General features: G+C 57.3%; 54 protein-coding genes and 3 pseudogenes (1 of these 57 only partly in view). 27 read left to right on the top strand and 30 right to left on the bottom strand.

Annotated features, from left to right (window positions below):
- A protein-coding gene (locus NO347_RS17470; RefSeq protein WP_484494528.1) for a DUF8108 domain-containing protein crosses the window boundary here: on the top strand, positions 1-22 show its final stretch. Its footprint begins 407 nt before the window's first position; only the last 22 of its 429 coding nucleotides appear in the window; its start codon lies off the left edge, out of view; its stop codon occupies positions 20-22.
- Positions 23-69: 47 nt separating this feature from the next.
- On the opposite strand, the gene NO347_RS09865 is transcribed toward NO347_RS17470, so the two are convergent.
- Both NO347_RS09865 and NO347_RS09860 read right to left on the bottom strand, forming a co-directional pair.
- On the bottom strand, positions 70-537 hold the full coding sequence (locus tag NO347_RS09865; RefSeq protein WP_256289434.1) for a hypothetical protein: 468 nt from the start codon (positions 535-537) through the stop codon (positions 70-72).
- A gap of 74 nt (positions 538-611) precedes the next feature.
- Positions 612-965, bottom strand: a complete 354-nt coding sequence (locus NO347_RS09860) for an ArsR/SmtB family transcription factor (RefSeq protein ID WP_256289433.1) — start codon at positions 963-965, stop codon at positions 612-614.
- Positions 966-1,110: 145 nt separating this feature from the next.
- Between NO347_RS09860 and NO347_RS09855 the strand changes: the two genes are divergently transcribed.
- Positions 1,111-1,617, top strand: coding sequence for a GbsR/MarR family transcriptional regulator (locus NO347_RS09855; protein ID WP_256289432.1), 507 nt, complete (start codon positions 1,111-1,113; stop codon positions 1,615-1,617).
- A gap of 16 nt (positions 1,618-1,633) precedes the next feature.
- Here the strand turns inward: NO347_RS09855 and NO347_RS09850 are convergent, their stop codons facing one another.
- The gene (locus tag NO347_RS09850) at positions 1,634-2,185 is read right to left on the bottom strand and encodes a hypothetical protein (RefSeq protein ID WP_256289431.1); all 552 of its coding nucleotides are present in this window, start codon (positions 2,183-2,185) and stop codon (positions 1,634-1,636) included.
- Between the two features lie 243 nt (positions 2,186-2,428).
- Between NO347_RS09850 and NO347_RS09845 the strand changes: the two genes are divergently transcribed.
- Positions 2,429-3,250 carry an IclR family transcriptional regulator gene (locus tag NO347_RS09845; RefSeq protein ID WP_256289430.1) on the top strand — a complete coding sequence of 274 codons (822 nt, stop codon included), beginning with the start codon at positions 2,429-2,431 and terminating at the stop codon, positions 3,248-3,250.
- A 118-nt stretch (positions 3,251-3,368) separates the two neighbouring features.
- Here NO347_RS09845 and NO347_RS09840 read toward each other — a convergent pair whose 3' ends face one another.
- Positions 3,369-3,797, bottom strand: a complete 429-nt coding sequence (locus NO347_RS09840; protein WP_121570743.1) for a universal stress protein — start codon at positions 3,795-3,797, stop codon at positions 3,369-3,371.
- An 806-nt stretch (positions 3,798-4,603) separates the two neighbouring features.
- Between NO347_RS09840 and NO347_RS09835 the strand changes: the two genes are divergently transcribed.
- The gene (locus NO347_RS09835) at positions 4,604-6,046 is read left to right on the top strand and encodes an MATE family efflux transporter (RefSeq protein WP_256289429.1); all 1,443 of its coding nucleotides are present in this window, start codon (positions 4,604-4,606) and stop codon (positions 6,044-6,046) included.
- 155 nt (positions 6,047-6,201) lie between these two features.
- Here NO347_RS09835 and NO347_RS09830 read toward each other — a convergent pair whose 3' ends face one another.
- Both NO347_RS09830 and NO347_RS09825 read right to left on the bottom strand, forming a co-directional pair.
- The gene (locus NO347_RS09830) at positions 6,202-6,555 is read right to left on the bottom strand and encodes a Rieske (2Fe-2S) protein (protein WP_121570734.1); all 354 of its coding nucleotides are present in this window, start codon (positions 6,553-6,555) and stop codon (positions 6,202-6,204) included.
- Between the two features lie 42 nt (positions 6,556-6,597).
- A complete protein-coding gene (locus tag NO347_RS09825; protein WP_256289428.1) occupies positions 6,598-7,743 on the bottom strand; it encodes an amidohydrolase family protein in 1,146 nt (381 codons plus the stop codon).
- Positions 7,744-7,926: 183 nt separating this feature from the next.
- Here NO347_RS09825 and NO347_RS09820 point away from each other — a divergent pair, with 183 nt between their 5' ends.
- The 3 genes from NO347_RS09820 (at position 7,927) to NO347_RS09810 (ending at position 11,317) form a co-directional block, all read left to right on the top strand.
- Entirely contained in the window at positions 7,927-8,511 is a 585-nt protein-coding gene (locus NO347_RS09820; protein WP_256289427.1) for a tripartite tricarboxylate transporter TctB family protein, read from the top strand.
- Positions 8,512-8,562: 51 nt separating this feature from the next.
- A complete protein-coding gene (locus NO347_RS09815) occupies positions 8,563-10,092 on the top strand; it encodes a tripartite tricarboxylate transporter permease (RefSeq protein ID WP_256289426.1) in 1,530 nt (509 codons plus the stop codon).
- Between the two features lie 112 nt (positions 10,093-10,204).
- Positions 10,205-11,317 (top strand): Bug family tripartite tricarboxylate transporter substrate binding protein, encoded by a 1,113-nt coding sequence (locus tag NO347_RS09810; protein ID WP_256289425.1) that lies wholly within the window; start codon positions 10,205-10,207, stop codon positions 11,315-11,317.
- A gap of 279 nt (positions 11,318-11,596) precedes the next feature.
- Here the strand turns inward: NO347_RS09810 and NO347_RS09805 are convergent, their stop codons facing one another.
- Together NO347_RS09805 and NO347_RS09800 are read right to left on the bottom strand one after the other, a co-directional pair.
- Positions 11,597-12,301: a class II aldolase/adducin family protein gene (locus tag NO347_RS09805; protein ID WP_256289424.1), complete on the bottom strand. Its 705-nt coding sequence runs from the start codon at positions 12,299-12,301 to the stop codon at positions 11,597-11,599.
- A gap of 181 nt (positions 12,302-12,482) precedes the next feature.
- A complete protein-coding gene (locus tag NO347_RS09800) occupies positions 12,483-13,469 on the bottom strand; it encodes a PhnD/SsuA/transferrin family substrate-binding protein (protein WP_256289423.1) in 987 nt (328 codons plus the stop codon).
- 175 nt (positions 13,470-13,644) lie between these two features.
- Here NO347_RS09800 and NO347_RS09795 point away from each other — a divergent pair, with 175 nt between their 5' ends.
- A complete protein-coding gene (locus tag NO347_RS09795; protein ID WP_256289422.1) occupies positions 13,645-14,283 on the top strand; it encodes an IS6 family transposase in 639 nt (212 codons plus the stop codon).
- 708 nt (positions 14,284-14,991) lie between these two features.
- Here the strand turns inward: NO347_RS09795 and NO347_RS09790 are convergent.
- A pseudogene (locus NO347_RS09790) lies at positions 14,992-15,366 on the bottom strand (transposase); the annotation flags it as partial.
- 233 nt (positions 15,367-15,599) lie between these two features.
- On the bottom strand, positions 15,600-16,496 hold the full coding sequence (locus NO347_RS09785) for a ferritin-like domain-containing protein (RefSeq protein WP_256289421.1): 897 nt from the start codon (positions 16,494-16,496) through the stop codon (positions 15,600-15,602).
- A 211-nt stretch (positions 16,497-16,707) separates the two neighbouring features.
- Between NO347_RS09785 and NO347_RS09780 the strand changes: the two genes are divergently transcribed.
- Positions 16,708-17,085 carry a flavodoxin domain-containing protein gene (locus tag NO347_RS09780; RefSeq protein WP_256289420.1) on the top strand — a complete coding sequence of 126 codons (378 nt, stop codon included), beginning with the start codon at positions 16,708-16,710 and terminating at the stop codon, positions 17,083-17,085.
- Here NO347_RS09780 and NO347_RS09775 read toward each other — a convergent pair.
- From NO347_RS09775 to NO347_RS09765, 3 genes are all read right to left on the bottom strand, one after another.
- Positions 17,082-18,311, bottom strand: a complete 1,230-nt coding sequence (locus tag NO347_RS09775; protein WP_256289419.1) for an RNA-guided endonuclease InsQ/TnpB family protein — start codon at positions 18,309-18,311, stop codon at positions 17,082-17,084. The genes NO347_RS09780 and NO347_RS09775 overlap by 4 nt on opposite strands.
- 218 nt (positions 18,312-18,529) lie before the next feature.
- Positions 18,530-19,345 (bottom strand): DUF6544 family protein, encoded by an 816-nt coding sequence (locus tag NO347_RS09770; protein ID WP_256289418.1) that lies wholly within the window; start codon positions 19,343-19,345, stop codon positions 18,530-18,532.
- Positions 19,346-19,675: 330 nt separating this feature from the next.
- Positions 19,676-20,125: a universal stress protein gene (locus NO347_RS09765; protein ID WP_256289417.1), complete on the bottom strand. Its 450-nt coding sequence runs from the start codon at positions 20,123-20,125 to the stop codon at positions 19,676-19,678.
- 164 nt (positions 20,126-20,289) lie between these two features.
- Between NO347_RS09765 and gfo6 the strand changes: the two genes are divergently transcribed.
- Positions 20,290-21,375, top strand: a complete 1,086-nt coding sequence (gfo6, locus tag NO347_RS09760; protein WP_256289416.1) for a D-xylose 1-dehydrogenase Gfo6 — start codon at positions 20,290-20,292, stop codon at positions 21,373-21,375.
- Between the two features lie 15 nt (positions 21,376-21,390).
- On the opposite strand, the gene NO347_RS09755 is transcribed toward gfo6, so the two are convergent.
- Positions 21,391-22,872, bottom strand: coding sequence for an aldehyde dehydrogenase family protein (locus NO347_RS09755; RefSeq protein WP_256289415.1), 1,482 nt, complete (start codon positions 22,870-22,872; stop codon positions 21,391-21,393).
- A 362-nt stretch (positions 22,873-23,234) separates the two neighbouring features.
- Here NO347_RS09755 and NO347_RS09750 point away from each other — a divergent pair, with 362 nt between their 5' ends.
- Positions 23,235-24,137 carry a dihydrodipicolinate synthase family protein gene (locus NO347_RS09750; protein ID WP_256289414.1) on the top strand — a complete coding sequence of 301 codons (903 nt, stop codon included), beginning with the start codon at positions 23,235-23,237 and terminating at the stop codon, positions 24,135-24,137.
- A gap of 237 nt (positions 24,138-24,374) precedes the next feature.
- Here the strand turns inward: NO347_RS09750 and NO347_RS09745 are convergent, their stop codons facing one another.
- The 4 genes from NO347_RS09745 to NO347_RS09730 form a co-directional block, all read right to left on the bottom strand.
- Positions 24,375-25,748, bottom strand: coding sequence for an ABC transporter substrate-binding protein (locus tag NO347_RS09745; protein ID WP_256289413.1), 1,374 nt, complete (start codon positions 25,746-25,748; stop codon positions 24,375-24,377).
- Positions 25,749-25,860: 112 nt separating this feature from the next.
- On the bottom strand, positions 25,861-26,865 hold the full coding sequence (locus NO347_RS09740) for an Ldh family oxidoreductase (RefSeq protein ID WP_256289412.1): 1,005 nt from the start codon (positions 26,863-26,865) through the stop codon (positions 25,861-25,863).
- Positions 26,865-28,031 carry a UxaA family hydrolase gene (locus tag NO347_RS09735; RefSeq protein ID WP_256289411.1) on the bottom strand — a complete coding sequence of 389 codons (1,167 nt, stop codon included), beginning with the start codon at positions 28,029-28,031 and terminating at the stop codon, positions 26,865-26,867. Before NO347_RS09735 ends, NO347_RS09740 begins: the two co-directional genes overlap by 1 nt.
- A gap of 5 nt (positions 28,032-28,036) precedes the next feature.
- Positions 28,037-28,360 carry a UxaA family hydrolase gene (locus tag NO347_RS09730; protein ID WP_121570703.1) on the bottom strand — a complete coding sequence of 108 codons (324 nt, stop codon included), beginning with the start codon at positions 28,358-28,360 and terminating at the stop codon, positions 28,037-28,039.
- Positions 28,361-28,641: 281 nt separating this feature from the next.
- Here NO347_RS09730 and NO347_RS09725 point away from each other — a divergent pair, with 281 nt between their 5' ends.
- Together NO347_RS09725 and NO347_RS09720 are read left to right on the top strand one after the other, a co-directional pair.
- Positions 28,642-29,634: a carbohydrate ABC transporter permease gene (locus tag NO347_RS09725; protein ID WP_256289410.1), complete on the top strand. Its 993-nt coding sequence runs from the start codon at positions 28,642-28,644 to the stop codon at positions 29,632-29,634.
- 1 nt (position 29,635) lies between these two features.
- Positions 29,636-30,496 (top strand): carbohydrate ABC transporter permease, encoded by an 861-nt coding sequence (locus NO347_RS09720; RefSeq protein WP_256289409.1) that lies wholly within the window; start codon positions 29,636-29,638, stop codon positions 30,494-30,496.
- A 124-nt stretch (positions 30,497-30,620) separates the two neighbouring features.
- Here NO347_RS09720 and NO347_RS09715 read toward each other — a convergent pair whose 3' ends face one another.
- Genes NO347_RS09715 through NO347_RS09705 form a run of 3 tightly spaced genes read right to left on the bottom strand, consistent with a single transcriptional unit; the run spans position 30,621 to position 35,129 of the window.
- On the bottom strand, positions 30,621-31,586 hold the full coding sequence (locus NO347_RS09715; protein ID WP_256289408.1) for a C-terminal binding protein: 966 nt from the start codon (positions 31,584-31,586) through the stop codon (positions 30,621-30,623).
- An 8-nt stretch (positions 31,587-31,594) separates the two neighbouring features.
- Complete coding sequence (locus NO347_RS09710; protein WP_256289407.1) at positions 31,595-32,860, bottom strand: mandelate racemase/muconate lactonizing enzyme family protein; 1,266 nt, start codon at positions 32,858-32,860, stop codon at positions 31,595-31,597.
- Positions 32,861-32,903: 43 nt separating this feature from the next.
- A complete protein-coding gene (locus NO347_RS09705; RefSeq protein ID WP_256289406.1) occupies positions 32,904-35,129 on the bottom strand; it encodes a glycoside hydrolase family 3 N-terminal domain-containing protein in 2,226 nt (741 codons plus the stop codon).
- Between the two features lie 93 nt (positions 35,130-35,222).
- Between NO347_RS09705 and NO347_RS09700 the strand changes: the two genes are divergently transcribed.
- The 3 genes from NO347_RS09700 (at position 35,223) to NO347_RS09690 (ending at position 39,618) form a co-directional block, all read left to right on the top strand.
- Complete coding sequence (locus tag NO347_RS09700) at positions 35,223-37,565, top strand: TIM-barrel domain-containing protein (protein ID WP_256289405.1); 2,343 nt, start codon at positions 35,223-35,225, stop codon at positions 37,563-37,565.
- Between the two features lie 69 nt (positions 37,566-37,634).
- Positions 37,635-38,762: an ABC transporter ATP-binding protein gene (locus tag NO347_RS09695; RefSeq protein ID WP_256289404.1), complete on the top strand. Its 1,128-nt coding sequence runs from the start codon at positions 37,635-37,637 to the stop codon at positions 38,760-38,762.
- Between the two features lie 76 nt (positions 38,763-38,838).
- Complete coding sequence (locus tag NO347_RS09690; protein WP_256289403.1) at positions 38,839-39,618, top strand: IclR family transcriptional regulator; 780 nt, start codon at positions 38,839-38,841, stop codon at positions 39,616-39,618.
- 962 nt (positions 39,619-40,580) lie between these two features.
- On the opposite strand, the gene NO347_RS09685 is transcribed toward NO347_RS09690, so the two are convergent.
- The gene (locus NO347_RS09685) at positions 40,581-41,861 is read right to left on the bottom strand and encodes a hypothetical protein (RefSeq protein ID WP_256289402.1); all 1,281 of its coding nucleotides are present in this window, start codon (positions 41,859-41,861) and stop codon (positions 40,581-40,583) included.
- Positions 41,858-42,514, bottom strand: a complete 657-nt coding sequence (locus tag NO347_RS09680) for a hypothetical protein (RefSeq protein ID WP_256289401.1) — start codon at positions 42,512-42,514, stop codon at positions 41,858-41,860. The genes NO347_RS09685 and NO347_RS09680 overlap by 4 nt, the downstream gene beginning before the upstream one ends.
- Before the next feature lie 242 nt (positions 42,515-42,756).
- On the opposite strand from NO347_RS09680, the gene NO347_RS09675 reads away from it, so the two are divergent.
- The 5 genes and pseudogenes from NO347_RS09675 to NO347_RS09655 all read left to right on the top strand — a co-directional run bounded on the left by NO347_RS09675 (position 42,757) and on the right by NO347_RS09655 (position 46,524).
- Entirely contained in the window at positions 42,757-43,935 is a 1,179-nt protein-coding gene (locus tag NO347_RS09675) for a LolA family protein (RefSeq protein WP_256289400.1), read from the top strand.
- A 219-nt stretch (positions 43,936-44,154) separates the two neighbouring features.
- Positions 44,155-44,526 carry an ArsR/SmtB family transcription factor gene (locus NO347_RS09670; protein WP_256289399.1) on the top strand — a complete coding sequence of 124 codons (372 nt, stop codon included), beginning with the start codon at positions 44,155-44,157 and terminating at the stop codon, positions 44,524-44,526.
- Between the two features lies 1 nt (position 44,527).
- The gene (locus NO347_RS09665; protein WP_256289398.1) at positions 44,528-44,839 is read left to right on the top strand and encodes a DUF7521 family protein; all 312 of its coding nucleotides are present in this window, start codon (positions 44,528-44,530) and stop codon (positions 44,837-44,839) included.
- Between the two features lie 281 nt (positions 44,840-45,120).
- Positions 45,121-45,456, top strand: a complete 336-nt coding sequence (locus NO347_RS09660; protein ID WP_256289397.1) for an ArsR/SmtB family transcription factor — start codon at positions 45,121-45,123, stop codon at positions 45,454-45,456.
- A 185-nt stretch (positions 45,457-45,641) separates the two neighbouring features.
- Positions 45,642-46,524, top strand: a pseudogene (locus NO347_RS09655) (IS1595 family transposase).
- 575 nt (positions 46,525-47,099) lie between these two features.
- On the opposite strand, the gene NO347_RS09650 reads toward NO347_RS09655, so the two are convergent.
- The gene (locus NO347_RS09650; RefSeq protein WP_256289396.1) at positions 47,100-47,432 is read right to left on the bottom strand and encodes a DUF5789 family protein; all 333 of its coding nucleotides are present in this window, start codon (positions 47,430-47,432) and stop codon (positions 47,100-47,102) included.
- Between the two features lie 473 nt (positions 47,433-47,905).
- Between NO347_RS09650 and NO347_RS17380 the strand changes: the two are divergent.
- The 3 genes and pseudogenes from NO347_RS17380 to NO347_RS09640 all read left to right on the top strand — a co-directional run.
- Positions 47,906-48,016, top strand: a pseudogene (locus NO347_RS17380) (RNA-guided endonuclease TnpB family protein); the annotation flags it as partial.
- A gap of 241 nt (positions 48,017-48,257) precedes the next feature.
- Positions 48,258-48,563 (top strand): DUF5789 family protein, encoded by a 306-nt coding sequence (locus tag NO347_RS09645; protein ID WP_256289395.1) that lies wholly within the window; start codon positions 48,258-48,260, stop codon positions 48,561-48,563.
- A gap of 254 nt (positions 48,564-48,817) precedes the next feature.
- Positions 48,818-49,951, top strand: a complete 1,134-nt coding sequence (locus tag NO347_RS09640; protein WP_256289394.1) for an SPFH domain-containing protein — start codon at positions 48,818-48,820, stop codon at positions 49,949-49,951.
- A 132-nt stretch (positions 49,952-50,083) separates the two neighbouring features.
- On the opposite strand, the gene NO347_RS09635 is transcribed toward NO347_RS09640, so the two are convergent.
- The 3 genes from NO347_RS09635 to NO347_RS17375 all read right to left on the bottom strand — a co-directional run bounded on the left by NO347_RS09635 (position 50,084) and on the right by NO347_RS17375 (position 52,759).
- Positions 50,084-51,064: a calcium/sodium antiporter gene (locus NO347_RS09635; protein WP_256289393.1), complete on the bottom strand. Its 981-nt coding sequence runs from the start codon at positions 51,062-51,064 to the stop codon at positions 50,084-50,086.
- A gap of 512 nt (positions 51,065-51,576) precedes the next feature.
- Entirely contained in the window at positions 51,577-52,053 is a 477-nt protein-coding gene (locus tag NO347_RS09630) for a diadenylate cyclase (RefSeq protein WP_256289392.1), read from the bottom strand.
- Positions 52,054-52,612: 559 nt separating this feature from the next.
- Positions 52,613-52,759, bottom strand: a complete 147-nt coding sequence (locus NO347_RS17375) for a DUF7563 family protein (protein ID WP_425492368.1) — start codon at positions 52,757-52,759, stop codon at positions 52,613-52,615.
- A gap of 76 nt (positions 52,760-52,835) precedes the next feature.
- Here NO347_RS17375 and NO347_RS09625 point away from each other — a divergent pair, with 76 nt between their 5' ends.
- Both NO347_RS09625 and NO347_RS09620 read left to right on the top strand, forming a co-directional pair.
- Positions 52,836-53,099, top strand: coding sequence for a hypothetical protein (locus NO347_RS09625; protein WP_256289391.1), 264 nt, complete (start codon positions 52,836-52,838; stop codon positions 53,097-53,099).
- Between the two features lie 236 nt (positions 53,100-53,335).
- A complete protein-coding gene (locus tag NO347_RS09620; protein ID WP_256289390.1) occupies positions 53,336-53,671 on the top strand; it encodes a DUF7344 domain-containing protein in 336 nt (111 codons plus the stop codon).
- 68 nt (positions 53,672-53,739) lie between these two features.
- Here the strand turns inward: NO347_RS09620 and ddfA are convergent, their stop codons facing one another.
- Positions 53,740-54,069, bottom strand: coding sequence for a DdfA family disk-determining factor (ddfA, locus tag NO347_RS17370; RefSeq protein ID WP_306677768.1), 330 nt, complete (start codon positions 54,067-54,069; stop codon positions 53,740-53,742).
- 97 nt (positions 54,070-54,166) lie between these two features.
- The gene (locus NO347_RS09615) at positions 54,167-54,964 is read right to left on the bottom strand and encodes a TrmB family transcriptional regulator (RefSeq protein WP_256289389.1); all 798 of its coding nucleotides are present in this window, start codon (positions 54,962-54,964) and stop codon (positions 54,167-54,169) included.
- A gap of 382 nt (positions 54,965-55,346) precedes the next feature.
- Here NO347_RS09615 and NO347_RS09610 point away from each other — a divergent pair, with 382 nt between their 5' ends.
- Positions 55,347-56,150 carry a TrmB family transcriptional regulator gene (locus NO347_RS09610; RefSeq protein ID WP_256289388.1) on the top strand — a complete coding sequence of 268 codons (804 nt, stop codon included), beginning with the start codon at positions 55,347-55,349 and terminating at the stop codon, positions 56,148-56,150.
- Positions 56,151-56,180: 30 nt separating this feature from the next.
- On the opposite strand, the gene NO347_RS09605 is transcribed toward NO347_RS09610, so the two are convergent.
- Positions 56,181-56,573, bottom strand: coding sequence for a HalOD1 output domain-containing protein (locus tag NO347_RS09605; protein ID WP_256289387.1), 393 nt, complete (start codon positions 56,571-56,573; stop codon positions 56,181-56,183).
- Between the last annotated feature and the right edge of the window lie 329 nt (positions 56,574-56,902).

The following is a 56,902-nucleotide window of genomic DNA, read 5'->3' as shown; positions in this document are numbered from 1 at the left end:
TGAACTTGAACGCAGTCGGTGATATGGTCAACTGGCTCTCAGTTCAGAGCCGCAGACTGCGAGCAACAGTCACTGCGTCTCCGACCGTCTGTTTTGTGTGAATCGACGCCGCGCGTACATCAGCGGAACCGACGTGAATACTCCAGTGATGGCAGCAGCCCCGAGGACAATCGCGATGAGTAATGCGACTTCAGGCACCAGTACCATCTCGAAGCCCCAGACCCGAATAAATTGAGTCGTCCACAGAATCCCCGTGACCAACGCCGTGGTGAGGCCGAAGAGGGCCCCGGGGAAATACGTGTACAGCGCTCGCCGTTCGACGATCACCCACCAGATGACTGCTCCGATCACGAACGCTGGGCTTGCTACGATGATCGGCCAGTACGCTGTCGAGAGGCTAATCACTTCTGCGAATAGCGAAAGTATGTCGGAAAGGACGATACCCACCACTGTAGCACAGATGAACATATAGCCGCCTGCGCAGAGCGCCCATCTTCTTGCGGGGCGTCCGCTTGATACAAGGGGCTCACTATCCATGGCTAGTCGTATCTCTCGTTCGATGAAAAGTTGGTATGCCCGGGTGGAAAACTACGCGCCACAGATCGGCCAGGTCAACGACTCCTTACGTCACGGCTCCCGAACTGCACGACGAGTTCCTCAGTCGTGAGGGCGTAGACAGTCATCTCTCTGCCCTTTTCAGAGTACCACGTATCAACTCCTTCGACCAATCCAGCCTCCGAAAGCCGGGAGAGGTGATACCTAACATTTTGGATGGATGTATCCACCGCTTCAGCGACATCTGATGCGGTTAGTGGCTCCGTTTCGAGGCGGCAGATGATTGTTTGAGCAGTTTCTGAGGATATGGCTTGGAGTATCTCTACTGACTCCCCGTCTGGAACCACGACATCAGTCCGCTTGTCGGGGACGTGATCAACTGACGATTGCCGTGGAAAGGCGCTTGACATAGTGGATGGTGTGTATCGGCTTACTCGTTCACTTTGTTCGGTTCATCTCGAACAAACGAATCAAACAACTTAACACTAACGAACTACAATAGCGAGATATGTCTTCCCGGCGTATCCAGCAGCGTACCGGAGCCACTATTGATCTATGAGTAGCGAGGACGTCGCCCAAGCGCGTGAACGCGTTATCGAGTCGATGGAACAATCTGCGGAAGTATACGGGCTGAGCCGAAGCGCCGGCCGCATCTACGGCGTTTTATATTTCGCTGAAGAGCCGCTCTCGATCCCGACTCTCGTTGAAGCGACCGGCTATGCCAAATCCACGGTCAGTAACGTGACTCGCAAGTTGAGCCGGCTCGGCCTCATTCATCGCCGGTCGTCAGATGGAGGCGGTCGGCGTGTTCGCTTCGAGGCCGAGCGCGAGGTCTGGTTTATCATTCAGGATGTCTTCCAGCAGTACATCGATCGGGAGATCCAGGCGTCACTCCGCACGCTGCAACGGGCTGAAGGGCAACTTCCAGCCGAGGGGAGAAGCCACGAGGCAGAACGCATTCAAGACCTCCGTGACACTTACGAAGATCTGCAAGAAATCGTCGCGCTCACATCTGGGTTATCGGTGTCAGAACTCCGTGAAGCACTCGAAGCCTACGAGTAAAGAGATCACGCAGCTCTCACCAGTGGACGGTGTAGGTGCACGCATCGGCTCCTTCTCGGCGGCAAGCGTCACCCGTCTCTTCGATAAAGACGAACTCATCGACAGTCGCATACTGTTGGGCGACACCGCGGATGAGTCCGCGGTCGAACGGGCACGGGTACGGATTATAACAGACGACCTCACCTGATTGATCGTCGGTTCGGGCGAACTGGTAGTATCCAATGTCGCCGCCACGGTGATTCTGCTGATATGCGTCGTCGATCGAGCGAAGGCCTTCCGAAATCGTCTCGATAGCAGTGGGCCAATCGGCCACCTCCGGGATTTGTGCTCCAAGTCGATCCAATATGTGCGGTTCCAGGTCTGTCGCGATGGTCTCGAAGGCGTTCAGCCACGCCTGCTGCGGATACCATTCATCAGGAGTCGGGTCAGTGATTCCTTCTTCGGCAAGCGCGTTGATTGCGTGTTGCCGATAGTGCGCTGAGAACTTCCCCATCGCTTCTTCAATAACAGTCAGTACCGTCTTCCCGTTGACTTCGACATTCTCATCAAATGCCTCGTAGGTGGCCATTGTGTGAAATACGAGACTGCGTAGAAATAAAGTCCGTGTAAGTAGGCCGTCATATGCCTCCGCTTAGTGCCGACACCCGTAACAAGACAGATGTGAGGGATTTCTGCACAGTCAACCGTGCACTACCGAGGGTTAGTAAGAAATCTCCCCCCGACCAAACCCAATAATTATTATTTTATAACAATTTTTATATAGCCGCATAAATCGTTATATATATATATATATATATATATATATATATATATGGATTCAAGAAATATGTCTGTTTCTTTTCAGAATATTGAATACCCAGGGCTCCATCTTGTTTGTATGGGAAATCGCCGTATCAAGTCGGCAGAAAGGCTATTTTCTATTATTGAGGCATTTCGTGAATATGGACGGTTAGGCGTTACCGAACTGAGTGACATTCTCAATATCTCGAAAGCAAATGCTCACCATTATGTATCAACTCTCAGAGACTATGACTATGTAGTCAAGAAAAATGATAAGTACGAGTTGGGACTTGAATTCTTTGCAGTCGCAGTTGATACTCGAGAACAGTCGCCTGTCTACCGCGTAGCAAAAGAGGATTTGGCCCGTCTCGCAGATGAGACTGGGGAAACAGCCTGGTGTATGGTTGAGCAAAATGGAATGGGAATGTTCATCGATGGTTACATTGCTGGTCGATCTATAGACCGAGAATCTATCATCGGCACATGGAAACCCCTTCACGCAAACTCGGCAGGAAAGGCAATTTTAGCAAATTTACCTGCAGACCGACGTAATACTATTATTGACAGGTCTGAGTTGGAACCGTTGACAGAGAACACCATCACAGAGCGCAACAAACTGCGTCAAGAGCTCAAAGAGATCCAAGAGAGAGGCTTTTCAACAAATTTCGGCGAAGATCTGAGCGGAATACACGCTGTGGGAACTCCGATTTTCGATCAGAACTCCGAGGTCGCTGCCGGTATCTCAGTCGCCGGGTCAGCGACCCGGCTAACGAAGGAATACTGCAAAAACGAACTTGCTCCGTTAGTCAGATCAGTAGCCGATGACATCGAATTCAACCTCGCATATCGGTAATCTGAACGCTCTTGTAACGCCCTCTCAATCAACGGGTAACATAGATATGATGAAGATATTCGTCATCACTTATTGAAATATTACTCTTTGATCTCCTGACTCAGCTAGCACTCCCTTGTTACTCACCCATAATTGCGACCACGGGGCGGTCAGCTTCCAGTAGAATCGACTGTGTTTTGCTGCCAAACACAGCCTTTCCGGCAGGCGAACGTTTTCGGCCCCCGACTACGATATACCGAACTCCTTGTTCCTCCGCATAGCGGGTTACCTCTGCAGAGACATCACCAACGCGTCCAATTGTTTCATATGAACAAGTAATGTCTGACGCGGCATTCTCGGCGTGCCTTGCTGCCTCGGCTCGAATCTTGTCCAGACTAACTGGTGAATTGTCCTTCTTTACACTTGTTGTTTCGATATCGAGAAACTCGCGACGGGTCATAATATGTATTATCTGGAGTGGCTCCTCAAACGCCTGTGCCAACTCAGCGGCCTCTTCGACAACGTGCTTTGCTCGGTCAGACCGATCTACTGCCACAAGAATAACCATACCCCAATAATCAGAACTAATCATCATAAGTATTCTCGTTGCGTCATAGACCGCAAATAAATCGAATAAAACGAAGGGCCGACAGGCTCCGGGGCGACCACGATCAGTTTGGTACCCAGATAGTTAACCGGACGCTGTGATTGAAGGGGTGTTCTTGAGAAGTGTCAGTCAGTATATCTAGTGACTAACCGGTTGTTTCCGGCAAAATGCGGACTTTCTTGCGCACGCTCGGCGGAACTACCCGAAGTGTATCAGGAGTAATGTCGAAATTAATCGCTCAGGTCGCCCAGTAGGCCAGCAACTGGTTTGCCAATAACAAACACTAGGTACTGTCTCAAGCAATGACATAAGACATTACAAAACTACAATTGTAATAGAATAAATGTGGATGCCGGATGTTGCCCGGCGAAAGCAAAATCAACGACCAATAACTTTTGCCAATATCAAACACCTTCCGCCTAACTTTCGTTTTAGAGCCCAATCTCAGTCCGGTCACGTACTTACGATAGGAAGTGGACTGCACTATTCGAGGTCACTCAGATCTGAGCGTCTATTTTCACGGTTAGCGATTCTGGTTGCTGCGATGTCAAAACTTAATTCCCTTCCTCTAAACTGTATTCTATGATCTGTTCACGAGTACCGCTCTCCAATCGCAAAAGAATTGAACGCGATCTCTTCAGCGTAATTAACTGGGGGATCCGTTCCACTAGCAGAACTCTATCTTCTCCTGATCGTTTACGGGGGCCGATAGCCCGGACGTATGAATTTCCAATGATGCGACGTTTCTCCTCAATAGGTGTGGAGAAATGAGGTCCCGTTTATGGACCGTCCTTCAGACGATCGGTACACAATTTGCAAAAGCTCTTGAGCACGCCAATATTGTTGAGCGGTCTCGACTTCAGTCAACCCTCAATCTGTCGTGGCCACGAATCGTCACTGGAATCGCGCGTATGTCTCAGCAGACGGCTGACTTGGCGATGGTCGGTACGGTGCTTGGTCCGCCTGCAATTGCAGGCCTCGCATTCGCGTACGCCTACTGGCAGATCGGGAACCGGGTGTCTCTGGGTCTTTCAGGAGGGGCAATAAGTCTCGTTTCCCAATACTTTGGCGCTGACAATATCGAGTTAGCCAACCGAACGATCGGCCAGAGCTACGTACTGGCTGCGGTGATCTCTCTTCCGTTGACCGGGGTATATCTATACTATTCATCAACGCTAGTGGGACTGCTGGGAGGGTCACCGGAAGCAATTGGGTATGGATCGACCTATCTTTCGATTTTGGCTCCTGCGCTTTTCTTTGAGTACTGTAACAAGGTCGCAAGCCGAGTATTTGCTGCTATTGGCGATACGCTCACCCCGATGGTGATCAGAGCAGGAGGGGCAGTTATCAATATCGTCGTGAATGTGTTCCTGATCTTTGGATTTGAGCTCGGCGTTATTGGTGCAGCGATCGGAACTCTCGTAGCCACTGTCACAGTAACGATAGTCTTCTTATGGGGTCTTCTCGGGCTTAGATACCCGATACGCCAGCCAGTCCCGATCAGAATATCGTTCGCTGGTGGCCGTATCGATCTCTCCCTCCTTCGATCGCTCATCAGGGTCAGTGGACCACTTATGTTCCAAGAAGTAGCCAGAGCCATCGTGGTGTTCCCTCTATTGGCTATCGCTGCGGTCTACGGATCCACGGTGGTCGCTGCATTTGAGGTTGCTCGTCGGGTCCGGGGATTGGTTAATTCGCCTGCTTGGGGATTCTCGATGGCGGCGAGCAGTCTCGTCGGGCGTCACCTAGGGGCAAATGAAATCAGAGATGCAACCCAGTATGGAATTGGTATCTTTCGCCTTACCATCGTCACATTCGTCTTGATCGCGGTTGTTGTAATCTCGTTGTCGAGCCAAATCGCAAACGTGTTCGTCGATGATCCAAATTCGATTGAGGTGACGGCGTTGTTCATACGTATCGCAGCGATTGCCTCAATTGGCCTTGGGATCGACAAAGCAGCCACAGGAGTATTGCGGGGGGCCGGCGACACCCACTGGCTGTTTTACGCTACCATCGTCGGACTGTACCTCGTTTCTGTGCCGGTTGCATATATTGGAGTAATCACACCGCTGGGCGTATCTATGCTGTATCTCGCGCTTCTGTTAGAGACATTCGTCCCTGCCGCAATCACATCGTATCGATTCCGCCTCGGTGTGTGGCAAACTGCCGGCTATTCATATCGCCAGCAGACGGACCAGCCAGTAGAATAGTTGGCTGCTGTTCACTTCGCACTCCTATCCCAAGTGCGAACTTGGCTCTCCTCAACGTCTTAGTGATGTGGTTTTCTAATGGCGGCTGAACGGCTCACTGTCTGGAAGATCAGAACTGGCATACGACGACGCGAAAAAAGAGCTGAGAAGCCGGACTATATTTCTACTTGGATCTCGTTGTCCTCGGTAGAAACCTCGAAGGTCCGCATTCGTTTGCCTGTCGCAGGATTCTCTCCTGTCTTGAGGTCAAACTTCCAGTCGTGACCTGGACAAGTCATCCAGCACTCTTCTTGGTTAATGACACCGGGGCCTTCAGTGATGCAGTCCTCCTCATTGATCCGCTCTTGTGTCGCAGTGTGGAGGCGCTGTCGCCTATGTAAACAGACGTTCTGAATGCCGTAGAACTCGCCGCCGATGTTGACGATAGCGATCTCTATGCCGTCGACCTCAACGCCCATCACTTCGCCCTCTGGAATCTCATCAACAGATGCAACGGTGTGCTTTGTCATAGTGGTATATTGAATTGCTGTGTGCTAACTGGTAGATCCAGGTCAGATACGGAAGACTTCCTGGGCGTTTCCACGGAAGAGGCTATCTTTCAGTTCTTCGTCGATCGCAGGGTTGTCGATAATCCACGTCGGCGGATCGTTCGTGCTGTGGGGCCAGTCAGTCGCAAAGATCATAGTATTCTCTGCCTGTTCGATCTCGAGCAACCATTCGTAGTGACGGTTGCTGTCTGGAAGACAGACAGGCTGGGTCGAGAAATAGAAGTTGTCGAACAGATATTCGCTCGGCATCCGGTCAAGGTACTTTTTGCCTTGGTCGTACATCCGCTCCGCCAACTGAATATCTTCAGGTGTGTGCTGATAGAATTCGTCAATTCGGTATGCCACGAATGGGAGCCAGTGGTAACCTCCCTCCTGATAGACGACGTTGAGTTCCGGGTACTTATCGAAGACGCCCGTCACGATCATATTGACTGCGTTCATCATCGCGTGCATCGCCGGGGCAAAGCCGATGGCTTCGATCCACGTTCGAATTGCTCCTCCGTTCGGCGTTGACGGATCTGGATACGATGCCACGTCAAGGTGCAACGTGAGGGGAAGATCGAGCTCCAGCAGCTTCTCGTAAACCTTGTCGTATTCAGGGTTGCCTAGCCGCCAGTATTTCCCAAACCAGGCGTAGGCACCGGCGATGTCATCCTCATCACCGATCCGCTCAAGTTCTTCGACCGTTGCCTCGGGGTCCCACAGCGGAATCATCGCCTGCCCGCGGATATTTTCGTGGACGCTGGTAACCTTCTCGAGGAGGTAGTCGTTGTACGCACGACACACTTCCTCTTTCATCCGCGGGTAGTTCACCTGCGGCAAACTGTTCATACCAGGGGTAACGAGCGGAACGTCGATCCCGATCTGCTCCATCATCTCGAGGATGTCTTCACCGGTTTTGGCGGCTCCATTCGAGTCGACGCCAACTCCGCCGCCTTCATTACCCCAGGTCGGAAGCCAGTCAATGGCGCTAAACTGGTAATCGCCGAGTGGACGATCCAGTTTGTCGACGATTCGATCATCCATATACGGGTAGAGGTCATCCAGCATCTGGAGATCCAGATGAACGTCTGTGTCTATGATAAACTCATCATAGACTTCTTCAGGAATGCCTGTGTTTTCACTTGGCTCAAACTTGCGTACCGACATTGCGTCTATCTGGTTTCTCTGCCTCTACATATGTGTTTCGGAATATCTGTTATATATTATATCTGACTAATTTTGTACAAATTAGAGTATACTGATAAAAGCAAATTTAGCTGGTAATGTTCTAACCTGACCGCGTCTATTCTACACGATAGATTTATGTATGCGTGTATGTCTCATGCAGTTATGGAGAACACGCGTCAAAATGGGTCCTCGGCCACGGAGGTGAAATCGCTGGTCTTACGACAGGCTAGGCGTTTGGACAGCAATCATTTTGAGGCCCTTTTTATAGGCCTATTATTCACATACACACTGCTACTTATATACACTGCCCTTGGTTATGGGTCTCAGCCACGTTTATTCCCCCTGTTGGTCGGAGGGCCGTTACTAGGCCTCATAATACTCCGTCTTGACCTTCTTCTCACTAACCATATCCAGCTTGGGTCCAGTGGGGTATTTCAGGATATGACTGACGGGTTGATGGATGATGATCCCAATCCGATCGACCCAATGACTCAATACCGAAGAGAAGCGGAGATCATCCTGTGGCTAGTAACTGCACTGGTTCTCGTATGGGCGATTGGATTTCAGATCGCTCTCGTAGTCTTCGTCTTTCTCTTCGTGTACTCTCACGAGCGCGACCTAATCCGTGCATTGGGGAGTACAGTCATCGCTTACGGCATAGTGTACCTCCTGTTCGTCCAACTGCTTTCGGTGAATCTGTACGAGCCGGCTCTTCTTCCGGACTCGATTATGAATACGCTCCCTTGAACCGATGCTAACTACTAAAACTACAACCGCTCAGCTAAGGACACGACATTAATGTTCGAGATCCCGATTATGACACTGCTCCAGTCAAGCGCCGGCACGTTCAACGAAGCGATCCAAATAGCTATGGGGGTGATTGCTGACCCGCTACATATTGGGTTCATTGTCCTAGCGACGCTCCTCGGTGTCGTGATGGGCGTAATCCCAGGACTCGGTGGTGCAATTACTCTTGCGCTGCTGATTCCAATCACGTTCGATATGGAGCCGAACGTCGCGATTATGATTCTCGCAGCGGCACTTGGTGGTACAAACTTCGGCGGCTCTGTAACAGCAATCTTGCTAAACACGCCCGGCTCTGCGCCAAACGCCGCGACACTCTTGGATGGTTACCCAATGGCTCGTCAAGGAAGAGCAGGGGAGGCCATTGCCGCAAGTGCGGTATCCTCTGCTAGCGGAGCTCTTCTAGGACTTGTGCTGCTTGTTGCTGCCGTCCCATTTATCCGCCCAGTTACGCTAGCGTTCGGCTCTCCAGAACTGTTTTGGCTTGCGCTCCTCGGCTTGACAGTGATTGCTGTAGCAACGACGGGGTCAGTCCTTACCGATCTCATTGCTGGTGGATTTGGACTGATGCTCGCTTTTCACGGCCTCAATCCGGTCACTGGAACCGCTAGATTCACTTGGGGCTCTTCGTATCTGCTCTCTGGCATTCAGCTTATCCCAGCAATCATCGGTTTGTTTGCACTCGCAGAGATGATCCGGCTCGCCAGTCAGGGGAGTTCGATTGCAGAGGCTGAAGTTGTCAGCGGTGGCCGGCTTGATGGGGTTAAATCGGTTCTCGAAAATTGGTTCCTCTTCCTCCGGAGTGCAGTCCTGGGATGGGGCATTGGCGTCATCCCCGGAGTGGGTGGTACCGTTGCTAATTTTGTGGCGTATCTGCAAGCGAAACAGACCTCGAGCGATCAGGAGTCGTTTGGCGAAGGAAACGTGAAAGGAGTTATCGCTAGTGAGGCCGCGAATGACGCGAAGGATGGGGGATCTATGCTCCCAACACTCGGGCTGGGTGTGCCGGGTTCTGCATCAACGGCGGTTCTTCTCGGCGCGTTTATCCTTCACGGCGTTACACCCGGTCCACTCCTCTTCCAGGAAAACCTCCAGTTAGTCTTCATTATTGTGTTCGCGTTAGTCATCTCAAATCTTCTCACATCACTCATTGGACTCGTTAGTATCAATCCTCTCGCGAAACTGACCAAGATTTCCATCTCGACGCTGGCACCGATCGTGATCGTGATTGGACTTCTCGGGTCATTCGTGATCCGCGGTAATTTTGCTGACGTCCTGCTTGCAGGCTTCTTTGGAGTTTTCGGCTTCGCGATGCTCAAATTCAACATTTCGCGCATTGCTCTCGTTATTGCACTCGTCCTAGGACCAATGGCAGAGCAGAATTTCCACCGGTCACTCCAGATCTCTCAAGGCGATTTCGGCGTGCTCTTCACACCGCTATCGCTCGTCTTGATCTTGGTCATTGTCGTCGCACTTCTTATTCCCCTCCGTCAGGCACTCGGATCAATGCGACAAAAGACCTGAGGGAGGAAACACCGTCGTCTGCCGTGAGAATCTGTTGAACCATTGAATATTAGGTCGTATCTTTGATAATAGAGCATTAACTTTATGTATGTTGAATCTGAGTTGGCTAACTATGGTGCGCAGAAAAACCGTAATTAATCGGCGAGAGATTATCGCATCCATTGGAACAGCGGCTACGCTCGGGTTGGCAGGCTGTTCTAGCTCCAATGGAGGAAGTAACGATACTGCAGCAAGTGAGACTACTGGTGATACTGGGAATGGCGAGGGCGACGAAACGGAGTCCTCGGTTGACTACCCAACTGAGGAGGTTGAGATTATTGTTCCGTATGCTACTGGTGGTGGATTCGACGCCTACGCTCGCCTCACCGCTCCATACTTAGAGAAGCATCTTCCGAATGACGTTACGGTTACGGTGAAGAACGTTGTTGGAGGCGGTGGTGTGAAAGGGACAACGGAGACATACAATGCTGACCCAGACGGGCACACCCTGATGATTTGGGATGCCTACCAAGGGGTCACCCAACAAATTGGCCGTAACGTTGGATATCAGCTTCAAGAGATGAGTCATATTGGTGCGGTCACTCAGTCACCAAACAGTTTGATCTCGATGGAGTCCGCAGGTATCTCAGGGTGGGATGACTTTGTCAACCGTATCGACGAGCTTAATTTCGCGACCCAAGGTGTTGGAGCCATCTCACATACCGGTGTGGTGCTTCTCGGTGAACTCACCGGTGCCTGGGCGGAAGAGGACGTCAACTTCGTTCATTACGGAGGGACCGGAGAGGCTCTGTCCGGACTCGAACGTGGAGAGGCTGACGTATTCCTCGTCGGTCCTGCAACATCCGGATTGAAGGTCGTCAAAGCGCTTAATTCAGAAATGACAATTATGTTCTCGGATCCCGTTGGCGAGGACTCTATCTACCACGGCGTCCCAAAGCAGTACTCGGGTGATCTTGACATTGAAAATATGGAACAATACGCTCGCCTAACTAGGTTCCGACGGTTCTTCACTGGTCCTCCGGGTGTTCCCGAAGAGATCCTCGAGATCCAGCGTAATGCTTTCTCGAAAATTATTCAAGACGAAGAATTCCTCCAAGAGACCAGCGAAAAAGGACGACCAATCGTGAATCCAGGCTCTGCAGATCAAGTGAGCGAGGTTATGGGCGAACAGTTCGAGACCTTCGGCAGTTCGCCAATGAAGGGTATCATTCAGGGCGTATTCTAAGACTGAGCGGCCAGCGAGGCGAGAGAGCTCTCCTATTCCATCGTCTCTGCCTGAATGATCGGAAGCCTGTCGCCTAGCAAACGATGCGTGTGGTCAATCTTTAACCATATAGTAGCGCGTTCACGTCTTCACGCACCCGAGCGCACGACGACGTGTGGCTGGCCAAGTGGCCGGTTGAACACGCTACGAAATTTTTCAGTTGTACCAGCGATCATCGAATGTATTTCGGAGTACAATTTTTCCTATTCTTGAAAAATACGACCGCAGAAGAGGGACGAACTACGGCAGTCGGTCACTCAGGAATGACCACATACGGTCGACCGATATCTGTGCCAAGATGGCATCATCGATTGTGTTCTCAAGTGCCTCTTCTGGGCCATCAAAGTACGTTGTGCCACCTAGTTGTTCTGCCTGGAATTGGTACTGAGCATTCATCACTAGATATTTTGTCGCGAGAATAGCCTCCTTTATATTGGAGCCAGTGACGTTCGCCCCGTGGTTGGCGAGTAGTTGCCCTCGCTTTTCTCCGAGCACCTCGGCCATCCGTTCCCCTTCTTCTTCCGTAGCGATGAGTCGACCGTAATCTAAGTCATAGTCTGAAAAGGTTGGGACACCCTCGTGGAATAAGGCTGCCATATGGAAGGCTGGCTTGATCTCTGTATCCGACGCGACAAACGGCATAAGCTGAGGGGCGTGGTGATGCACAACGGCTCCGACATCGTCACGGTTTCGGTAGATTGCACGATGAATCACCGTCTCCAGGTACGGGCTAGCATCTACGTTTTCAACGATCTCCCCGTCGAATGTCATCGTCATAAGATCGTCTTCTGTTACGAGGCCGGGACTGAGTGAACGAGAGATCAGCATCTTGTCGCCGTCTGGATGACGAACACTAACGTGACCAAAGCCTTGAATGATACCTTCATTTGCAAGTATTCGATTTGCTGTTACGAGTTGCTGTCTTGACTTCTCAAGGTCCTGCACAACAAAAAGATATACAGAATGTGTTATCAATATTCGGGTGAACATCCACGCAAAGTGTACCTCAACAAAATAATTGTGCTGTATAAGGTGACGCCAGCCGTGTACAAGATACTGACAAAGCGTATAGAAGATATCGACTACAGATAGCGGGAGTGTGCCGAGCGTCGAATATATACCGTACTTAAACCTTGAATTCGCTTACAGTTTCTGGTGCGAATAACTCTTCGACTGAGAGCTTTCGATTTGTGAGTCCTTGTTCGTAGGAGTACTGCGTCATTGCCTCCAGTGTACTGCGGTTAGCATCAACACCGTAGGGCCAATAATCATCACCCATAAGATCAACAGTTGACTCAAGTTCGTAAGTCTGCCAGGGAAGAGACGTCTGAAGAGCGCTTGTGTCACGCAGACGATCGAGCCCTACTTTTTTGGCCTCAGTGAATACCTTGGTGAGTTCCTGTGCAAGCCAAGGATTTTCCCGGTAGACGTCACCACGGAGAACGATAGTATGCATAATTGGGAAGAAGCCCGTCCGCTTGTAGTAGTCACGTTCTACTGAACGGTAGTCCTGCCAGAGTCGTTCAACAGAAGAGGTTGAGTAAGAAGAAGGTGTCCGGGCAGTAAGCAGGGCATCAAGATCTCCCCGTCCAAGCATCGCACTCAGTGTCTCGTCTGGTTCAATAGACGAAAGGTCGACGTCAGGAGGTAGATCAACAGAGAGTTTTTCTTCACGCCCTCCTTCTTCTTCTCCTCCATGGTACCAATGCATCTCTTCTGGGCTGACCCCATACTCGTGTTGGAGCATCCCCCGAATCCAGAGTGGGGAAGTCATCTGGTATTCAGGCACACCGACCTTCTTGCCACGGAGATCAGCAGGTCCCTCAATCCCTGCATTAGTATTCACAAAAATACAAGAGTGTCGGAAGAACCGAGAAGGAAAAACAGGGATCGCGATCAAGTCTGGGTTCTCACGGTCAACAGTCATCATATAAGACGACATCGACATTTCTGCGGCGTCGAATTCCTCATACCGCAGCATCCGGAAGAACACCTCTTCAACGCTATATGGGAGGAAGTTCAAATCGACTCCTGTTGGACGCACCTGTCCTTCATATATTGCCCGTGTTCTATCAGTTAGATTACACGCCAACGAAATGTTTTCAACTGTCATAGATGGGAGGACCAACGTATAACTCAAATTTATATATTGGGGTATACACAATCCAATCCGTTTCCAGTAGCTGCACCACAAAGGCTCAATTCTATATTGCAACGGCTCTGCTTCAGCGTATCGGTCGTGTCAAGTTAAGGGTGAAGAGTGAGGCGTGGTGATTTCGTAGTGCTCTATGCCAGAAATCACACGCCTCAGCGATGGTAGCGACTGGATCGAATTAGATTTTGTGGAGCGTCAGCGGACACCCGAGTTCGCGATGCGGCTCGGTATTCAGATGCACGTGGCAAGACTATCACTTTCGAATACCATCTCGATTCTTGAAAGGTTGGGTGTCGAACGCTCTCGAACGGCCGTCCACAACTGGGTGCAGAAGGCCGATCTACAGCCCGACGGCGGTGCGAGCCCGAATCACGTTGCACTTGACGAAACCGTGATTCGAATCAATGATCAGCAATACTGGCTGTATGCCGCCATCGATCCTGAAACAAACAGATTCCTTCATATTCGGCTCTTTAGCACGTATACAACCGGCCTCACTGAGATCTTTCTGAGCGAATTACGCGAGAAACACGATGTCGAAACCGCCGTGTTTCTCGTCGACGATGCTCAGTGGCTCCAAACTGCCCTCGATCGACACGGCCTCGATTGCAGATATGAACGCTATGGCAATCGGAATGCTGTCGAACGTCTATTTCATGAGATAAAACGACGAACCTCTTCGTTTTCAAATACGTTCAGTCACGTGGAGCCGACGACAGCAGAATCGTGGCTCCAAGCCCTCGCTGTCTGGTGGAATCGATGCCAAAGTTAACACGACCAGCGTATCGGGACAAAGAATTATATATGGATATAATTTGATTTGGGTCGGTAATAGTACACGAACAGTGCAATTTACCAGGCGACGGCAGTTCGTCCACTCGCTCACGAGAGATAGATCAAGTCAAGTCTCATTCTGGAGTGTGTAGTATTACTTTTGATGACGTTTCTGCCGTAGCAGTTCAGGTAACAAGTTGACCCTTATCGAGAAGAAAGTCGTATAAGTGTCCCTATACCCAAATTCCGCCACCTGGTATTCCGTGCTTCTATTACTATGCTAATTGGTAAATATAGCCGCTGAGTCGAAATCTTTTGCTCAGTGATGTCGATACTGTGCAGTGATTTTCAACCGAGATACATTGCGCAATATAGACAAGGCTACTGCCCTTGGTCCGAACAGCCGTCTTGTCAGCTGCGCTGTCACCAGAACTCGGGGCATTCGCTGTCCGTTCCCGATCACAACAGTCTTTTAGGTCTGTCGCGAAGGAATCGCTGACCTGTCTGTCAGCGCCATCCCAAAGTAACTCGACGAATCCTAGACTGCTTCTTTTTGTATTAATTATCATACAATTCAAGCAGGTGAAATTATTGTCAGTCGGTAATCAACATAATACTGCTTCCGTCGATTCTGAGAACTCTGCGAACAGAGCCAGGTAGAGAGCGAATAGGTAGATACAGGATAGAGCGTGTCAAAGAGTCGGTCTCATAGAGTGAGTTTCTCTCGACCGGGATCGTATCCTCGTTCGTAGTTGGTGATTGCGACGACAAGTCGTAGGCAGAGCGCAACGAATACTTCTGTTCGTGCGTCGACGCGTCGGCCGCGAACGTGCCCGAGGCCGTAGTCCTTGACCGCGTCGTTGGTCTGTTCAACACCTGTTCGGTGGTTGTACGTCTCCTCCAAGATGGATTGTTTCAGCTGAACGTCTTCGCTGTGTTCCTCGATCCGGTCTTCGACCCTGTATTCGTTATCTTTCGGGTCGTCAGTGTTTCGCGGATTGTACGGAGCGATTGGCACGACCCCTGCGGCCAGCAGGTGGTCGTGGCAATCGAGAATGTCGTAGGCGCTATCTCCAAGCATCTACGAACGAGAGCGCAGGGCGAAGAAGTCGAAGAAAGCGAGGAGTGACACCTAGACCACTTGGCTCAGACCGTAGTTCAAGTAGAATTGACTGACTCGTCCAAAAAGACAAAAATATGACCAGTAGCGTTGTCTATTTTCCAAATACGATCCTCAAAAAATTGAAAGGTGGTCTCGAACTGTGCTGGTACCTCCGACAAAGAGGAAAGTACGTGAGTGGGACCTCCTGCCTGTTAGGGTGTTTCGTTTCCTCCATTCGGCGTCATCGTCCCGTTTCCGTCGGGTGTTATTGTTTCGTTACCATCGGGAGTCATCGTCTCGTTGCCGTCTGGTGTCGTCGTTCCATCATCAGGCGTCGTCGTGCCGTCGCCATCGCCCGGCGTCGGCGTCTCGTCGTCACCAGAATCGATGAATCCACTGACGGCGTTCAGGACGTCCTCCTGTGACTGTGCTGGATCGTAGGTATCTGGGAACGGCGACGCTCCGTTGTATTGATTCAACAGTGCGGCGTGGCGTGCCTCCACGCTATGGATCGAAAGTGCGGCCGACAGCAGATCCGGACTCTCGACAAAGGGGGCTGCCCCGGCGTAGGCTGCGACACCAGTATTCTCGATTACTTGCGCGAGCTCGAGGAATTCGGAGACAGTCTCGAACCCGAAGTCGTAACTAGCCTCTTCAGTGGGAGTTCCGCCCAGGAGTTCGACCGCCTGAGTGAGGAGTTCTACGTGGGACGCCTCCTGTTGACTGATCGTTTCGATTCTACTGTACACTTCGCTGTGATCCTGCAGCATCTCTGCTTCGGCGAAGGCGCTTTCGTCGAACATTTCGAGAGCAGTCCGGTAGAAGGCGTTCTCGAGATGTTCCAGCGACAGGGCGTAATTGAGGACGTCTATGTCGGTGCCCTCGACGTCGTCGTAGGCCGCCATTCCTCCGCTATTCATTTCGCTTTCGTCATCGCTGTCCTGTGCAAGGACGGTCCCGACGCCACCACCAAGCGCCAGCAGCGTCCCACCGGCGAGCACGGATCGACTCAGGAAGCTCCGACGGGAACGTTCACGTTCCTCAGCGCGATCGGTAAGTGAGGATACGATCTCTTCTGCACGCGTATCTGGGTCTGTTGGTCCTGTCATTAGTTCGTTGGATCGCCCAACGCTCTCATCGTTGGCTCACTCGGGGATTGTTATGTGCTCTCCATCGCACGGTATGATTGACTGAAGTAAAGTAACACCAATCTATTGGCTGCCGTGTAACAAAATGGAGTGAGGTAACGGAGCGTTGATAGCGGCTATCTCGTCTGAATCGAGTCATACTTTTTACTCGATAGGAGACGAATCCGAGGGTATGGCATCAATTCTCGTACTGTTTGGGACGGGTGAGGGACAGACCGCGAAGGTCGCCGCCCGGATCGAAGACACGCTGCTGGGGCGTGGACACGATGTGACGACGGTCGACGTCGAATCACTTCCGGCCGACTTGGACATTGAGACGTTCGATGCAATCCTCGTCGGGTCCTCGATCCACATCGGGAAACATCACGAAGCTGTCCGCGAGTTCGTCGATTCGAACAACGAGATTCTGAACGTGCGACCCACAGGATTCTTTCAACTATCGTTATCTTCTGCAGTCGACGAACCAGAACAGCAAGCCGAAGCCGCACAGTACGTGGGTCAACTGCCTCGGGGTCAAGCCCCGAGGCTTGTCAGTGGACTCCCGCTCTAACCGAGTAACTCGGTAGGTCGGAATCGACCGTTCGCGTTCAACGTCCCTGACTTCAGAGCCAGTTGACTCGTGGCTCGTCCAGCACCAGACTTGAGCCAGTGCTGGATAAGACGCCACCCGATATTTCGAGCGGCGTTGTAATCGCTGTGCAACTGCTTCCCGCACTTCAGACACTCGAAATCGTCACCGTCGCGGTTATCTTCGTGCGTGAACCCGCACTCGCTGTGACTGCACCGTTGACTCGTGTACGCGGGATTCACGTCATCCACGGCGATACCGTATTCTTCAGCCTTGTATTCAACGTGACGTTGGAGTTCTTTGAATGCCCACTGCTGAAACTTACTGGCATTCGAGATGCGCTTCCTGATATGCTTCAAGTTCTCGAACGCAATCGCCGTACAGTCGTTCTTCACAGCCTCTTGAACGATTGCTTTGGAGATACGGTGGAGGTAGTCGGCGCTCCACCGGGCGAAGCGTGACCCGATGCTTTTGATGGTGAGGTGCGCTGACCGAGTGCCTGTCTGTTGTAGGTTGCCACGCCGACGCTCGTACTCGTTGCGTCGGTGATTGAGGGAGTCTGCGTTACCGAAGAACGCTCCCGTGCTGGTGACGGCGACGTACCCATCCACGTTCAAATCCACACCGAGAACCACTCCGTTCTCGGATTGTTCGTCGCAAGAATCAGAATCAGGTTCAACGTCTTTCTTCACAGCGACGTGAAGGTAGTACGTGCCATCACGCTTGTGGAGCGTTGCTTCGGCTTTCTCCCATTCGTCAGTCCAGTAGTGCTCAAACGGCGTTCCTTCCTCGTTGACCGGTGTGACGTATTCAGCGGTCACGCGCTTGTCGGTCGTAGCGAGGGAAACGTGGTCGTCGTTGTACGTAATGGTTCGGCCGTTGTACACGACGACGCTCCCTCGGAACTCGGGCTTACTGGCTTTCTCGCCATCGAACTTGCGGTCTTTGCAGTTCCCGAGTGCGGTGGCCGCAAGATTACGGGCTGATTGAACGAGGCTGGATTGTAGGGAGAGTTCGTCACGAACGTCAGAGTACGTCTCTTTGTGGAGCGTGTTCTTGGTGTCCGTGATGTTGTGGGGGTTGTCGTCCCATCCGTGGTCAGCGACGTGTTGCGCCGCCTGTCGGAACTGATCGAACGTCTCATCGAGAACTTTAGAGTCCTCTTGGGGAACGTCGAGTTTTACTTGGATGTTCCGAACAACCGCCATACTTCATTAGAAATGGTAGAGATACTTAAAGATACATATTGAAATTGGGGAGTCAGTCTTGCCATCGGGCGTGGTTTGTGAAGGGTAGTGTCGGTTTCCTCCCCGAGGTCAAGCCTCGGGGTATCCGCCTTGTATTTTGGATGAAATTCCCGTCAGTCGAGAATACCGATCGCTCCCGGTCACCACTCGTTGTAACTGACATCCGTGACACGCCCTCGTCAGGCGTTCAGATCTCCCTCGGGAAGATGCCAGACGACTTCGCCCGCCATCGGGATCCGCATCCCGTTCCGTGTCTGGTAATCGTACCAGTACCCCGACCAGGGTGTCGGTTCGAATCCGTCGTCCACTCGTCGATGCCGCTCCTCGGCGTACACTCGGGTCACTTCGTCGGCCTCGTTGAACGAGAACTCGAGTGATGCAGAGACGTCCCCGTGTTCGATGGTCGCCGTCGCCGTACTGTCGTCGATCGGTTCCCAAGTGACGCCCTCACTCGGAAGTAACGCCGTCGGATACCAGACCGCCTCGGCGAGATACCGAAGCAGTTCCGCCTCGTTCAACTCCGGACTCGGCTCGGCGCCGTCGACCGGAACGACACCGAACAGGGAGACGCTCGCAGACCCGTCTTCGTCCCGATACAGATCGTGGACGGCCACCGAAACGAGCGGCGCGAGACGGATCGACGCGTTCCAGAAGAATCCCGGCGGATCGACCGTAATGTGCTGTGTCGCAGTGAACGACTTCCAGGGTGAGGACGCGTCGCCGAGACGCAACTCTCCAGCCTGTTCGAGCCGAACTGAGTCGATGCACGGATGGTCGGTCGGGAGCGCACTGGACAGGTAGCGGCGAACGGGATCCGGCAGGTCGTTGATCTCGCTCGTCGGGACTGGCTGCTCGCGTCCGACTGCTGCCGCCCGCCGCAGGTCCTCGATTCGAAGGGCAGACACCTGCCGGCGTCGAACGCGTCCGGCGAGGACGATCGCGAGGACGAGGACTGTCACACCCCCAAGGAGTTTGGGTGCACGAACGGGGCGCATAGCTATGAATCGTCCGCCTGCATCAAAAACATCACTACGCCGCTATAGGATGCACAGCGATGCCCCGCATTCCATAGAATGCGGCGTTGGCCCGTTTCTGATATACGCCGTGAAGTGCTCGCTGCACAGTTCTGCAAGCCTTGTCCCTGACACTACGACCTGTTCATTCCTCAAATTGGCCTAAGTGGACAGGGCCTCCGGACTTGTAATGACATCTTAGTAAATTATACAAAAATATTATGTTAGTTGCTTAAATACCTGAAACAGATCTGAAAAGCTTCATAAAGAGGGAATTAGATGTTTGCTACAATTTACTATTTATTGTTTATATCAATCTCCGCGGACGAAAGTGACAGGACATGGTGCCGAAAGCATCACTTCTTGCGCCGTTGATCCGAAGACAGCCTTCCCTGTGGGCGATCGTTTCCGTCCCCCTACGATGACGAGGTCCGAATTGGCCTCAGTCGCAAGGCGGATGATCTCGTCACCGTGTGATCCGATAGCACCTTTGATCTCGTACGTGAGATCCTCGTCGTCGAGTCTCTCTGCGATCGTTTTTATCGTCGCGTGTTGACGTGCGACAGTATCGGCTGGGACGTCCGCGCTGTCCTCGATATTCATTCGCTCAAGCGTCGAGTCGAATTCGTCTTGCGTAAAGACGTGTGCGAGAAGGACAGTTGCATCAGAAGGCCCGGCGATATCGACGAGCGTCTGTGCCATCTGCTCGATACGGTCTTTGTCTCCGGGGCCGACTGCGAGTAAGACGTTGTTCAACGACATACAAATACTCTCTGAGCCGACTACTATAAATCTGCAGACTACTGTGCGACAGCGTTTGATGGTCGCTCCGCAGCGACAGCGCTGCCCCAGCGCGGCTTTCACCCCTCCAGCGCTCGAAGGTTCGAGGGACAATCATTTATCACACCAGAAAGAGTTGGGCCACTATGGACCTCGACAGCCTTCTCGCGAACAGCTGCAAGCGTGACTGGCAGACGGTCGATCCGACAGATATCGAACCAGTTCGATTCGCCGTCGTCGGTCTCGGGTGGTTCACTAAGGGTCGGGCTCTCCCTGCGCTCGAACAATCCAACCTGTGTGAGCCCTCCGTACTGGTCAGTAGTTCGTCTGCAAAGGCCGAACGTATCGCGGCCGAAACCGACGGCGCGGCGCTCGGAATCACCTACGACGAGTTCCACGGCGGGGCAGCACGCGATGCATACGACGCCGTCTATATCGTCACCCCGAATGCCCTACACCTAGAGTACGTCGAAACGGCGGCCGAGTTCGGCAAGGACGTCTTGTGTGAGAAGCCGATGGAACGGGACAGCGAACGGGCTGTCGAACTCAGAGAGACCGCTGCCGAAGCCAACATCGAGTTGATGATCGGGTACCGGATGCATACTGAGCCCACGGTTCGGCGCGCTCGCGAACTCATCGCGAACGGTTATATCGGCGAGCCGATGTCGGTGACTGGAAATATGTCCCAACGGCTGCTCGACCGGATCGATCCCAACCCCGATCAGTGGCGTCTCAACGAAGCGCTGGCTGGCGGCGGCGCGCTGTTCGACATCGGGATCTATCCGCTGAACACGGCCCGATTCCTGCTCGATGCAGAGCCCGTTTCCGTCACGGGCAACACCTCGAGCACGCACGACGCCTTCGACGAGGTCGACGAGACGGTTGCTTTTACAGTCGAGTTCCCACACGAGGTGTACGCGCAGTGTTATGCCAGTCACAACGCGCGTCAGTCGTCGGGAATCACTGTCACTGGCACTGAAGGACAGGTGCGCGTGGAACCGGCATTCTTCCAGGATCAGACGCGGCAGCTGCACGTGTCACGCGGTGACGGCCGAGCGACGATTGGAGTGGAAAAAGTGGATCAGATGCTGGAGGAATTCGACTACTTTGCCGACCGTATCCGGGGGTCGAAATCGATCTACCCAGACGGCAATCACGGCCTCGTCGATATGCGCGCGATGGAGGCCGTGTACGAGGCCGCCGAGTCAGGTAGCTGGGTCTCCTTGGAGTGACAGCGACCGCGAAAACTACCCGTTAAACCCCTGATGGAATCCGACGAGTTTCTCCCGAGAGAAGTGCTCGACGGCGTATTTGATTCCCTCTTTTCCGACACCGGAGTCTTTGAATCCACCGTACGGCATATGATCGGTGCGGAAGCCACTGACAGTGTTGATGTTGACGCCGCCCGCATCGATCTCGTCAGCCGCTCGCTTGGCCCGGTCGATGTCCTGGGTGAAGAGGCCGGCTTCGAGTCCGTAATTCGTATTGTTGGCCTCCTCGATAGCGGCATCGAAGTCCTCGACGACGACGACGGGGACGAGCGGACCGAACGTCTCCTCCTTTACCGCGGGCATATCGGGAGTCACGTCTGAGAGCACAGTGGGTTCGAAGGTCCGCGGGCCAAGGTCGCCGCCGTAGTTCCCGCCGCACTCGACGGTCGCACCGGCCTCGACGCTCTCTTCGAACAGGTCGACGAGATTCTCGAACTGTTCGTCGTCGACCATCGATGCAACATCGGTTCCAGGCTCGAGAGGGTCGCCGACCGAGAGTGCCTCTGCCGCTTCGACGATGGCCTCGATGGCCTCTGCTTCGATCTCCTCGGGGACGATGACGCGCTCGACGCTGTTGCAGACCTGGCCGGCGTTCGAGCACGCCCCACCGACGACTTGCGCGGCCGCCGCTTCGATGTCCGTATCGCTCCAGATGATCGTGGGATCGTTGCCGCCGAGTTCCAGCGTCACTTCCTTCATTCCGCTGTTGTTCGCGAGGTACTTTCCGACCGGTGTCGAGCCGGTGAACGAGATGGCTTCGATCGCCTCGTGGTCGAGGATCACGTCACCGATGGTTGAACCCGACCCGGTTACGATGTTGAACAGTCCATCGGGGACCGTCGCGTCGATGGCGTCGGCGGCGTCGTCGAGGCACTCGAACAGTGCGATGGCGGACAACGGCGTGTTCGTCGCGGGTTTCCCGACGACGCTGTTGCCGGCCGCGAGTGCGGGGCCGATCTTGTGTACCATCAGGTTCAGCGGGAAATTGAACGGCGTGATGGCTGCGACGACGCCCATCGGTTCACGCTGCGTGAAACAATGATCCCGTGCGAAGCCTTTCTGGGCGTCCATCGGGACGAACTCACCGAAGAGACGCTTGGCCTGCTCGGCCGAGAGATCGAGCGTCTGGACGGCGCGGTCGACCTCACCACGGGCCTCCGTCAGCGGTTTCCCTTGCTCGCTGGTGAGGATGTGAGCGATTTCGTCGGCGCGCTCTTCGACGAGTCTGGCTGTTTCAGAGAGCAACTCGTATCGTTGGTACGCAGAGAGGTCTGCGGCGTGGAAGGCCTCCGCTGCTGCATCGATCGCTTCGACGACTGTCTCCTCGCTCGCCATCGGAACTGACCCGACGAGTTGGCCGTCGTATGGGTGTATGACGTCGGTTCGCTCCTGAGCACCGATCCAGTTGCCGCCGACGAGCATCTGTCTATCCAGACTTGTATCTACTTGCTGGCTCATATCGGATTCGTTGCAGATTAGAATTATAAGTGTTACGCAGGCTTCGGAGGCAACTCCGCGATGGCGGCACTACAGTAGCATTTGCAAGCCTTCACTCATCGGACCGTACGCTGTCGTGCGATCGGATGGGCGATAAGTTGCAAATGCTACTATAGCAAGCGTTCTGGGTGCCGTCGTTCGGATTCTCGCAACCAGCCGGTTGTACGCGTTCTTCTCGGTCAGTCTTGGAGACATAGCGCTGCTCGCGTTGCGAAGACGACCGAATGACCCCGGTGAAAAATATGAACTAATCCATCGAAGTCGGTACGGCTGTGTGTGACCTCATCCCAAGTTATAACTGAGTGGTGCTCGGTACGGTAATTATGAATCTTGCAGGAACAGTGGTTCCTATGGCGACGCCTACCCGCCGGTCACGGCGGGCGGTCGACGATACAGCCCTCAGGAAGTTTACCCGGGGCCTCGTGGAGGCGGGCGTGCACGGGCTCTTCCCGGGAAGTTCGATCGGTGAGTTTCCGAGTCTGACGGCGGCGCAGAACCGACAAGTCATCGAGACGGTAGCCGAAGTGGCCGACGGAAGAACGAACGTTCTCGCCGGCTGTTGTGACACGAGTGTGGGTGCGGTACTCGACAAAATCTCGTCTGCAGAGGACGCGGGTGCGGATGCCGCAGTCGTGGTCTCACCGTACTATCTGACGACGACCCAACCCGGCCTCGAACGGTTTTTCACGACGATCGCCGATCAGTCCGCACTTCCGCTGCTCCTGTATAACATTCCGCCGCTGACAGGCAACGAGATCGGAATCGATCTGGTAGGAGATCTCGCCGAACACGACAATATCGTCGGTCTCAAGGACACGTCTGGTGACCTGAACTACCACTACCGCGCCGTCAGCGAAACGCCGGAGGACTTCCTCGTGTTCCAGGGAGCGACCCAGTTGGCGACGGCTTCCTTGGGCGTCGGAACGGACGGCCTCATCGCCGGTCCGGCGAACGTCTTTCCGCGAGTGATGACTGATCTCTACGAGGCCTACGACCGCGGTGATCTCGTGGAAGCCCAACGACTGATGCAGACCGTGGTCACACCGTTCGTGGGGGCTACGAGCGATGTCCCCACAGCAGCGGCGTTGAAGTACCTCGTGAAACTCGACGGACTCGACATCGGCTCGCCGCTGCCGCCGCTTCCCCAACTCACTGACGAGGAGCAGACGGCGCTGACGGCGGCATATCGGCGGATTACGGACCAGTTCGATAAACAGACGCTATAGGCTGCGGCTCTCTTTTCTTCGCACTCGTACGAACCGCTACGGCGATGGCCCCTCAGCTAGACGCCGAGCCGAGCGGCGGCTGTGGTAGTGTTTGCAGCTGGTTGCGCACCAGACCATATGCTGTCGGGAAACCGGGCACGTGAAGAACTGCAAATGCTACTATCGGAGCGCCAGTATCGACAAAAATCCGGATACAGATGGCTCGGGACTCGTCGTGGTGGCTGGAATGCGTCGCAGTCAGGCGTTGTTGACTTCGCTGTCGATTTCTTCTTGAGCGTCGTTGAGTGCTTCTTCGGGCGTCTTCTCTTGGACGAGAGCGGCATTGCAGTTGGTGTAGACGATCTCCGAGAACGTCGAATACTGTGGCGTCGCCGGTCGAGCGCTGGTCTGATCGACGATCTTGGCGAACGTCTCCAGTTGGGAGGCCTGCTCGTAGTACTCGTCAGAGTACAGTTCCTGGCGGACGGGGAGACGGCTGTGTTCCAGCGCCATTTTCTCTTGGGCTTCCATCGACGACATATAGCTCGCGAACCGCTGTGCGGCCTCTTTGTTCTCCGAGTTGGCGTTGATGAACAGATTCCACCCGCCGAGACAGGAGTTCTTCGCGTCAGGGTTGCCCTCGGCTTTGGGCATCGGTGCGACGTCGAACTTCCCTTTGACAGGTGACCCGTCCTCGTTCATCAGTGCAACCGCGTAAGGCCAGTTACGCATAAAGATGGTATTGCCCTGTTGGAACGTCTGGCGGTTCTGGTCCGTCGAGGACGCCGGAATAGACTCGGGGGTGACGCCGTATTCGTGGATGAGATCGACGGCGTGCGCGAGGGCATCGATACCCTCCTGGGAGTTGACCACGAGGTTCCCGTCCTGACGGAGTTCACCGCCCATCCCCCAGAACCAGTTGAGCCACATAATCGTCAGTCCCTCGTTGGAACCGCCTTGCCAGATGTAGCCATTGAGGTCTTTATCGGACTGGTCCATAATGTCCTGCGCCATATTGACCAGTTCCATATACGTCGTGGGCGGACTGTCGTAGCCGTGCTCCTCGAGGAGGTCCGTCCGGTAGTACAGCGCGTTCGCGTCCGTGTGGATCGGCATTCCGTACATCGTCCCGTCGACGGTCACCGAGTCAATCGGCGTCTGGAGCATATTCTCGGTGTGACCTTCGGGATCGCTGACTTCGGCTGCCCAGCCGTTCTGGGCGAACTCCGCGGGCCAGATGACGTCCATATTGCCGACGTCGAACGACGACGAACCGGAGACGAACTGATTGACGTAGTACTCACGCGTCGAGGACGCGTCAGACGGCGTCTGCTGAGACTCGACGGTGATGCCCGAGGCCTGCTCTTCGAACATCGGAACGAGGCTCTGGGCGTCGTTGCTGAAGTAGCCGGGGTAGACGTAGGTCATCTCCAGTGACTCGCCACTCTCGGTACTCCCGCCGCTCTCGGTACTTCCATCGGTTTGGTCGGTCGCATCCGAGTCGGTGTTGCTGTCAGTGCCGTCGCCACCAGAGTCGCTGGTACCGCTACAGCCAGCAAGCAGCGCGATGCTGCCACCAGCCATCGTCTTGAGAACCGTTCGCCTACGCTGGTTCGTGACCTTCCGTGTCATACACCCAACGATTGGGACATCCCCTATTAATAATTATTGTTATATAGTAGAGGTGTTGTGGGAGTAGGGAGAGTTACTCGTCGACTACGAGTTCCCGTACTTCAGTCCAGAGTTACTCGTCGACTACGAGTTCCCGTACTTCAGTCCAGAGTTCCTCGTCGACTTCGATCGCCGTCGCCGAGCGGTCGCGCTCGACGGAGCGTTGGCCGGGCAGTCGGATCTCGTCTACGTGAGCGGCTGGCTCTCTCTCAGTCAGATCTGCTAGGAAGTCGCTTGCCCGCTCACTGAAATCCGACGCGCCCATCGCGTCGGGATCGATCGCGAGGAACAGATCGCCCTTCGTACAGGGATCTGTCGTGTGATACGTTCCCGTGACGTCGGAGCCCATCGCCGCACCGACGAGCCCACCGGCCAAGACCTCGACGGCGATGGCTAGTCCCGAACCCTTCGCGCCCCCGAACGGGAGGATGGTTCCTTCGAGAGCTGCGGTGGGATCGGTGGTCGGCTGGCCGTCGGCGTCGAGAGCGACTCCGCTGGGAAGTTCCTCGCTAGTCTCTTTCTTGTGGAGGACGGTGCCGCGAGCGATCGCCGACGTCGACATATCCAGATTGAAGACCGGCTCCGTTGGGAGGCCGATAGCGATGGGGTTGGTTCCTAATACGGGCTCTGAACCGCCGTGTGGCGGCATCGCCGGTTCCGTGTTCGTGATCGCGATGCCGACGTATCCCTCTCGCTGGAGCTGATCGGTGTAATACCCGAGCATCCCCAGGTGGTTCGAGTCGTGGACGCCGACGACGCCAACCCCGAACTCGTCGGCACGGTCCATCGCTTCGGCAGCCGCTGCGCTTGCGACGACGGGGCCGGGTCGGGACCCACCACTGATCGTAGCTGCGCCGCCCGTCTCGGAGACGACGTCGATCGAGCCCGTCGGGTCGACGTTCCCCGACTCGATGCCTCGAACGAACCGCGGGAGCCGTAACAGCCCATGAGAGTGCTTTCCACGTGCATCGGCACTCACGAGGACTTCGGCCGTCTGCGCTGCGTCCGCGTCAGTGATTCCGTGCGCGCGGAAGGCGTCGGCGGCAACCGCGACCGCGCGTTGCCTGTCGACCTCCATTATGTGGAGGGGCCGATCCGGTGAATGGCGAACTGGCTTTCGCCCATCGCCTCGCTCATCGTCAGTTTCCCGTTGACGACGTCTTCGATTTCGTCCCAGAGTTGGTCGCTGGCCCAGTCGAAGCTCTGGTCGCCGACGAGCGCCTCACTGACGTCGACGTCGGTTTGCTCGGGAACGCGCTCGGCGCTCCCGGGGTTTCCGGTGATCTTGATCGTCGGCATAATCGCGTTCGAGAGCGTGTGGCCCTGCCCGGTCGAGATCACCATAAAGTGCGCGCCGCCCGCGCCGATACCCGTAACCGACTCGGCACCGTGCCCCGGCGTGTCCATAATGTACATCCCGGAGTCGTCGGGGATCTGCGCACCGTAGTCCACGATGTCCTGGATGGGCCCGTCACCGGACTTCACGAGTGCACCGAGGGACTTCTCCTCGATCGTGGTCAGGCCGCCGTCCATATTGTCCGGCGTCGGCTGGGCGCCTCGGACGTCGTAGCCGGTCGCCTGCAGGCGCTGGTCCCAGTTCTCGACGCGATCGAGGATCTCCTGTTTGACTTCGTCGTTGACCGCACGCTCGGCGAGCTCGTGCTCGCCGCCGAAGAACTCGGGCGTTTCGGCGAAGCACGCCCGCCCGTCGTGATCGTCGATGAGTCGCCACGCAGCCCGTGCTGTCGCTTTGTGCTGACAGAGGCCACTCGTCGTGTCCGACGTCGCGCAGTTGATCCCGAACGTCAGATTCGACATATCGGCGGGCACGCGACGCTGGTCGCTGGCTTCCTGCACCATCTCACGAGCGGAGTTCACCGTCCGCTGGAGGGCGTTCATCACGCCTTTCTCGCCGTGGATGTTGACGGAATCGCTCGGACGGCCGGTTTCGGCGACGTCAGAAGCGAGTTCGTCGCCGTCGACGATCTCGCCGGCGTGGGCGACGACGACTGTCCCGTAGACGTTCGGATGGGTGCCGTATCCGAGCAGCGTCCGATAGGTCTGGAAGACGTCGGGCTTGGTCTGACAGCGGCCAAGCGGATGGGTTATCGGAACCGTGTTCTCGACGATCTCCGCTGCGCGCTTGACCGTGTCGTTGGCGTAGGGTGCCGTCGAGATGATCGCAACGTGATTTCGAATGCCGACGCTCCCGTCGTCTCGTTCGTAACCGAGGAATTCACTCATTTCAATCACTCACTCACTGCTGCAGTTTGTTCACCGTCCGCGAGGTCGCCGCGACCGTAGTTGCTCTCGACGTTGTGGACGTGGACCCACGTTCCTGCGGGGATGTCCTCCGTCGCGTTGCCGATACTCTTGCCGTACTTCGTGATCGTCTCGCCATCGGCGATGTCCTCGATGGCGATTTTGTGCCCGAACACAACGTCTTCGGACACCTCGACGGTGCGCTCCTCGTCGCCGACGGCGACCGCGACCGTCTCACCGGCTTCGAGTTCACGGAGGGCCGTCGCGACGTTGTCGTCAGGTTCGACTACCTCTAGGTATCTGTCTGCCATGCGTTTCGGTCAACGGATGTCACAGTTTATAATGTTTTCTCCTAGTCAAACGCCGTTCGGGGATCGAAAACTCATACTGTCGGACATCAGTCCGTGAAGCAGTGCGGTACCCTGTGGGCCAAGAATATTCACATCGTTCTGTCCGACAGTATCACTGCCAGAGCTCCCCCACAGTCAACGTGATCGACTGAGTGGAGACTCGTCTGACGGAGGCGACGGAGATTCGTCGGTGCAGGTGTCCCTGTAGTTTTATAGTGAAAGACTCTCGTTAGAGCATACGAATGGCAGATACAGTTGAAAGCTCGTCCGGCGCTACTTACGGAGAGAGCCCGGAACGGCAAAACAGACTGCAGCGGTATCGTGACCTCAGGTTCTCCGAAGAGGAACTGGCAGTGATCCTGCTGACGCCAGTGGTCTCTTTTCTGCTCGCGGTGTCGTTTTACCCGATTTTCGATACCGTGGTAGGGAGCCTGCATACGGGATACGTACTGGAAATCAATCCGCAGGAGTTCGTCGGTCTCGAGAATTACCGTGACCTGTACGGCAGCGGTCCGCTGCTGGATCAGTTCCTCAACGGGGACGGCTTCTGGAACGCGCTCCGGGTGTCACTCATCTACACGTTCGTCAGCGTCCCCATCGAACTGGTGCTCGGGTTGGGGCTCGCACTCTTGCTCAACCGCGAGTTCAAGGGCAAATACTTCGCACAGGCGGCGATCCTGTTTCCGTGGGCGATTCCGACCGTGATCAACGCACGCATCTGGGCGTGGATGTTCAACGGGCAGTACGGCGTCATCAACGACCTGCTGATTCGTGTCGGGATCCTTCAGCAGCCGTTCCCCTTCCTGGCGAAGCCGGACACCGCGCTGTATGCGATGCTCTTTATCACGATCTGGAAGACGAGTTCGTTCATGGCGCTGATCTTACTCGCCGGCCTCCAGTCGATCCCGGACCACCTCTACGAGGCCGCACGGATGGACGGCGCTTCCCGGATCCGGCAGTTTTGGGACATCACGCTGCCGCTCCTGAAGCCGACGCTACTCGTGGCGCTCATCTTCCGGACGCTGCCGGCGTTCCAGGCGTTCGGTCTGCCCTTCGGACTGACCGGCGGCGGGCCGGCCTCAGCGACGACCACGCTCGTGCTGTTCGACCACCAGTTGACGTTCAACCGACTCAACTTCGGCGAGGGCGCGGCGACGGCGACCATCATCACTCTCATCGCCCTCGCGATCGCGATGGTGTACGTCGGGACTCTCTACGAACCGGAGGTGCGCTGAGATGAGCTACGACTCGAACACCCTCGAAGTCGAACGGTTCCAGTGGGTCGGTAAGAAGGTCGGCTTCTACGGGAGTATCTTCATCATTGCTCTCGTCTCTGTGTTCCCCATCCTCTGGATGTTTATTACGTCACTCAAACAACCGGGGAACGTCGTCACCTTCCCCGTCGAGTACATTCCGCGGAATCCGACGCTCGCGAATTACCGCGCGGCCATCGAGGGCGCACCGTTCTTCCGGTACCTCCTCAACAGTGCGATCGTCGCGACCGGCACCGCCGTCTTGGACGTGTTGCTCGGCTCGCTCGCCGGATACGCGCTTTCGCGGCTCCGCTTCCGGTTCAAGCTTCCCGTTCTCTTGCTCATCCTCGGGACGGCGATGCTCCCCTTCATCGCGCGACTGATTCCGCTGTTCAGCCTTGCGCGCTCGTGGGGGCTGCTCAACAACTATCTCGGTCTCATCATTCCCTACGCCGCATTCCAGTTGCCCTTCGCCGTCTGGATCTTCCAGGCGTACTTCAAGGAGTTGCCTGACTCGCTCGAAGAAGCCGGGCTGATGGACGGTCTGTCACGGATCGGCGTGCTGTTCCGAATCATCCTGCCGGTGTCTGCGCCGGCGATGGCGACCGCGGCGATTATCGTGTTCATCTACGCGTGGAACGAGTTCCTCTTCGCGCTGACGTTTATGACGGAGGATTCGATGCGGACGATCACCGTGGGGATCGCGCTCTATCAAGGTGAGTTCCAGTACCCCTGGGGTACGATCTCGGCGGCCGTGTTTATGTCCGTGATACCGCTCATCCTGTTTATGCTGTTCTTCCAGCGGAAGGTCGTGGAAGGGCTTACGGCGACAGGAAAAGCCTGAATCGGTCAGGCGCTGCGTTTTTTCGACATTCTGAGTCGCGTACTCTGTGTCAGAGCGTCGCGATCGGGAGGCAGGAGAGACGGACCGACAAAGAGCGCCGACGTCGAAGAGAGAGACAGACGAGCTAGTCGTTGACGACGTTCTCAGGCTCGCCGCCCTCCAAGACGGTCCGAACGATGTCGGTGACTGTGTGGCGACGCTGCTCGTTGGCTTCCTCGCTGTACCACGCGACGTGGGGCGTCGTAATCACGTCGGGATGATCGCGGAGCGAGTGGTCCGGTGTGGGTGGTTCCTCGGGGAACACATCGAGTCCGGCACCGGCGATTTCGTCGTCATACAGCGCGTCGAGGAGGGCATCGTCGTCTACGATCGGCCCCCGGGCGACGTTGACGAAGTACGCCGAATCGGCCATCTGGGCGAAGGCGTCGGCGTCGAAGAGACCTCGTGTCTCAGGCGTCAACGGAGAGTGGACGGTGACGAAATCCGACTGTGCTAGCACTTCCTCAAACGCTAGCAGACTCGCGGGATCGTCTGCGACGTCGTCCTCGGTGAGGAACGGGTCGCTAGCGACGACATCGGCACCCAGTGCGGCCGCGCGCTCGCCGACGGCGCGGCCGATTGCCCCATAGCCGACGACGCCGACGGTCTGCGTCGAGAACCGGTGGATCGGAACCGCGGCGTCGCGGTCCCAGCCCCCGACCGCAACATTGGCGTCGTAGTTTGTGAGTCCCCGCGAGAGGGCGAGGAACATCGAAAGCGCGTGCATCGAGACTTCCTCCAGACAGTAGTCCGGGACGTTCGTGACGGGGATGTCACGCTCGGCGGCGGCCTCGGTGTCGATGTTATCGACGCCGATCCCGTAGCGCGAGATGACCTGGCAGCTATCGAGCGCATCGATCGCGGCCGCATCGAGGTCGTAGCGGAGGTTGATCACGGCGTCCGCCTCAGCGAGCGTCGCGTGTGCGTTTGCGGCTTCCTTGCCGACTCCATCGGTCAATTCGACCACCTCGGCGATGTCCGACAACCCGTCCCGCTCGATCGAGAGATCCGCGAAATCGTGATCCGTAACGACGACAGTGTACTTCGACATCAGTGGACTCAGACGATGAGATCGTAGCCGTCGACGAGATACTGCTCACAGAGGTCGCGGTTCAACTCGACACCGAGGCCGGGACCCTCGGGCACGTCAATGTAGCCGTCTTCGAGGATCGGGCCAGAGCCCTCGACTCGCGTGCACATCTCGTTCCACCACGGAACGTCGCGGGAGTGCCACTCCATACACAGGAAGTTGGGGATCGCCGCCGAGACGTGCGCGCCGGCGATCGTCCCGAGCGGGCTCGAGATGTTGTGTGAGGCGATCGGAATGCCGTACAGGTCACACACCGTCGCGATGTCGACGTACTCGCCGAGGCCACCGCACTTGTTCACGTCGGGGGCTGCGATGTCCATCATCCCTTCGCGCGCAGCATCGTTGAACTGGCTGGTCGTGACGAGATTCTCGCCGGTCAAAACCGGCGTGTTGAGCGCCTGAGTGACGCGCTTTTGAGATTCGGTCTTCTCCGGTGGGACAGGGTCTTCGATCCACGCGAGATCGAACCGTTCCAGTTTCTTCCCCAGTCGAATGGCCGTCTCAGTGGTGAAGTTCCAATGGAGGTCCATTCCGAGGTCGACGTCGTAGCCGGTCTCGTCGCGGACAGCCTCGACGAGGCTGACCTTGTGTTCGAGCGCCGCGTTGTCCATCCGTCGGTTGGCTTCGTCGTATTCGGCGTGCGTCGGGACGTCCAAGTCGAACTTCAGCGCCTCGAACCCCTCGTCGACGACCTCCCGGGCCGCGCGGGCGTACGATTCCGGCGTGTAGACGTCGGTCGGATCGTGTTCGCTCGCTTCGCCGAGGGACTCGCCGCCGTGCGTATCGCAGTAGATCTTGATCTCGTCGCGGTACTTCCCGCCCAGCAGTTCGTACACCGGGACGTCGAACAGTTTTCCCTTGATGTCGTAACAGGCCGTCTCGATCGCAGTGAAGGCGGCTTGTCCGATGCGGCCAGTGCCTGTGTACCGCTGTTCGAGGAGTTCGCGAATCCGGTCGGTGTCGAGCGGGTTCTCCCCTTCCAGGTCGACCTCCATCCGCCCGGCCATATCGAGTGCGGCCTCCGCGCGGAACGTCTCCCCGAGCCCGTAGACGTCGGCGTCGGTCTCGACCTTGACGATGCCCCACGTGAAGTTGCCCGCGATGGCCATTGTCTCGATCGCTGTAATCTCGATGTCGCGTTCGGGCGGTCGGTGCGTCTCCTCCATCCCCATATCTCGCCAGGGTACACCGCCACCCTGAGGAATGCGGTAGTCCGGTTGGTCGTCTTGCGTCATCGCCTTGGCAATCGTGGATTGCCCGATTAAAGATTGTGGTGAACTACGGGAAGGCAACACTGGCGTCAGCGAGTGGCGACCGACGGCGCAACACAGTCGTCTCACCAGTCACTTCGATCGACTCGCGTGTTCGCAGATCTGTGACAGATCGCCCGACAGCGAGTTCGACGCGCCCCGGTTCGAGAACGAACCGTCCGTCAGCGTCGTGTGCGCCGAGCGTCGCAGCCGACAGCTCGAAGGAGACGGTCGCACGTTCGTCTGCGTCGAGGTCGACACGAGCGAATCCGACCAGCTCACGAGTCGGCCGAACGGTGTGTCCGCCTCGATGGCGTGCGTACAGTTGTACCACCTCCGTCCCCTTCCGGTCGGCGATGTTCTGCACGCCGACCGACGCGGTGATCGGAGATTCGGGTGCCAGCGCGGACGTGGAAACGGTGAGTGATTCGTACTCGAAGTCGGCGTAGCTCTGGCCGTGTCCGAACGGGAACAGCGGACCGCCGGGCGTGAAGACGTACTCGCCACGAGAGACGGAATCCTGTCGATACTCGACCGGAAGTTGCCCGACAGTGCGAGGCACAGACACCGGGAGTCGGCCACCGGGATCTGTCCCGAGGATCACGTCAGCGATGGCGGCGCCTCCCTCCTGACCCGGAAGCCACGCGGCGATCGTCGCTGCCGCGCGGTCGACCACTTCGGGGACGGCCAGTGGCCGGCCGCTGACGAGGACAGCGACGACGGGTGTTCCCGTCGCTGCCACCCGGCGCACTAACTCCGTCTGCCGGCCGGGGAGACCGAGTTCGGCGCGGTCCAGCGCTTCGCCCGCCGTCCCAGGCGAGTCGCGTTCGACGTCGATGCCAGACTGCCCACCGATACAGGCGACGACGACGTCTGCTTCGCGAGCCACTGTGACGGCCGCGTCGATGTCGTCCTCGGCGGTCGCTCGGACCCCACAACCCGGAGCGTATTTGACGGCCGCGACGCGGTCCCGCAGTGCCGCGCGTGGCGTCACGATGTCGACGCCTCCGTCGGCGTTCTCCGCGCCAGCGTACGAATAATTCCCCAAGAGGTTCCGCGGGGCGTCCGCGTTCGGCCCGACGAGTGCTACAGTTGCATCGGCCGACACCGGGAGCGTGCCGTCGTTATCGAGGAGGACCTGCGAGCGTCTGGCGGCACGCCGAGTCAGTCGTCGGACCGCGTCTGTCTCGAACGCATCAGTGGCACTCGCGGGCTCCGGCGAGTCGTCGGTGAACAGTCCGGCTTCGACTTTCTGCCGGAGATGCCGCCGAAGCGCTCTGTCGACGAGCGATTCGTCGACGTCGCCGTCTCGAACGGCAGCGACGAGTCGGTCGCCGAAGCACTCCGTCTCGGGGAGTTCGACGTCGACGCCCGCCGTCAAGGCGCGGACGCCAGCCTCCCGTCGAGTCGAAGCGACTTCGTAGTCGTCGGCGAGCATCTCGATTCCCCGACCGTCAGAGACGACAGTACCTCGGAACCCCCACTGCTCGCGCACCAGATCGGTGAGCAACCGCTCGTTAGCGTGACACGGGACGCCGTCGACGGTGTTGTACGCGGCCATTACGGACGCCGCCCCGGCGTCGATGCCCGCACGAAACGGGACGAGGTCTGCATCGCGCATCTCGTTGAGCGACGCGGTCGGTCGAGCGCGGTTCCGCCCGCCCGCGGGTCGGCCGTGACCGACGAAGTGCTTGAGCGTCGCATCGACGTTCGCGTCTGCCAGACCGTCGACCACGTGCTGGGTCATCGTGGCCGCCAGAGCGGGGTCTTCCCCGAACGTCTCCTCGATTCGACCCCAGCGCGGCTCGACGCCCAAGTCCGCCACCGGCGAGAGCGTGAGTTGACACCCGACGGCCCGCAGTTGGTCACCGACGGCCGACGCGACCTCGCGTGCGAGCGTGGGGTCCCAACTGCTCGCGATGCCGATCGCCTGCGGAACCGTCGCACCCTTGCGGCCGGCGTACCCGCAGAGACTCTCTTCGCGCACGAACGCGGGAATACCGTGTGGCGTCTCAGTGCGCAGGAACGATTGGAGGTCCGCGATGGCGGCGGCGAGTGCACGCGGTGGGAGTCCGCTCTCGCGACCGATTCGAGTGACTCGGCCGACACCGTGAGGAATCACCTCGCGTGCCAGCGCTGGGGAGAATGCACTATCCTCCAGCAGCGATCCGATCCGAACGGTCCCGAGCTGTGCGACTTTCGATTCCAGCGCCATCTCGCCGACGAGCGTGTCGAGATCAGGTGGAGCAGTCATCGATGAATATCCAACCGTTCGCCCGGAGACGGCAAAAACCCCCACTCCGGACGGGGTAGTTTTAATAACCAGAGAGACCCCCTCCAGGGTAGGATGACAAGCGAGCGCATTACCGTCGACTCGGTGGCGGCGTACACCGTCGGCGACCAAACCGTCCGTTTCGACTGTGAGATAGCAGCCCCCGAAACCGTCACGCAGCGGACTGTCCCGGTTGAATTGACGATCTACGGCCCGCGAACCTTCCGATTCGAGTTGCAGGCGAACCCGGAGGTCGCGACCGACAGCGACTACCCGCGGCTGAACTCCGATGCGCTCTCGGAGTCGCCCGACTTCGAGGTGACCGAGGTCGAGGAGACGCTCACGATCGACACGGGAGCACTGCGAATCGCGGTCGGACTCGATACGTGGTCGTTCGTCGTCTCGGACGCGGACACCGACGAGACCGTCTTCGAGGAACAACGGTTCGACCCGGACGTGTTTGGGCGGCAACGCGTCGATCCCCTCGGGTTCACCCAAGAGGAGATCAACCACAACCCACGAAAGGTGACGCAGACGGGTACTGCGTTCCGCCTCTCGCCGGACGAGAAAATCTACGGTGCGGGCGAGCAGTTCGTCGAGTTCGACCGGCGCGGGCGCGAACTGGATCTGTGGCACGAGGAACCGCTCGGAACCGAAACCGAGCGGGCGTACAAGAATATCCCGTTTCACCTCTCGACAAACGGATACGGGCTCTTGGTCGATACCACGGCGCGCGTCCACTACGACTTCGGCAAAACCTCTGTGGCGTCGGGAACGATGTCGGTTTCCGACGACGAATTCGCGTTCGTGTTCTTCTATGGGCCGGAGTTCCGCGACATCATCCAGCGATACACCGCCGTCACGGGACGGCCCGCCCGCCCGCCGAAGTGGTCTTTTGGCACCTGGATGTCACGGCTAGGGTATGAGTCTCGGGAGGAGCTCGAATCCGTCGCCGAGCGACTGCGTGCGGAGTCGATCCCCAGCGACGTCCTCCACTTAGATCCCTTCTGGATGCGTGAGAACAAGTCGACGGACCTCGAGTGGGACACCGACCAGTTCCCCGAGCCCGAAGAGATGATCTCGCAACTCCGCGAGAGCGACTTTCGCCTCTCGCTGTGGGAGCATCCGCACGTACCTGTCGGGACCGACGCATTCGAGGCGGGCGCCCAGGAAGGGTACTTCGTCACCGACGGCTCCGGGAAACCCTACGTGATGGACCACACGTGTCAGGGCGACTACCGCGGGGCGCTGGTGGACTTCACAGATCCCGAGGCAGTGGAGTGGTGGAAAGACAAACACCGGCGGCTGCTGGAACAAGGCGTGTCCGTGTTCAAGACCGACTACGGCGAGTACGTGCCCGAGGACGCCGTCTTCGAGAACGGAAAGACCGGGACGACGATGCACAACCTATACCCGTACCTCTACAACGAGGCCGTATACGAGGTCGTCGGCGAGGTCAACGGGCCTGAGGAAGCCCTCGTCTGGGGTCGTTCCGCCTGGACCGGAAGTCAAGCGTTCCCGATGCACTGGGGTGGCGATCCGCAGACGAGTTGGAACGGGATGGGTGCCGCCCTCCGTGGCGGGCTCTCGGCGTCGCTCTCGGGAATCGCATTTTGGAGCCACGACATCGGCGGCTTCCGCGGAACGCCGAGTACGGCAGTCTACACTCGCTGGGCGCAGTTCGGGTTGCTCTCCTCGAACGCCCGCTGCCACGGAACGACCCCACGGGAGCCGTGGGAGTTCGGCGACGAGGCCCTCGACATCTTCAGAGAGTACGCGGAACTGCGCTACCGGCTGATTCCCTACCTCTATACGTACGCCGAGATCGCCGCACGAACCGGTTTGCCCGTCGTTCGACCCATCGTGTTGGAATACCAGGACGATCCGGCTGTCCACCGAATGGACACACAGTATCTGCTCGGCGAGGACATACTCGTGGCACCAGTCTTCACGAACGCCGGCACTCGCTCGGTGTACCTACCGGACGGAGAGTGGCGCGAGTACCGGAGCGGAGAGCGCTACGCCGGCGAACGAACCGTCGAGATCGACGTCGCACTCGACGAGATGCCGATCTTCGTGCGTGCCGGCAGCGTCGTGCCGCAGCGTGAACCCACGCAGTCTATCCAGCCGGGGACGCCTGCGGCGCTCGAACTGGAGGCGACGCTCGCGGAGGCGAAAGCGAGCGGGCGGTTCTACGACGTCGACGCCGACGAGCTACTGGAGATCACAGTCGAGGAAGCGGCGGGAATGCTGTCGGTCGACACCGGCGGAGTCACCGCAGCCCGGACGACGATCACGGTGCAGGATGCCGATCCAGACGAGGTCGTTGTCGACGGTTCTCAGCACACTGCAGTCGGTTCAGAGCCAGAGCCGGGCGAGTGGACGGGTGACGGGACGCGGCTCACGATCGTCGTGTGAGGCCGCCGCTGAGGGGTGAATTTATTAGGGGAGGTCCTAAATTGTGCCACAACGAACCACGGTGACACAATGGGACGCTTACAACTCAACGAACTGACGAAGGTCTTCGAATCGGGCGGTAACGAGATCGTCGCTGTCAACGATCTCGACCTCGATATCCAAGACGGCGAGTTCCTCGTACTGGTCGGTCCATCCGGCTGTGGAAAGTCGACGACGTTGCGCTGTATCGCCGGCCTCGAACAGACGACCTCCGGCCAGATACTACTCGAGGATCGCGACATCACCCACCGCAAGCCCAAAGAGCGGGATATGGCGATGGTGTTCCAGAACTACGCACTCTACCCGCATATGTCCGTGCGAAAGAACATCGGCTACGGGCTGAAGATTACGACTGATCTATCGAAAGGCGAAATCAACGAGCGTGTCGAAGAGACCGCGGAACTGCTCGAAATTGGTGAGCTGTTGGAGAAAGAACCCGGAGACCTCTCCGGCGGTCAGCAGCAGCGAGTCGCGCTCGGCCGCGCGATCATCCGGGAGCCGGAAGTGTTCCTGATGGACGAGCCGCTCTCGAACCTTGACGCGAAGCTTCGGACGACGATGCGCACCGAGATCCAGCAACTCCAACAGGATATGGGGATCACGACGATCTACGTCACCCACGACCAGACCGAGGCGATGACGATGGGCGACCGCATCGCCATCCTTGACGGCGGCGAGCTTCAGCAGATCGGCGAGCCACTGGAGTGCTACCACCGCCCGAAGAACCGGTTCGTCGCTGGCTTCATCGGGTCGCCGTCGATGAACTTCCTCTCGGTCAAACACGACGGTGAGACGCTCGAACACGACGAGTTCAGCTACCAGATCTCAGCGACGACGTCAGACGAACTGGAAACCGCCAGTCAAGACCTCACGCTCGGAATTCGTCCCGAACACATCCAGATCGCCGATGCCGACGCGGAGAACGCCATTCAGACGACAATCGAGGTCGTCGAGCCGATGGGGGAGGTCACCTACGCCTACTTCGAGATTAGCGACCAGACGTACACGGCCAGCATCGACGGCGAGATAAGAATCTCCTCAGGCGAGGACGTGCACGTCGTCTTCCCCGAGGAGAAGATTCACATCTTCGACGGCCGGACCGGAGCCGCCGTCAAGAACAGCGAACTCGACGAAAAAGCAGACACGATTACGGCCTGAGCGTCCGTTTGTCACCGCTGGACCAGCCGTTTGCTTCTCGCGAACAATTAAGTGAAACCTCTTCATAGCACACTATATGAGCAAGATCCCAACCGAGGCCGGATCGGGCCGGCACGTACAGGCGGTACAGATATCCTGTGATATCCTCGAAGCGTTGCGTGAAATGGACGGGGCGGGTGTCTCCGAGTTGGCCGAAGCGTTAGACCGCTCGAAGGCCACTATCCACAGCCACCTGTCGACGCTCGCGGCCAACGAGTTCGTCGTCAAGAACGACGGCGTCTACGAAGTGAGTCTTCGGTTCGTCGACATCGGAGAGTACGCGAAAGGGCAAGTCGACATCTACGAAGTCGCAAAAGAAGAAGTCGAGCGGTTGGCCGAGGAGACGGGGGAGGTAGCGCAGTTTATGGTCGAAGAACACGGTCGCGGCGTCTATCTCCACAAGGCACGCGGAGAGAACGCGATCCAGACGGCCTCCTACACGGGGAACCGGAAGCTCCTCCACTGCACCGCACTCGGGAAATCGATTCTCTCGCAGCTCTCGGCCGACGAAATTGACGCCATCATCGCCCGACACGGGCTCCCTCAACGGACGAACAAGACCATCTCCTCACGCGAGGAGCTGTTCGACGAGTTAGAGACGATCCGTGAGGAAGGCGTCGCGTTCGACGACGAGGAGATTCTCCAGGGTCTGCGATGCATCGCGGCACCGATCAAACATCCCAACGGCAGCGTCTGTGGCGCGATCAGCATATCAGGCCCAACGAGCCGATTTAAGGGAGATCGGTTTCACGAGGAACTGCCGGAGATCGTAGAGGGGGCAGCGAACGTTATCGAAGTTAACGCGACGCAAGTCTGATCGTTCGCACTTGCCGAATGTTCGGAGCAGGCCGCTTCTTTCCCCGGTTTTCGTGGTCTATTTTGATTCAGGACGAACCGTGATCATAGTTGAATGTTCGCGAGGACCAAATACCTCGTACGGGACTCGAAGCGAGATGGGATAGTAGCAATTCGCATAAAGCAGGAAATCAGGCCTTCTAGCGCTCTCTTTTTGCAACAGTACGCCATCCTTGGAATGTACAACGGATTCTTCCTGCCGTATCCGGACGCGATATACGTTTGGCCTTGGTGAACAGTTCCAGTCGTCGCCGATCGATCGCCGTCCAGGGCCGATTATCCTCCGTCGTGTCCAATTCGAGGTGTGTCTAGTGGCTTCCACTCGCCCTTATCGCACTATACGTACGAGGAAGGAAAACATCTGTACACTTGTTAGAGCAGCGGGGGAACACTTTATAGAGGCGATATAAGGGTAACATACGTACGAGTGTTATTTTAGAATAGAGAGGGGGGTAAGCAGCGGTCCAGCAAGTCTTAGGTCGAATGGTTCGGCGGTTGCGAGGGCCAAACGTGCATTAGTAGTGTCAGCCACTTATTTATATTTTTACTGTCTTATAGTATTAATAATACTAATTCTATTATATCTATACACATTCTAAAGCTGTTGTAAAGCTATTTTCTATGGCTCTCTTAGAAAATATGTCTTCTTAGAATATATGATAAAGCAGCTATCTTTTATGCCCTGCGACTCGTTTTGATCTTGGCGGGGACGATGTACGGGCACGAGGGGAGCACGGCAGAGTCTTGACCCGCAGCCCATAACTGCAGGCAGAAGGCTCCGACTCGTTATCACCACAACAGTAGCGTCGTTATTATTGCAGAGCGCGTGTAGAGGATCCCCTCCTGAAGCAGGATTCGCTCAATACGGTCAAATCATCGCGACGTATCGCCCCGATGAATCCGAATCAGATACTGATGGAGTAGCTATCCGAGCCGTTCGACCACGAACTCGGCCGCGGCGGGAACAGCGCGCGCGTAGAGTTCAGCCCAAGCTAAATCGCCTTCAACACGCACGGCGTCGGCGTAATGCTCCGCGGTGAGATCGGTGACGTACTCGAAGGTCCCGAGCGTCGGTCGAACGATCTGGGCTGCCACTCTCGGATTTTCACTCTCTCCGATCGCGGTAATTGCTTCCCGCGCCCGATCGGCCGTTCGCGAGACCGACTCAGTCGTCACTTCACCCAGATATGCACCGTCACGAATTCCGTTGATCGTCGCTCGAAGCGCCTCGACGCCCGCCAGTATTTGCCCGGCTTCGATAACGGCGGCCGCGAATTGGCCGTCGTCTCGATGCTCCCGCGCTTCCTCGGTCTTCGCCTCGAGGTATCCGCTGGCCCGTCTGAACAACCACCGACCTGCCGTTCCGTCGAGGTCGGTGCGGAACGGTGATTCCTCGCGGTCGAGAAAGTCGGTAACAGACGAGCGTGTGCGCGACGCCGCGTATTCGAAGCGCCTCGACGCGTCGATCAGTGCTGTCCACTGCGCGGTCGTCTCGGAGCGCTCGCCCAGGTACGCTTCCCGCAGCCGACGGGCGTCCGCGAGCGTTGCACGGGCGAGTTCAACGCGTCCGACGGCGTCCCCCGCCTGGAACGGACTGGCGACCGGATCGGACGGATACGCCGGGGCGGGACGGACGTGTCGGCGACAGTCTCCTACCAATTCTTCTATTGGTGCGTGTGCGAGCACCGCTTCTAACGGTGACGACGCGCGGTACTCGTGGTCGGCAACGAAGGACGCGAGATCGTCGCGCACCCCCTGCTGCCGTTCTGTGAGCGCCTCTGCGTCGTCTTTGCCTGTCGCGGCGCGGTAGGTTCCCAGAACGCACGCGGCCTCGTTCCGCCGCTCGCGCCACGTCGAGAGTTCCTCGGTCGGCCAAGGCTCGTCCGGTTCATCATCAAGCTGATTCGCGGTGCGTTCGCGGTCCGATTGCACCTCCTCAGAGACGGCCCCATTGGGTACAGACGGGTCGGACGGAACTGCGGCGAGTAACTCGCGGGTTCGATCGCGGTGTGCGTTCACCAGGCTCGGTGGAACTGCGACTGGGAACGGCGACTCGGGCCACGCGAGCGACCCGATATCCGCAGTTGACAGCGACACGTCCTCGTTGTCGGAGTGGTCGTTCCCGAACGGCAGGGCTACACACCCGGCCAGCCCGGTGACGCCGATAGTTCCGAGTCCGGCGAGCACGTTTCGACGAGACCTCATTCGGCGCCACCCCCGCTTGCGGGCGTCACCGTGGCGTTGAAGTACTCTCCGCGGGGAGAGGGTCGACAAGAACTCGACATCCCCCGCCCCATTCCCGAGGACTGCTCGGCGGCGACGGGCAGTCGGATCGCGAATCCGACAGTGTGGATTTCCTCGAGGCTGCATTCGACGTCAGCAGGGCGGTGCGTTCGGCAGAAGTCGGCGTGCGGCTGGAGGTCGTCACGTTTCAGCTCGTCCCACTCGACTGTCGCCGACTGGAGGCGGATCTCATAGCAGGCCTCAACGGGCATCGAGAGCAGGTATACCGACGACGAGTCGAAGTCCGTCTCCGTGACGAACGAGCGGAGTCGTTCGGCCTCTTGCACGTCGCCAAACCTGAGTTCGGCGAGGTCGTCTTCGGAGACGATGACGCTTCGACCGTGACGGGCATACCGACCACGCCCTTCGTCGCTCGGCGTCGACAACTCCGCTCCGTGGGCGAACAATACGACACCATCCTCGTTGCGGACCTGGCGCACTTCGTAGTCCTCGATCGTGTTGTGATCGCTCTGGGGGTCGATCATCGGGGGATCAGTCTCGCTGGAACACCCAGCGAGTGCGGCGACCCCGGATGCAACCGCGAGGAGGGTTCGGCGGCGTGACAGGGAGGGCATCACCGTTGCCGTCGGGTAGCGGTGTAAAACATTTTCTGGAACCTCCGTCTCTCTGACTACATTACGTTAGGTGTACGGCTCTGTGGAGGAATCGCTCTGTACGAGAGTTCTTGTAACAGACGGGATGAATACTACTGCACGACGGCGTAAATATCTGAGTCGTGACTGTTTTCGCGGCCGTAGCTGACCGGCAAGACTTAATCACTGCCGGTCACAGCACGTAGTTGTACGACTAGCACCCTATGAGCACCGATGCCCTCCCAGTGAGCCGACGCACACTCATCGCCCTCCTGCTGTTTGCTGCTGTACTCTCCTCAGGATTGTGGGCGTCTGGAGTGGCGGTCACTGACAGTGAACCGCAGGTCACCGCGAACGTGAGCGACCGATATCAATCGGTCGAGAGTGTCAGTGCAACTCGTTCTGTCGTTGTTGAGCAGAACAACGCCACTACACGAACTGTTGCGGATGTGGTCCTCGTCCCAGGGACAGACCGCGAGCGCGTCCAGTTCCGCGAGACTGGGCCTCACCGAAACGAACGACGTATCTCAAACGGCTCGGTGCTCTGGCTCTACGACAATGATCGAGAGCGTGTCACGGTCATCAACCTCACCGGTCCACCGACCACAGGGAGGGCTGCCCGTCTGCAGGCGATCGTTGCAGCGGCTGGGTTGACTGATGCAGCAGGCCGCCCACAGCAACCCGACGTCGCCCCACTACCCACGGTACCGCGTCGCGGTAGTCTACGACCCGCGCCAGCCGCCGACGGCTACCGCGTCGAGTATATCGAACGTGACTCGATCGACGGCCGAGACACCTTCGTGGTGGGGCTTTCTCCCCCAACAAATCGCAGCGAGACGGCATACCGACAGCGGATCTGGCTCGACTCGGAGCGGTTCTATCCGCTCCGGACTCAGACGGTCTGGCGAACCGATAGCGTCCAGCGATCGGTTACGACCACCTATACGAACGTCACGTTCGACGCGCAGGTGTCTGCAGACACGTTCCAACCGGAGTTCGGAGCTGACACCTCGGTCGATCGGCTACAGACCCCTGACACGGAGTGGTTCCGTAGTGTCGACCGTCTCAAGGCAGAAAGCTCGATTGCGGTCCCCGACCCAACGGTCCCATCGCCGTTCCGCGTAACGTACGCCACTCGAACCACCGGTCGGATGCACGGCGTCGGCCTCCGGTACGCGACCGAGGGCCGTCAACTCACGATAGCGAAGTACAATTTCACGTATGCCCCCGATCCAGACGAACGTGATCTGACGATCGACGGTCGGCCTGCAACGCTCGACCGTGGGCCGACGACCTCGCTGTCGTGGACGTGTGATCAGTATCGATACACCGTCCGTGGGACTAGTGTCGAGACGGATCAACTGATCACTGTTGCTCGCTCGGTTGGTTGTCCAACGTCCTGAGATAGCTCTCATAGGGATTATCGTACGTCTCCATAGATTTCTCGCCGGACGATACGGCGAGAATCTCCGAACAGTTACGATAATCCCTATCAGTACACAGCGGGACTCTGTTCCCAGTCAGCCGGCAAACTCTGTGTGCTCTCTTCAGTTTCCACACGGATTCTCTGGATCAGAAATCTGTGGGGGTTTTTATACAGCCGGTCGTCATGCTGTCAACACGTGAGTGAGGACCCGGACCTCGGTGCCCTTCTGGATGTTCTCAGTGACGAGTACGCCCGGGAGATCCTCTCCGCAACGAGTGTCAAGCCAATGTCTGCACAGCAACTCGCCGAGCAGTGTGAAATGTCCAAGCCCACCGTCTACCGGCGGATCGAACGGCTCAAAAAACAGGAGTTCCTCGAAGAACGGACGGAACTCCAACCCGATGGTAATCACTACAGCGTGTACACCGCCACACTTGACGAGGTGTCTGTATCGCTGGATGACGGTGACTTCGAGGCTGCCGTAACGCGAGCTGATCCCGAAACATTCCCTGGACAGCACGAAGACGATACTGCTGATCGCTTCGCAAAGATGTGGGAGAATCTCTGATATGCTGGCGGCTTCAGCTCTCGTCGAGTGGCTGATCGTCGCGCTGGCGTTCGCATCGACACTCCTCGGTGGCTACGTCGGCTACCAGGCATATCGGGGCTACCGACGTCACGATAGCCGAGCGATGCAAGCGCTCTCGTTGGGCCTCCTCTTGTTGACGACGGCCGCATTCAGCGTCGCCTTCCTCGGATCACTACTCCTTCGTGAAGGCTACCTTGGCCTCCAGTACCAGCAGCCGTTGACACTCATAACGCGGAGTCTGCAGTTTCTCGGTGTCTTGCTCATCGCGTACTCGCTTCACTCACGCGCTTGAGCTTGTGGCTCCTCCCCTGTTTACACTCGTCTTCACCCCTCGCTCGCACGTTGCAGTCTGGTCTTGCTCCTCTCACCGGGGGAATTTCAGGCTGAGAAACTCCGCCTGCCATCTCATATATCCGAGTCCCCAAACGTGAGTTGAAATGAGAGACAGAGGAACTGCGGGAGGCGTACCGCGCGCGTTGTCGCGGGGAGACACGTCCCTGCAAGCGGCGACGTTGACCAGACGCATCCCATTCGGCAGGATCCGAACGACGGGCCCCCGACACTGCTAGCCTAATGGCGAGTCTATTACCGACCCGAAAACCGGTCGAGCATTCCTGCTCAACTCGGACTGAGATTGTCGTCGACGGGACGGGCTCAGGAGCGGCGCTTTCGGCGATCGCATCGGAGACAGCCCAGCAAATCCTCCGGACGCTCCGAGACGGCCCGAAACCTGTCTCTGCGATTGCGGACGATGCGGGGACGTCGCTCCAGAACGTGCGTTACCACATTGACCAGCTCTGTGAGGCGGAATTCGTCGAGCCCGTCGATACGTGGTATTCTGAAAAGGGCAGAAAGATGACTGTGTATGGATTGGCAGTCGACCACCTCGTCATCCGGTTCGAGCCCTGAATCACTCTGTATAGGTATGCGAGGCATCCAGCATCTGGAGCTATTCTCCGAGCCAAGTGGGTGGGAAGTGGCTCGAATACAGCTTATTACTCACTCGCTCTTCTGTAGGAGATTGTTGATAGAGTTCAGCTGCCGCTCTGAAATCAAAGAGGGCAAGGACACCGCGCTAGCGGTGTCCGACACGAATGATTCCGCTGGATGTGTTTGGCTCGGAATCGCTCGCAGCGGACCTGCTGGAACAGGTGCGCTGGCGTGACGGCGTTGAATGCCCCCGCTGCCGTTCTGACCGAACGGTCAAGAACGGCAGCTATGGGGCGTTTCAACGCTATCTCTGTAAGAATTGCGACCGCACGTTCAACGATAAGACGGGCACAATTTTCGCTCACTCGAAGGTTGCGCTCCGGAAGTGGTTGTTCTCGATCTACGCGTTCTTGCGGTTCAACACGAGTGTTCGCCAACTTCAGCGAGATTGGTGTGACCTACAAGACGATGCACCGCCGCGTCGAGCGCTTTACCAGAGCGCTCGACGCGCCTCAACTCGATCTCGTTGGACCGGTCGAAATCGACGAAGTGTACGTCTCTGCAGGGTTGAAAGGCCGCGAGCGCGACGGTTGGTCGCGCTCGCGTGGCCTGTCCACGCGCGGACGAGGTTCCTACGAGGGAGACAAACCACCGGTCTTCACCATCGTTGACCGTGGAACGCGACAGCGACACGTTGTCCCAGCGAAATCCGCTGACGAATCGACAGTGCGACTCCTCCTCGCCGACCACGAGGAGGAGTCGCTGACTGTCTACACCGACGGATTTCGGGCATACGATCCACTTGAGGACGACGACAAATTCACCCGCGAATACGTCGTCCACGGTGACGGCGAGTACGCGGATGGAGACGTTCACGTCAACACCTGCGAGAGCCACGCGTCGCTGGCGCGACGGTGGCTCTCGCCGCATCGAGGCATCTCGAAGGACAAGTTGACTCAGTATCTTCGCGCCTTTCAGCTACGCAGCGAACTCTTCAGAAAACCCGGTCGAGAAGCACTCAAACACGCTGTCAAAGCGACTCTCTGAAATCAACAATCTGCTACACATGAGCGTAGCTCACTTGCTTTTTTCAGTATCTACGCATATTATACGCGGAACAGGCGCAATACCACGGCCTCCAGGCCGTGGATACGCGCCGTCACACCGGGCAACAGACCACTGTTCAAACGGTTTTCCTGAGTTCCCCACGGTGACGTTTAAGTGACAGGCCAACCGACATCGAGGTAGGAATCGGTCGGAACGGAGCGGATTCCGAACCGTCCTTCGGAGGCGGCCTGTCCGCCCACCTAACGAGGCAGTATCCGAAAGGGCAGTCGGTGAACACATGTGCTCGAAGCGTGTGCCCGTGCCGACTGCTCGAAGCAAACCAGACGATACCCCCGAGTCTGCTGACGCCTGCTGGCGCCCCCGTGGCAAAAACAACACCGGGACGCCAAACACGGTCAAGGATAGGGGTACCGGCGGCTTGGCACCGCCAGCGGTCCACCAGTCCGATGCTGTGGGACTACCCGTGCCCGAAAGGTCTGGGAGTCCGGTGATTGGACTCCAAACCTGAAACTCCCACCGCTCGGGATTCCTCCGCGTTCACGCGGAGGAGGATGTCAACGATGTATCAGTCCCAGTAACCGGCTTCGAACATCATCAGCGGAGTCGTACGTTTGATCTTCGGTCGGAGCAAGCACTTCTTCGAGGGATTCCGTCCCACCTTGCGTTTCGATCTCGTAGTCGCCGTAGGCCTCGACCAGTTCATCCGTCGTGGTTGGATAGCCTTGAGTTTCGAGTGCCTCATCGAGGTCACCAAGCCTTCCACCAGGCTCACCGCTCATCGCTCGATCTTCATTGGTGCGGTCGCGCACATCCTCTCGCTTCCGCTCTGGCTGTTTTCGCTGTTCGTCGTCTGAGTTCTCGTCTCGGCCCCGTTCGTCGTCTGGCATACTCTGAGATAGGCGCCCAATTCGGATAACTGTGTGGACGCTCGTCGGTGTGGCCATCGAGCTCGGAGCAGTCGTCGGGTATTCGGACGACGTACTGGCGCCTAGTCCGCGCAGTTTAGCTCACGAACGAGATTGACCACCTCTGCGTTACCCAACGGCCGACCTACCCGGCAACGGTGAGGATTGTTGTACGTCATTTCGGTAAGTCGCCGATCCCGGATCGGCGACAACCGGTACACTGTTACAATAGTCCACATTCACCTAAGTCAAGGCGGAGGCGTCCCCAGAAATCAGAGATTTCTGGTGTGCGAACGAGACGCTCGAGTGGTCTGCGCTAGTTGTGAATATCCAATAGGGGTGCCAGCAGACGGCGAGTGAAGCAGTGCCGTAATCCCGTTTCAAGGGCTTTCATATCCAGCAAGAACGGTGTTCGCTCGTATTCAGCAGTTACAGTGATCACTCCCGCGTCTCGTCAACGTCGGCAAAACGCAGACGATGGAGGCGCACCCGTAGACGTGCGCTTGAATCGAGGGACGCTGAACGTGAGCGGGGAGTACAACCCTCCCGCCTCTGGTGAGGCGTAGAACGGGAGTCCACGCGAAAGCCCTTCCCTCAACGAGCGAGCGGGTCCTTAGATCCCGAGCGAAGTAGGGGAGGGTAGTTTACAGGCGGTCGAGGCGAATGCCTCGGGGCTTGACCCCGAGGCGATTCACACTGTCACCGTCAACGAGGTGAGAAGCCGAGTGACTCGGTTAATCAAAAAGCGTCTCGATTAGTAAAATGCTGTCAATTGAGGTGGCCGAGAAACGGTAGTTTAGCTGTCCTATGAAAATAAGTCACCTGCTCGCGTCTCTCGAAGATGAACTCACGTTTCCGATCGGCCAAGATTCAGTCATCAGGCGGATCGGAGCGGTCGAAATCGAGGCACCCGACGCTCAGGGAACTGAAACGATCTCTACGATTATTGGACCCGTCGGACAGGAGACGTACGCGTCGGCCGACGAGTTGTTCACGACCATCATCGGTAACGTAAGCGACGAGTACATCGGACGCAAATTCTACGACGACCGTGGTGCTAACCCTCCCAGAGGAGAGTTAGGGCCTAGGGACGAATCCAGCATTTCGTTCTGATGGGCTCGCCGTCGATGCCGAGGTAAGTGCTTGTTGCCGACCGCGTCGGGGTCGTCTTCGCTCCTTCTTGGCACCTCTGGTGGACGGTGTGTCTGCGGCCGACCGCGACCAGTCGTGATACGGTCGGCGGATGCGCACACGGGACGGCTGAAGAGCCACGAGTCTGGGGGCGTTCGTGTTTCCCACATAATCAAAAGCCGGACGAGTGTGAAAATGGCGTCTCTTGATACGGTTGCGGACTGAACACAGGCCACATGAATGACCTGATCACGCTGCAGATCTCTACTCTCGGATTCGGGATCGTCGGCCTGCTCGTACTGCTGCTTGCAGTGGTGACGGTCTGGCAGATGGTGCGGTTCGTGGACGCCTACGACAAACAGGCGCTCACCGTGTTCGGCGAGTATCGCAGCCTGCTCGAACCGGGCATCAACTTCATTCCCCCGTTCGTTTCGCGCACGTACACGTTCGATATGCGTACTCAGACGATGGACGTGCCTCGCCAGGAGGCGATCACACGGGACAACTCCCCCGTGACAGCGGATGCGGTCGTCTATCTCCGTGTGATGGATGCGAAGAGGGCGTTTCTGGAGGTCGAAGACTACAAGACGGCGGTCTCGAATCTCGCTCAGACCACGCTCCGGGCAGTAATCGGCGATATGGAACTGGACGACACGCTTAACAAGCGTCAGGAGATCAACACTCGCATCCGCAAGGAACTAGACGAACCCACCGACGAATGGGGAATCCGCGTCGAGTCCGTCGAGGTTCGAGAGGTCAACCCCAGCCAGGAGGTTCAGCAGGCGATGGAACAGCAAACCGGCGCGGAGCGGAGACGCCGGGCGACGATCCTCGAAGCACAGGGTCAGCGTCGGAGTGCAGTCGAGAAGGCCGAAGGGGACAAGCAGTCAAACATCATTCGAGCGCAAGGCGAAAAACAGAGCCAGATCCTCGAAGCACAGGGCGACGCGATTTCGACGGTGCTGCGCGCAAAATCCGCCGAGTCGATGGGCGAGCGTGCGATCATCGACAAGGGAATGGAGACGCTCGAAGCGATCGGTCAGGGAGAGTCGACGACGTTCGTCCTCCCGCAGGAACTCACCTCGCTGGTCGGGCGCTACGGCAAACACCTCACTGGGAGCGATGTGGCGGCCAGTGGGCAGCGGTTGGACAGCCTGGAATTCGACCCCGAGACTCGCGAACTCCTCGGACTCGACGACATCAAGGAGATTCTTGGCGAGATCGAGAAGGCCGCCGAGATGGACGTCGCAGGGCTAGAACAGCAGGCCAAGGCGGTCAAGGACGGTGAGCCGAACTTCGAGAGAGCCGACGATGCCGTCGAGGACGAACCTGCCGCGGAACCGGAAGAACAAACGTCGGTTTCGTCGTAGATCGGTGTACTCCCGCGGCTCGCTGCTGAGTGACTTACAACAGACCTCATCCGGGTAGGGCAGCCTAATTCAACGGCGCGCTCGACAGAAACTGTGGTTGCAGCAGGAACGCTCATCGCGGCCGAGCGTCTCTCATCCGACCAGACCCAGCAGTCCCAGGACCCACCGTCCGACCTCCGACACAGCGAACAACGCTCCCTCCGGCCGCGAGAGCTGTCGGCCCGTCCACAGCGCAGCGACTATGACCACGGTGACGACGATAAGCCATGCGATGGACTCGAGCGCGACGGACCCGAAGGACAGCGGCCGGATGACTGCCGCCACGCCTAACACACCGAGCACGTTGAAGACGCTGCTCCCGACGACGTTCCCGACGGACACTCCGAGCCGTCGTTGCCTCATCGCCACCAGCGAGACGGCGAATTCCGGCGTCGAGGTGCCCGCAGCGACGATGGTGCCGCCGATGACCGAGTCGGGGATACCCGCTGCCCACGCCAGCGTAGAGGCCGCCCCCACCATCAGGTCGCCGCTCACCAGAACCACGGCGACCCCCAGCACCAGCAGGACCGCATCGCGTCCACGGAACGTCACACGTTCGGTCAGCGCCGTCGGTATGCCCTGTTTCTCGGGACCGGGATCCGTGTCCGAGGGGCCGGCATCAGTCAGGAGCAGGTACGCCGTGTAGGCGACGAACGAGACGAGGAGTACGGTACCCTCGACACGGAACACCGTGCGGTCGAACATAACTGCGGCACCGAGGAGTGTGCTTGCGACCAGAGCCACACCGTCGCGGTGGACCAGCGACCGCTCGATCGGGATGACCCGTACCAGCGAGACGACGCCAAGTATGAATGCGAGATTGTAGATGTTCGACCCGACGACGTTGCCGACTGCGATCGCCCCCAGACCAGCCAGTGCCGCGTCAGCGGTGACCACCAGCTCCGGAGTTGAGGTGCCGGCGGCGACGATGGTGAGGCCGATAGTGAGCTCTGACAGCCCGAGGCGACGGGCCAGCCGGACCACGGAATCGACGAGGAGACGGGCCCCGACCCAGAGTCCCGCAACTGTCGCAACAAGAATACCGACTTGAACAGCGGCTCCGTTGCCCACCATCGCGTATCGTAATAGACGTCCTCATTTAGCACGATAAAACCAGTCGCCGACTGGGTCGTGAAGCCACCGTGAAAAGACGGTATGTCTTCTCGTAACGCAACTACTGTACGGTGAGAGCCAATCGACAAAATCACCGCTACTGGTAGGTACAGAGCCACCGCCGGAGCAGTGGCGGCGTCATTACAGCCGTGACGATGGCGACGAGTACAACGACGCAGAGATGGTAGGCGTGAGAATCCTATAGTAGCGTTTGCAAGTCGTCGCTGCCGATGGCGTCGATTTCGTCGAGGAGCGTGAGAATCCTATAGTAGCGTTTGCAAGTCTTCACTCACCGAATTGCACGCAGTCGTGCGATTGGCTGTGTAATCAGTTGCAAACGCTACTATAGTTGCCAACCCCAAAGCCGCCACGACGAGAGTCAGCCCGCCGAGAAACGTGAGTAACAAGCCCGAATCGACGGCTGCGGGGATTCACAATCGTAGATCAGTCACTCACACGGCCCTCTCCGTCACCTATGTCCGTTGATAGTCCTCGAACCCATCGTCAATGAACGTCGTCACTCGTCCGTCCTCCTCGCTGAGCGTGATCGCCGCGACCACTTCCTCGCGGGTCGCGGTTTCCAGCGCACTCATATGGCGGGTCCCCATCCATCCCGCATAGGGAAGTTCGCCGGCCTGTGCCCGTTCAGCTGTCGATAGCTGGTTGACCCGGACCATCTCCTCTTGGATCGTACCGTCGTTGTGGATGACGACTGCGCCGTCGCAGGAAAAGGCGACACCTCGTGCCGTCTCGAGGAATGCATCGGTTTCATCGAATACACTGGCACAGTCTTCGACCGGCCAGCGGTTCGTCCCCATCGGGTCCGTGAACTCGGCGACTGAATCGCGCTCAACGACGAAATAGAGACCCGGTCCCCGGGCGTAGGGGTCGTCCCATCGTTCAAACCCGCGACTGATTTCCTTGACGCAACCCTCAATCCTATCGAGCACCGCGACAACCTCCGAAGATTCGCGTTCCGAAGCTGGTATTTTCATACTCTCTACGAGATCGGTCATTCGCCAGTAAGTAGGGCCGTCAGGTGGATAGTGCTCTCGAATTTCATAACGGGGCGGGTTTTGATTATGTGGGTGAAAGCTACTTTGGACCCGAACTGATACTGTCGGACAGCAGTTCGTGAATCATATTGGCACCCACGGGTGCCGATGATTTTCACAGAGTTCTGTCCGACAGTATGACGAACCCGCGATCATTCGTTGAGCCGCCGCCCAGAGGTTCCGCAGAGAACCCTTAGAGTCTGTGTCACGAGGACGACGATGAATGTGTGAGCTTCCGCACGATTCCACTACTAATCGTGCGGGACTGTACTGTTCACCAACGGTCCACCACAGTGAGGACAGTTATTCGTGTTGGGATCTTCGATGCCGTCTCCACAATCACGGCATACGTAGAGCGTTGCTTCTGAAACGAAGTTGCGTGAGTTTGTCATTATTGGTGGTGATTACCGCACCGACATCGGGCGTCGATCGAGATCGGAAGCATTCGTCGGCGTCACGAGGTATCCCGTGACGCATGTCCCTCGACCAGTGCTGTGACTGGCAGGCAGGCGCGGCAGCCATAGATGTTGTCCTCGTTGTCCCCGAAGACACGGGCAAATCGTGACGTTACGAACGCGCCGCAGTCGTTGCATTCTGGCATCGTTTAGTCGCTCGGGAGGACCTGACGGGGATGTGATTGGTCGTTATCGGCGCCGTCCACGTTCTTCGCGGTCTTGATGTCGTTCGTTCGCCTGTGCAACGTCCTCGGAAGTGATGTTTTTTCGACCGCGGCGGCGGGCGCGGCGCGCCGCCGATTCGGCGACTTCGGCTGTTTCCTCGGCTGCCGCCTCTCTCAGTGCCTCTGCAGCCTCAGCATCTGGCTCGACATCTTCCTCGGCGGCTTCCGAAAGAACGTTTTTCGCCTTCTCGGCGTCAACCGCTTCTCGTGCTCGGCGCCGCGTTTTTCGACGCGATCGGAACGGATTTCGTACCATATGTGATCTCTCCGCTGATGAGCGGATACCGGAACGAACGCTCTCCCACTGAATCAAGTAACGACATTTTAACGAGTAGACATTTTTTGATTAACTGAGTGACGTAGGCTTCGAGAGCCTACGACGATCAATGTACTACTACTGCAGATATGTGCACTCAGTGAGTGTAACTCACATAATCAAAATTTTCTCACGTGTAAAAATCGGCATAATTGATCGACCTCGGTAGAGAGTAGTGTATTATGACGAACCACGATCTCGACAGGTGTCTCCAGCTCGTTGCCGACCAGCATCGACGTCGGATCATTCACCACCTGCGCCACGAGGCTAACGGAACCACGACGTTCGACGACCTCGTCGAGCAGATATCCAGTCGAGCTTCCGACTCCAAAAACGGTCCACAGCAGGACCGTGAAGAACTCGCCATCCAACTCCAACATTCCCACCTGCCGAAGTTAGCGGACTACGGTGTCGTCGAGTTCGAACATACAACCGGTGCCGTCCGGTACCACCCTGACGAACAGGTCGAAACAGTACTCGATTCGCTCCCTGAAGAAGTGTCGCTGCCGAGTCCCTGACGTCAATGTCTCCCACGAGAGACATCGAGTCTTCCGAGTCGATGATTCGGTATCGGATTCGTCCGGTGTTACTCCGATTCGTGTCGCGGCTCGGTCGGCTGGACGACGACTACCCCGTTGTTCTGAACAGTTACATCATAGCCAGCGAACGCGAACGAAACGGTAGTGACTCTGCCAGTCGAATGGAACCCGTCGGAAGCGAGCAGCGCATCTAACGCGTCCACATCGACTGACTTGTACAACGGTTCGAGTGCCGTGGGCTCCCTGTTCGTCGCGATTGCGACGGTCTCGATGACCGCTGTACTCGGGGTTACCGACGACCAGTCGTACTCAGCCTGAATGTCACCGTCCGCGTCGGTAACCGAGCCGTGATCTTCCCCTCTATCGGAGGTAGTCATGAGTGATTCCGCCAGTACGTTGATGCGGGTACCCGGCCACGTCGGTTCTGATGGTATGGATTCATATGGATGGTTTATCTACGGGGATTGGATTCCGTCAAGTTCGCTCCTCCGCGTCGAGTCGCCAGGTGAAGATCGCCTTCAAAATCACGACCAGACTGTTCGTGTCACCCTCGCCCCAGATGGCGGTCTCCGACCGCGGATCGGACAGACTCGCGTCCGCGCCGTTGACGAGCGCGCTCACGAGGGTTTTTCGCCCGTCGACCATCATGAGCCGTCCCGCCGACGTGTCTGACCAGACCCAGAGCGACTCGAACATCGTCGCGCCGGGGATCTCGTCCTGAATGCGTTCCTGGACCTCCGTCGACACCCCGGCCAGTTTGATCGAAACGCCCCGCTCTGCGGCTTCACCTAACCCCTCGATCAGGTCCTCGGTAAGCAGCCCTTCGACGGTCATATAGACGATTTCATCGTCCGCGTTGGAGAAGAACTCCAGGACCCGTTCCGTAACCGCCGTCTGCCCGTTTACTGTCCAGACGCCACGCTGTTCGGCCCGTCGTTCGATGGGTTCGAGTTCACTCAGCGCCGTCCGGAGGATTTCCGTGCGGTGCTGTAGCTCGTGTTCGAACGTCCGACTCGCGGTTTCGGCGGAGATCGCCCAGAACTGCTTAGGCGACGACTGGAGGATATCGACGAGTCCCCGGTCGTGTAACTCGTCGATGGCGTCGTATACTCGAGTGCGCGGCACCTCCGACACTTGGCTGACGTCTCTGGCTGTCCCCGTGCCGAGGCTCGCAAGCGCGACGAACGTCCGTGCGGCGTAGGCACTCAACCCGAACCGTTCGAGTTGCTCGATCGCGGCGGTCTGTGGGTCTTCGACTGGATCATTGCTCATCGATGTGGGTCATTGTGAGCCCAGCCACGGAGAGCGGCCGGGCCGACACGCAACAGTACGGTAGTTGGGACACAGAACTGGACTGCGTGCCGATGAAGAGTTTAGCTTCCACCCCGTATATCTCTTTTGTGATTAAACGGGTGACTATTCTAATCTCCCGTTTATTTGTGCTCTCACGCGGTGAAATCTGGAGTTATCTGTTGTAACTAGATTCATCACAACAAATTCTAGAGGGCAATCTATGCGGCGAGTTCAGACGCTTATATTGCCCGTATCACGTCGCATCCGCACTAGCCGTTATGAAAGGAGTGACAATACCTATCCGTGTCGGGAGTAAATTATCAGAGAGTCACTGGGGCACTCCCCCGTGAGGTTGGGACACATGACCAATAATAATAGTCTGGAGGAAGGAATCGAAGTCCTCCAGCAACTCGGCTTGAAAGAATACGAGGCGCGATGCTTCGTTGGCTTGTCCCGTCTCCACACGGGTACAGCGAAGCAATTGAGTGAGATGACAGAGGTTCCGCGAACACGGGTATACGACGCGATTCGAGTACTGGAGGCACAAGGTCTCGTCGAGATCCAGCATTCGAGCCCGCAGCAGTTCCGGGCGGTTCCGCTCGACGAGGCGACCGAGACCCTGCGCGACCAGTACGAAGACCGCGTCGAGCGACTCCACGATGCGCTGGACACGGTCGAAATCATCGAGCAGGACGACGAGACGCCTGTCCAGCAGATATGGGCGATGTCTGGGCGGGACGCGATCGAAAATCGGACGGACCAACTCATCGAGGACGCGGCCGAGGAGGTCGTTCTCGTCGTCGGCGACGAGTCACTGCTGACCGAGGATCTCGTTGCCAGACTCAACGACGTCGGTAACGGGGTCGACCTTCTCATCGGCGCGCTGACGGAGTCGCTTCAAGAGCAGATCCAGACGGCCGTGCCGGACGCCACGACGTTCATTTCTGGCCTAGAGTGGCTACACGGCGAGAACGTTACCGAAGACGAGACGGCAATCGGTAGGCTCCTTCTGGTCGACCGCTCGGCGATCCTCGTAAGCTCGATTATGCCCGGCAGCAAAGAAGAACAAGCGATATTCGGTGAAGGATTCGGGAATGGCCTGGTCGTAATCTCCCGGCGACTTATGGCACAGGGGTTGTTGACCGCCCGTGACCCCAAGCAGTAATCCCCCGACGAGCGACTGTTAGCTACTCCGTCAGCGGACGCAACTGTCAGAGAGTTCGTGATCGCGTTCATCGCAGATACGGTCTTCGAGCAACTGGAGAGTGAGATACTCACCATTGTCAATCGTGATGCAACAATCGTTGTAAACGAACGAGAGGCGTCCGCCTGTCCGAGGTGTACCGTCGTACTGCGGGTCGAACAACGTATCTAACGCAGTCGGATCGATGACATCCGCCAGCGGTCGGAGAGAGTGTGTTTCACAGCCAACAACTGCGCTCACCGCGCGTACGACGGCTGTGCTGACCGATTCCTCCGGCCCGATTTCGTACTCCACAGTTCTGATTCGTGCTGGACGCGCAAAAGATCCGAAGTTTTTCACCCGGTTTATCGAAACAAATGTCGGATGGGCGGGCTGGATACGCATATTGGCCTCTCTCGGGTCAATGGAGTGATATAAGACCTGAAGATGTTTGTGGCTGCAGTAGATGTATTCGCGCCGCGTCAGGAAGTCTCACCAGGGATGGACTGTCGAGGACGTGCTGTACCACTCGGAGATCCCGCCGACAGTTCTGGGTTCGCTCATACTGTCGGACAGCAGTTCGTGAATCATATTGGCACCCACGGGGTGCCGTAATCGGCGGTCTCTACGTTGCCGGCACTCGGTACACCACGCCACAAACGATGTGAAAGGCTCTCTCTGTAAGCATCGATCCGCGGACGGTAGTCGTGCTGTCATACGCCTTTCTCTGGCCC

Source organism: Halobellus inordinatus (assembly GCF_024464655.1).
GTDB lineage: Archaea > Halobacteriota > Halobacteria > Halobacteriales > Haloferacaceae > Haloquadratum > Haloquadratum inordinatus.
The sequence above is the reverse complement of the archived record's forward strand: the minus strand, read 5'-3'. Positions and strand labels throughout refer to the sequence as shown.

Coding starts and splice junctions, on each gene's coding strand:
- NO347_RS09865 (WP_256289434.1), bottom strand. CDS start 537: ATGGATAGTGAGCCCCTTGTATCAAGCGGACGCCCCGCAAGAAGATGG.
- NO347_RS09860 (WP_256289433.1), bottom strand. CDS start 965: ATGTCAAGCGCCTTTCCACGGCAATCGTCAGTTGATCACGTCCCCGAC.
- NO347_RS09855 (WP_256289432.1), top strand. CDS start 1,111: ATGAGTAGCGAGGACGTCGCCCAAGCGCGTGAACGCGTTATCGAGTCG.
- NO347_RS09850 (WP_256289431.1), bottom strand. CDS start 2,185: ATGGCCACCTACGAGGCATTTGATGAGAATGTCGAAGTCAACGGGAAG.
- NO347_RS09845 (WP_256289430.1), top strand. CDS start 2,429: ATGGATTCAAGAAATATGTCTGTTTCTTTTCAGAATATTGAATACCCA.
- NO347_RS09840 (WP_121570743.1), bottom strand. CDS start 3,797: ATGGTTATTCTTGTGGCAGTAGATCGGTCTGACCGAGCAAAGCACGTT.
- NO347_RS09835 (WP_256289429.1), top strand. CDS start 4,604: ATGAGGTCCCGTTTATGGACCGTCCTTCAGACGATCGGTACACAATTT.
- NO347_RS09830 (WP_121570734.1), bottom strand. CDS start 6,555: ATGACAAAGCACACCGTTGCATCTGTTGATGAGATTCCAGAGGGCGAA.
- NO347_RS09825 (WP_256289428.1), bottom strand. CDS start 7,743: ATGTCGGTACGCAAGTTTGAGCCAAGTGAAAACACAGGCATTCCTGAA.
- NO347_RS09820 (WP_256289427.1), top strand. CDS start 7,927: ATGGAGAACACGCGTCAAAATGGGTCCTCGGCCACGGAGGTGAAATCG.
- NO347_RS09815 (WP_256289426.1), top strand. CDS start 8,563: ATGTTCGAGATCCCGATTATGACACTGCTCCAGTCAAGCGCCGGCACG.
- NO347_RS09810 (WP_256289425.1), top strand. CDS start 10,205: ATGGTGCGCAGAAAAACCGTAATTAATCGGCGAGAGATTATCGCATCC.
- NO347_RS09800 (WP_256289423.1), bottom strand. CDS start 13,469: ATGACAGTTGAAAACATTTCGTTGGCGTGTAATCTAACTGATAGAACA.
- NO347_RS09795 (WP_256289422.1), top strand. CDS start 13,645: ATGCCAGAAATCACACGCCTCAGCGATGGTAGCGACTGGATCGAATTA.
- NO347_RS09785 (WP_256289421.1), bottom strand. CDS start 16,496: ATGACAGGACCAACAGACCCAGATACGCGTGCAGAAGAGATCGTATCC.
- NO347_RS09780 (WP_256289420.1), top strand. CDS start 16,708: ATGGCATCAATTCTCGTACTGTTTGGGACGGGTGAGGGACAGACCGCG.
- NO347_RS09775 (WP_256289419.1), bottom strand. CDS start 18,311: ATGGCGGTTGTTCGGAACATCCAAGTAAAACTCGACGTTCCCCAAGAG.
- NO347_RS09770 (WP_256289418.1), bottom strand. CDS start 19,345: ATGCGCCCCGTTCGTGCACCCAAACTCCTTGGGGGTGTGACAGTCCTC.
- NO347_RS09765 (WP_256289417.1), bottom strand. CDS start 20,125: ATGTCGTTGAACAACGTCTTACTCGCAGTCGGCCCCGGAGACAAAGAC.
- gfo6 (WP_256289416.1), top strand. CDS start 20,290: ATGGACCTCGACAGCCTTCTCGCGAACAGCTGCAAGCGTGACTGGCAG.
- NO347_RS09755 (WP_256289415.1), bottom strand. CDS start 22,872: ATGAGCCAGCAAGTAGATACAAGTCTGGATAGACAGATGCTCGTCGGC.
- NO347_RS09750 (WP_256289414.1), top strand. CDS start 23,235: ATGAATCTTGCAGGAACAGTGGTTCCTATGGCGACGCCTACCCGCCGG.
- NO347_RS09745 (WP_256289413.1), bottom strand. CDS start 25,748: ATGACACGGAAGGTCACGAACCAGCGTAGGCGAACGGTTCTCAAGACG.
- NO347_RS09740 (WP_256289412.1), bottom strand. CDS start 26,865: ATGGAGGTCGACAGGCAACGCGCGGTCGCGGTTGCCGCCGACGCCTTC.
- NO347_RS09735 (WP_256289411.1), bottom strand. CDS start 28,031: ATGAGTGAATTCCTCGGTTACGAACGAGACGACGGGAGCGTCGGCATT.
- NO347_RS09730 (WP_121570703.1), bottom strand. CDS start 28,360: ATGGCAGACAGATACCTAGAGGTAGTCGAACCTGACGACAACGTCGCG.
- NO347_RS09725 (WP_256289410.1), top strand. CDS start 28,642: ATGGCAGATACAGTTGAAAGCTCGTCCGGCGCTACTTACGGAGAGAGC.
- NO347_RS09720 (WP_256289409.1), top strand. CDS start 29,636: ATGAGCTACGACTCGAACACCCTCGAAGTCGAACGGTTCCAGTGGGTC.
- NO347_RS09715 (WP_256289408.1), bottom strand. CDS start 31,586: ATGTCGAAGTACACTGTCGTCGTTACGGATCACGATTTCGCGGATCTC.
- NO347_RS09710 (WP_256289407.1), bottom strand. CDS start 32,860: ATGACGCAAGACGACCAACCGGACTACCGCATTCCTCAGGGTGGCGGT.
- NO347_RS09705 (WP_256289406.1), bottom strand. CDS start 35,129: ATGACTGCTCCACCTGATCTCGACACGCTCGTCGGCGAGATGGCGCTG.
- NO347_RS09700 (WP_256289405.1), top strand. CDS start 35,223: ATGACAAGCGAGCGCATTACCGTCGACTCGGTGGCGGCGTACACCGTC.
- NO347_RS09695 (WP_256289404.1), top strand. CDS start 37,635: ATGGGACGCTTACAACTCAACGAACTGACGAAGGTCTTCGAATCGGGC.
- NO347_RS09690 (WP_256289403.1), top strand. CDS start 38,839: ATGAGCAAGATCCCAACCGAGGCCGGATCGGGCCGGCACGTACAGGCG.
- NO347_RS09685 (WP_256289402.1), bottom strand. CDS start 41,861: ATGAGGTCTCGTCGAAACGTGCTCGCCGGACTCGGAACTATCGGCGTC.
- NO347_RS09680 (WP_256289401.1), bottom strand. CDS start 42,514: ATGCCCTCCCTGTCACGCCGCCGAACCCTCCTCGCGGTTGCATCCGGG.
- NO347_RS09675 (WP_256289400.1), top strand. CDS start 42,757: ATGAGCACCGATGCCCTCCCAGTGAGCCGACGCACACTCATCGCCCTC.
- NO347_RS09665 (WP_256289398.1), top strand. CDS start 44,528: ATGCTGGCGGCTTCAGCTCTCGTCGAGTGGCTGATCGTCGCGCTGGCG.
- NO347_RS09660 (WP_256289397.1), top strand. CDS start 45,121: ATGGCGAGTCTATTACCGACCCGAAAACCGGTCGAGCATTCCTGCTCA.
- NO347_RS09650 (WP_256289396.1), bottom strand. CDS start 47,432: ATGCCAGACGACGAACGGGGCCGAGACGAGAACTCAGACGACGAACAG.
- NO347_RS09645 (WP_256289395.1), top strand. CDS start 48,258: ATGAAAATAAGTCACCTGCTCGCGTCTCTCGAAGATGAACTCACGTTT.
- NO347_RS09640 (WP_256289394.1), top strand. CDS start 48,818: ATGAATGACCTGATCACGCTGCAGATCTCTACTCTCGGATTCGGGATC.
- NO347_RS09635 (WP_256289393.1), bottom strand. CDS start 51,064: ATGGTGGGCAACGGAGCCGCTGTTCAAGTCGGTATTCTTGTTGCGACA.
- NO347_RS17375 (WP_425492368.1), bottom strand. CDS start 52,759: ATGCCAGAATGCAACGACTGCGGCGCGTTCGTAACGTCACGATTTGCC.
- NO347_RS09625 (WP_256289391.1), top strand. CDS start 52,836: ATGTCGTTCGTTCGCCTGTGCAACGTCCTCGGAAGTGATGTTTTTTCG.
- NO347_RS09620 (WP_256289390.1), top strand. CDS start 53,336: ATGACGAACCACGATCTCGACAGGTGTCTCCAGCTCGTTGCCGACCAG.
- ddfA (WP_306677768.1), bottom strand. CDS start 54,069: ATGACTACCTCCGATAGAGGGGAAGATCACGGCTCGGTTACCGACGCG.
- NO347_RS09615 (WP_256289389.1), bottom strand. CDS start 54,964: ATGAGCAATGATCCAGTCGAAGACCCACAGACCGCCGCGATCGAGCAA.
- NO347_RS09610 (WP_256289388.1), top strand. CDS start 55,347: ATGACCAATAATAATAGTCTGGAGGAAGGAATCGAAGTCCTCCAGCAA.
- NO347_RS09605 (WP_256289387.1), bottom strand. CDS start 56,573: ATGCGTATCCAGCCCGCCCATCCGACATTTGTTTCGATAAACCGGGTG.